At 70.5% G+C, this 56,255-nt stretch carries 54 protein-coding genes (2 of these 54 running past the window's edge); 27 read left to right on the forward strand and 27 right to left on the reverse strand.

From position 1 onward, the window contains the following. From ABD970_RS02085 to ABD970_RS02100, 4 genes are all read right to left on the reverse strand, one after another. Window positions 1-917, reverse strand: the beginning of a protein-coding gene (locus tag ABD970_RS02085; RefSeq protein ID WP_345293838.1) for an ankyrin repeat domain-containing protein. The gene continues 2,374 nt to the left of window position 1, outside the view; 917 of the gene's 3,291 nt are visible here — the first part of the coding sequence; the start codon lies at window positions 915-917; its stop codon lies beyond the left edge, outside the window. Next, a complete protein-coding gene (locus ABD970_RS02090) occupies window positions 910-1,182 on the reverse strand; it encodes a YcgL domain-containing protein (protein ID WP_345293839.1) in 273 nt (90 codons plus the stop codon). The genes ABD970_RS02085 and ABD970_RS02090 overlap by 8 nt, the downstream gene beginning before the upstream one ends. A 102-nt stretch (window positions 1,183-1,284) precedes the next feature. Beyond that, a complete protein-coding gene (gene cydB / locus ABD970_RS02095; RefSeq protein ID WP_345293840.1) occupies window positions 1,285-2,298 on the reverse strand; it encodes a cytochrome d ubiquinol oxidase subunit II in 1,014 nt (337 codons plus the stop codon). Further along, a complete protein-coding gene (locus ABD970_RS02100; protein WP_345293841.1) occupies window positions 2,295-3,734 on the reverse strand; it encodes a cytochrome ubiquinol oxidase subunit I in 1,440 nt (479 codons plus the stop codon). Before ABD970_RS02100 ends, cydB begins: the two co-directional genes overlap by 4 nt. Window positions 3,735-4,006: 272 nt before the next feature. On the opposite strand from ABD970_RS02100, the gene ABD970_RS02105 reads away from it, so the two are divergent. Further along, window positions 4,007-6,373, forward strand: coding sequence for a S9 family peptidase (locus tag ABD970_RS02105; protein ID WP_345293842.1), 2,367 nt, complete (start codon window positions 4,007-4,009; stop codon window positions 6,371-6,373). Between the two features lie 108 nt (window positions 6,374-6,481). After that, window positions 6,482-7,390, forward strand: coding sequence for an oxygen-dependent coproporphyrinogen oxidase (gene hemF / locus ABD970_RS02110; RefSeq protein WP_345293843.1), 909 nt, complete (start codon window positions 6,482-6,484; stop codon window positions 7,388-7,390). Window positions 7,391-7,454: 64 nt separating this feature from the next. On the opposite strand, the gene ABD970_RS02115 is transcribed toward hemF, so the two are convergent. Together ABD970_RS02115 and polA are read right to left on the reverse strand one after the other, a co-directional pair. Then, entirely contained in the window at window positions 7,455-7,931 is a 477-nt protein-coding gene (locus ABD970_RS02115) for a DUF421 domain-containing protein (protein ID WP_345293844.1), read from the reverse strand. 735 nt (window positions 7,932-8,666) lie between these two features. Further along, window positions 8,667-11,456: a DNA polymerase I gene (gene polA / locus ABD970_RS02120; protein WP_345293845.1), complete on the reverse strand. Its 2,790-nt coding sequence runs from the start codon at window positions 11,454-11,456 to the stop codon at window positions 8,667-8,669. A gap of 99 nt (window positions 11,457-11,555) precedes the next feature. Between polA and ABD970_RS02125 the strand changes: the two genes are divergently transcribed. The 8 genes from ABD970_RS02125 to ABD970_RS02160 all read left to right on the forward strand — a co-directional run bounded on the left by ABD970_RS02125 (window position 11,556) and on the right by ABD970_RS02160 (window position 16,300). Then, window positions 11,556-11,840, forward strand: coding sequence for a DUF2782 domain-containing protein (locus ABD970_RS02125; protein WP_345293846.1), 285 nt, complete (start codon window positions 11,556-11,558; stop codon window positions 11,838-11,840). A 13-nt stretch (window positions 11,841-11,853) separates the two neighbouring features. Further along, window positions 11,854-12,282, forward strand: a complete 429-nt coding sequence (locus ABD970_RS02130) for a GNAT family N-acetyltransferase (protein WP_345293847.1) — start codon at window positions 11,854-11,856, stop codon at window positions 12,280-12,282. Window positions 12,283-12,316: 34 nt separating this feature from the next. Continuing rightward, window positions 12,317-12,679: a cupin domain-containing protein gene (locus ABD970_RS02135; protein ID WP_345293848.1), complete on the forward strand. Its 363-nt coding sequence runs from the start codon at window positions 12,317-12,319 to the stop codon at window positions 12,677-12,679. A 76-nt stretch (window positions 12,680-12,755) separates the two neighbouring features. Next, the gene (locus ABD970_RS02140) at window positions 12,756-13,484 is read left to right on the forward strand and encodes a DUF502 domain-containing protein (protein ID WP_345293849.1); all 729 of its coding nucleotides are present in this window, start codon (window positions 12,756-12,758) and stop codon (window positions 13,482-13,484) included. Window positions 13,485-13,714: 230 nt separating this feature from the next. Then, window positions 13,715-14,281: a manganese efflux pump MntP gene (locus ABD970_RS02145; protein ID WP_345293850.1), complete on the forward strand. Its 567-nt coding sequence runs from the start codon at window positions 13,715-13,717 to the stop codon at window positions 14,279-14,281. A gap of 64 nt (window positions 14,282-14,345) precedes the next feature. After that, window positions 14,346-14,594 (forward strand): hypothetical protein, encoded by a 249-nt coding sequence (locus tag ABD970_RS02150; protein WP_345293851.1) that lies wholly within the window; start codon window positions 14,346-14,348, stop codon window positions 14,592-14,594. A 102-nt stretch (window positions 14,595-14,696) separates the two neighbouring features. Continuing rightward, window positions 14,697-15,665: a glutathione S-transferase family protein gene (locus ABD970_RS02155; RefSeq protein WP_345293852.1), complete on the forward strand. Its 969-nt coding sequence runs from the start codon at window positions 14,697-14,699 to the stop codon at window positions 15,663-15,665. 59 nt (window positions 15,666-15,724) lie between these two features. Beyond that, window positions 15,725-16,300 (forward strand): cysteine hydrolase family protein, encoded by a 576-nt coding sequence (locus ABD970_RS02160; protein WP_345293853.1) that lies wholly within the window; start codon window positions 15,725-15,727, stop codon window positions 16,298-16,300. Between the two features lie 229 nt (window positions 16,301-16,529). Here the strand turns inward: ABD970_RS02160 and ligD are convergent, their stop codons facing one another. Continuing rightward, entirely contained in the window at window positions 16,530-19,028 is a 2,499-nt protein-coding gene (ligD, locus tag ABD970_RS02165; RefSeq protein WP_345293854.1) for a DNA ligase D, read from the reverse strand. 3 nt (window positions 19,029-19,031) lie between these two features. Continuing rightward, window positions 19,032-19,973: a non-homologous end joining protein Ku gene (ku, locus tag ABD970_RS02170; RefSeq protein WP_345293855.1), complete on the reverse strand. Its 942-nt coding sequence runs from the start codon at window positions 19,971-19,973 to the stop codon at window positions 19,032-19,034. Window positions 19,974-20,233: 260 nt separating this feature from the next. Here ku and chaB point away from each other — a divergent pair, with 260 nt between their 5' ends. Next, complete coding sequence (chaB, locus tag ABD970_RS02175; protein WP_345293856.1) at window positions 20,234-20,461, forward strand: putative cation transport regulator ChaB; 228 nt, start codon at window positions 20,234-20,236, stop codon at window positions 20,459-20,461. 154 nt (window positions 20,462-20,615) lie between these two features. Here chaB and uvrD read toward each other — a convergent pair whose 3' ends face one another. Both uvrD and ABD970_RS02185 read right to left on the reverse strand, forming a co-directional pair. Next, a complete protein-coding gene (uvrD, locus tag ABD970_RS02180; RefSeq protein ID WP_345293857.1) occupies window positions 20,616-22,793 on the reverse strand; it encodes a DNA helicase II in 2,178 nt (725 codons plus the stop codon). A 9-nt stretch (window positions 22,794-22,802) separates the two neighbouring features. Beyond that, a complete protein-coding gene (locus tag ABD970_RS02185; protein ID WP_345293858.1) occupies window positions 22,803-26,480 on the reverse strand; it encodes an EAL domain-containing protein in 3,678 nt (1,225 codons plus the stop codon). Between the two features lie 184 nt (window positions 26,481-26,664). On the opposite strand from ABD970_RS02185, the gene ABD970_RS02190 reads away from it, so the two are divergent. Then, a complete protein-coding gene (locus tag ABD970_RS02190; protein ID WP_345293859.1) occupies window positions 26,665-27,591 on the forward strand; it encodes a M61 metallopeptidase family protein in 927 nt (308 codons plus the stop codon). 20 nt (window positions 27,592-27,611) lie between these two features. Here ABD970_RS02190 and ABD970_RS02195 read toward each other — a convergent pair whose 3' ends face one another. Next, a complete protein-coding gene (locus ABD970_RS02195; RefSeq protein WP_345293860.1) occupies window positions 27,612-28,244 on the reverse strand; it encodes a TIGR00645 family protein in 633 nt (210 codons plus the stop codon). A 250-nt stretch (window positions 28,245-28,494) separates the two neighbouring features. Here ABD970_RS02195 and ABD970_RS02200 point away from each other — a divergent pair, with 250 nt between their 5' ends. The 6 genes from ABD970_RS02200 to ABD970_RS02225 all read left to right on the forward strand — a co-directional run bounded on the left by ABD970_RS02200 (window position 28,495) and on the right by ABD970_RS02225 (window position 34,523). Next, a complete protein-coding gene (locus ABD970_RS02200; RefSeq protein WP_345293861.1) occupies window positions 28,495-29,730 on the forward strand; it encodes a hypothetical protein in 1,236 nt (411 codons plus the stop codon). A gap of 171 nt (window positions 29,731-29,901) precedes the next feature. Next, window positions 29,902-30,024 carry a hypothetical protein gene (locus tag ABD970_RS02205; protein WP_345293862.1) on the forward strand — a complete coding sequence of 41 codons (123 nt, stop codon included), beginning with the start codon at window positions 29,902-29,904 and terminating at the stop codon, window positions 30,022-30,024. A 42-nt stretch (window positions 30,025-30,066) separates the two neighbouring features. Next, window positions 30,067-31,275 carry a beta-ketoacyl-[acyl-carrier-protein] synthase family protein gene (locus ABD970_RS02210; protein ID WP_345294540.1) on the forward strand — a complete coding sequence of 403 codons (1,209 nt, stop codon included), beginning with the start codon at window positions 30,067-30,069 and terminating at the stop codon, window positions 31,273-31,275. After that, a complete protein-coding gene (locus ABD970_RS02215) occupies window positions 31,272-32,051 on the forward strand; it encodes a beta-ketoacyl synthase chain length factor (RefSeq protein ID WP_345293863.1) in 780 nt (259 codons plus the stop codon). The genes ABD970_RS02210 and ABD970_RS02215 overlap by 4 nt, the downstream gene beginning before the upstream one ends. Beyond that, the gene (locus tag ABD970_RS02220) at window positions 32,044-32,880 is read left to right on the forward strand and encodes a glycosyltransferase family 2 protein (protein WP_345293864.1); all 837 of its coding nucleotides are present in this window, start codon (window positions 32,044-32,046) and stop codon (window positions 32,878-32,880) included. The genes ABD970_RS02215 and ABD970_RS02220 overlap by 8 nt, the downstream gene beginning before the upstream one ends. Then, window positions 32,880-34,523 (forward strand): NAD(P)/FAD-dependent oxidoreductase, encoded by a 1,644-nt coding sequence (locus ABD970_RS02225; protein ID WP_345293865.1) that lies wholly within the window; start codon window positions 32,880-32,882, stop codon window positions 34,521-34,523. The genes ABD970_RS02220 and ABD970_RS02225 overlap by 1 nt, the downstream gene beginning before the upstream one ends. Window positions 34,524-34,556: 33 nt before the next feature. Here the strand turns inward: ABD970_RS02225 and ABD970_RS02230 are convergent, their stop codons facing one another. From ABD970_RS02230 to ABD970_RS02285, 12 genes are all read right to left on the reverse strand, one after another. Then, complete coding sequence (locus tag ABD970_RS02230; protein ID WP_345293866.1) at window positions 34,557-35,039, reverse strand: hypothetical protein; 483 nt, start codon at window positions 35,037-35,039, stop codon at window positions 34,557-34,559. Between the two features lie 85 nt (window positions 35,040-35,124). Further along, window positions 35,125-35,544 carry a DUF1801 domain-containing protein gene (locus tag ABD970_RS02235; RefSeq protein ID WP_345293867.1) on the reverse strand — a complete coding sequence of 140 codons (420 nt, stop codon included), beginning with the start codon at window positions 35,542-35,544 and terminating at the stop codon, window positions 35,125-35,127. 40 nt (window positions 35,545-35,584) lie between these two features. Continuing rightward, window positions 35,585-36,091, reverse strand: a complete 507-nt coding sequence (locus ABD970_RS02240) for a hypothetical protein (RefSeq protein ID WP_345293868.1) — start codon at window positions 36,089-36,091, stop codon at window positions 35,585-35,587. Window positions 36,092-36,173: 82 nt separating this feature from the next. Next, window positions 36,174-36,905, reverse strand: a complete 732-nt coding sequence (gene fabG / locus ABD970_RS02245) for a 3-oxoacyl-ACP reductase FabG (protein WP_345294541.1) — start codon at window positions 36,903-36,905, stop codon at window positions 36,174-36,176. Between the two features lie 22 nt (window positions 36,906-36,927). Continuing rightward, entirely contained in the window at window positions 36,928-37,371 is a 444-nt protein-coding gene (locus ABD970_RS02250) for a hotdog family protein (protein ID WP_345293869.1), read from the reverse strand. Then, window positions 37,368-39,722 carry an MMPL family transporter gene (locus ABD970_RS02255; protein WP_345293870.1) on the reverse strand — a complete coding sequence of 785 codons (2,355 nt, stop codon included), beginning with the start codon at window positions 39,720-39,722 and terminating at the stop codon, window positions 37,368-37,370. Before ABD970_RS02255 ends, ABD970_RS02250 begins: the two co-directional genes overlap by 4 nt. 380 nt (window positions 39,723-40,102) lie before the next feature. Continuing rightward, window positions 40,103-40,726 (reverse strand): LolA-related protein, encoded by a 624-nt coding sequence (locus tag ABD970_RS02260; protein WP_345293871.1) that lies wholly within the window; start codon window positions 40,724-40,726, stop codon window positions 40,103-40,105. Next, complete coding sequence (locus ABD970_RS02265; protein ID WP_345293872.1) at window positions 40,689-41,735, reverse strand: lysophospholipid acyltransferase family protein; 1,047 nt, start codon at window positions 41,733-41,735, stop codon at window positions 40,689-40,691. Before ABD970_RS02265 ends, ABD970_RS02260 begins: the two co-directional genes overlap by 38 nt. Window positions 41,736-41,817: 82 nt before the next feature. Then, complete coding sequence (locus tag ABD970_RS02270; protein WP_345293873.1) at window positions 41,818-42,099, reverse strand: ApeI family dehydratase; 282 nt, start codon at window positions 42,097-42,099, stop codon at window positions 41,818-41,820. Between the two features lie 29 nt (window positions 42,100-42,128). After that, on the reverse strand, window positions 42,129-42,875 hold the full coding sequence (locus ABD970_RS02275; protein ID WP_345294542.1) for a lysophospholipid acyltransferase family protein: 747 nt from the start codon (window positions 42,873-42,875) through the stop codon (window positions 42,129-42,131). Between the two features lie 80 nt (window positions 42,876-42,955). Then, window positions 42,956-43,654: a COG4648 family protein gene (locus tag ABD970_RS02280; protein WP_345293874.1), complete on the reverse strand. Its 699-nt coding sequence runs from the start codon at window positions 43,652-43,654 to the stop codon at window positions 42,956-42,958. Further along, complete coding sequence (locus ABD970_RS02285) at window positions 43,651-43,920, reverse strand: phosphopantetheine-binding protein (protein ID WP_345293875.1); 270 nt, start codon at window positions 43,918-43,920, stop codon at window positions 43,651-43,653. Before ABD970_RS02285 ends, ABD970_RS02280 begins: the two co-directional genes overlap by 4 nt. A 149-nt stretch (window positions 43,921-44,069) precedes the next feature. On the opposite strand from ABD970_RS02285, the gene ABD970_RS02290 reads away from it, so the two are divergent. The 5 genes from ABD970_RS02290 (at window position 44,070) to aroE (ending at window position 49,299) form a co-directional block, all read left to right on the forward strand. Further along, on the forward strand, window positions 44,070-45,464 hold the full coding sequence (locus ABD970_RS02290) for an NAD(P)/FAD-dependent oxidoreductase (RefSeq protein ID WP_345293876.1): 1,395 nt from the start codon (window positions 44,070-44,072) through the stop codon (window positions 45,462-45,464). Then, window positions 45,461-46,489, forward strand: a complete 1,029-nt coding sequence (locus ABD970_RS02295; RefSeq protein WP_345293877.1) for a chorismate transformation FkbO/Hyg5 family protein — start codon at window positions 45,461-45,463, stop codon at window positions 46,487-46,489. The genes ABD970_RS02290 and ABD970_RS02295 overlap by 4 nt, the downstream gene beginning before the upstream one ends. Window positions 46,490-47,012: 523 nt before the next feature. Continuing rightward, entirely contained in the window at window positions 47,013-47,261 is a 249-nt protein-coding gene (locus ABD970_RS02300) for a hypothetical protein (RefSeq protein WP_345293878.1), read from the forward strand. Window positions 47,262-47,350: 89 nt separating this feature from the next. Continuing rightward, complete coding sequence (gene hemB, locus ABD970_RS02305; RefSeq protein WP_345293879.1) at window positions 47,351-48,343, forward strand: porphobilinogen synthase; 993 nt, start codon at window positions 47,351-47,353, stop codon at window positions 48,341-48,343. Between the two features lie 104 nt (window positions 48,344-48,447). Then, window positions 48,448-49,299 (forward strand): shikimate dehydrogenase, encoded by an 852-nt coding sequence (gene aroE / locus ABD970_RS02310; RefSeq protein WP_345293880.1) that lies wholly within the window; start codon window positions 48,448-48,450, stop codon window positions 49,297-49,299. 74 nt (window positions 49,300-49,373) lie between these two features. On the opposite strand, the gene ABD970_RS02315 is transcribed toward aroE, so the two are convergent. Continuing rightward, a complete protein-coding gene (locus ABD970_RS02315; protein WP_345293881.1) occupies window positions 49,374-49,919 on the reverse strand; it encodes a gamma carbonic anhydrase family protein in 546 nt (181 codons plus the stop codon). 66 nt (window positions 49,920-49,985) lie between these two features. Here ABD970_RS02315 and ABD970_RS02320 point away from each other — a divergent pair, with 66 nt between their 5' ends. After that, window positions 49,986-51,395: a coniferyl aldehyde dehydrogenase gene (locus ABD970_RS02320; protein WP_345293882.1), complete on the forward strand. Its 1,410-nt coding sequence runs from the start codon at window positions 49,986-49,988 to the stop codon at window positions 51,393-51,395. Between the two features lie 13 nt (window positions 51,396-51,408). Here ABD970_RS02320 and ltaE read toward each other — a convergent pair whose 3' ends face one another. Next, the gene (ltaE, locus tag ABD970_RS02325; protein ID WP_345293883.1) at window positions 51,409-52,425 is read right to left on the reverse strand and encodes a low-specificity L-threonine aldolase; all 1,017 of its coding nucleotides are present in this window, start codon (window positions 52,423-52,425) and stop codon (window positions 51,409-51,411) included. Window positions 52,426-52,502: 77 nt separating this feature from the next. Between ltaE and xth the strand changes: the two genes are divergently transcribed. After that, the gene (xth, locus tag ABD970_RS02330; RefSeq protein ID WP_345293884.1) at window positions 52,503-53,270 is read left to right on the forward strand and encodes an exodeoxyribonuclease III; all 768 of its coding nucleotides are present in this window, start codon (window positions 52,503-52,505) and stop codon (window positions 53,268-53,270) included. 125 nt (window positions 53,271-53,395) lie between these two features. On the opposite strand, the gene ABD970_RS02335 is transcribed toward xth, so the two are convergent. Both ABD970_RS02335 and ABD970_RS02340 read right to left on the reverse strand, forming a co-directional pair. After that, on the reverse strand, window positions 53,396-53,653 hold the full coding sequence (locus tag ABD970_RS02335) for a GlsB/YeaQ/YmgE family stress response membrane protein (protein ID WP_345293885.1): 258 nt from the start codon (window positions 53,651-53,653) through the stop codon (window positions 53,396-53,398). A 126-nt stretch (window positions 53,654-53,779) separates the two neighbouring features. Continuing rightward, complete coding sequence (locus tag ABD970_RS02340) at window positions 53,780-55,189, reverse strand: AMP-binding protein (protein ID WP_425563027.1); 1,410 nt, start codon at window positions 55,187-55,189, stop codon at window positions 53,780-53,782. Window positions 55,190-55,403: 214 nt separating this feature from the next. On the opposite strand from ABD970_RS02340, the gene ABD970_RS02345 reads away from it, so the two are divergent. Both ABD970_RS02345 and rsmG read left to right on the forward strand, forming a co-directional pair. After that, entirely contained in the window at window positions 55,404-55,928 is a 525-nt protein-coding gene (locus tag ABD970_RS02345) for a 4'-phosphopantetheinyl transferase family protein (RefSeq protein ID WP_345293886.1), read from the forward strand. A 69-nt stretch (window positions 55,929-55,997) separates the two neighbouring features. Continuing rightward, window positions 55,998-56,255: the start of a 16S rRNA (guanine(527)-N(7))-methyltransferase RsmG gene (gene rsmG / locus ABD970_RS02350; protein ID WP_345293887.1), read on the forward strand. The gene runs 423 nt beyond the window's last position; 258 of the gene's 681 nt are visible here — the first part of the coding sequence; the start codon lies at window positions 55,998-56,000; the stop codon falls past the right edge of the window.

Genomic DNA, 56,255 nt, shown 5'->3' on the forward strand with positions numbered 1-56,255 from the left:
CGCGTCGCCGCCAGCAGCGGGGTCATCCCGGCGTGCACGGTGTTCACGTCGACGCCGCGCGCGATCAGGGCGCGCAGCAGCCGCAGGTCCGGCAACACCGCCGCCAGCACCGGCAGCGCACGCTGGTCCGCGTCGTCCTCCGCCGGCAGGGCGTGGGCGTCGGCGCCTGCATCCAGCAAGGCCAGCGCCTGGTCCACCCGGCCGGCGCGCGCGGCGGCATGGAGCGCGGCATCGAGGTTCTCGCCCGCGATGCCGAGGGTGAAGGCATCACCCACCGGCGGCTCGCCGTCCATTTCGACGATCTGCAGCGGCAGGGTGGGCGGTTCGGGCAAGCGTTGCAGCACGAAGTGCAACAGCGGCCATGCCACCACGGAAGCCGCGGCCAGCGCCCAGCGGACGGCGGTCGGCAACAGCTCGGTCCAGGCGAGCACGAGCCACGAGGCCATGATCAGGCCGATGGCCACGGCCGCGGCCAGGCCGGTCCATCCGGCGCTGTCCCGCTCGCCCAGCGCGCGCCATTGAGCCGGCAGGGCGCCGCCCTCGCGCTCGATGGCATGCCATAACGGCCAGGTCCGCCAGCATCCGACCAGGTAGAGCCCGACGACGACGCTCAGGCCCGCCGCCGCGGCCAGCGTGGCGCTCTCGCGCAGCGCCGACAGCGGCCATGCGACCAGGAGGCCGGCCACCAGCGCGGCCGCCCCCCACAACAGCCCCAGCGACAACAGGTCGCGGCGCAGGACCTCGCCCGACGCCGGCGCCGCGCCGCGCCAGCCGCGCACGCCGACCGCCAGCAACGGCTGGGCGGCCCAGCCCGCCACGGCCGCGACCACGCCACCCAGGCCCGACGACACCGCCAGCAGCGCACCCACCGCCACCAGCGCCGCGGCACGCCATCGTCCGTGACGCAATTCAGGCATCGGTGCCCCAATCCTGGGTCATCGGGTCGGGCGCCATGCGCGGCGGCAACTGCAGGTGGAATCCGCGGACGGCGAGGTTTTCGCGCACCACGTCCACGTCTTCGCGCGCCAGCGTGCGGCCCTCGGCCAGCACCACGTCCAGCACGAACTGCAAGGGGCCCAATTCCGCGGCCAGCGCCTCCGGCAAGCGCCCGAAATCGTCCCGGGCGGCGAGGTAGACGTAGGTATCGGCCTTGCGCGGGCTCTTGTAGACGTAGGCGTGCATCGACCAGGCGTGGGTTTCGGTACGGGAATAGTAAAGGCCAATGCCCCGGCGTGCGGCCGCTGACACCGGATGGCACCGCCGCGCGCCCCGTTTCCCGCCGCTTCAGTGGTAGCCGCTGTCCGCCTCGACCTTGCCCTTGAACACCGAATACGACCACCAGGTGTAGCCCAGGATCGCCGGCAGCAGGAACACCAGGCCGACCAGCACGAAGCCCTGCGACGAGGGCGGCGACGCGGCGTCCCAGATGGACAGCGACGGCGGCACGATGTTGGGCCAGATGCCCAGCACCAGGCCGGCGAAACCGAGCACGAAGAAACTCAGCGTCAGCAGGAACGGCGCGGCATGGCGCTCCTCGTCCATCACCACGCGCCACAGCGCGAACGCGTTCGCCAGCGCCAGCAGCGGCACCGGCGCCAGCCACCAGAAATTCCCGCCCTCGAACCAGCGCGCCATGATCCGCGAGTCCAGGAACGGCAGCCAGGTGCTGACCAGCCCCATGAACGCGACCACCACCATCACCAGCGGCCGCGTCAGGCTGCGCGCCACCAGCTGCATGCGGCCGCTGGTCTTGAGGATCAGCCAGCAGGCACCCAGGAGCGCATAGCCGAACATGACCGCCACGCCGGTGAGCATGGAGAACGGGCTGAACCAGTCGAACGCACCACCGATGTACTTGCCTTCCTGCAGCGGCATGCCCTCGACCAGCGCGCCCAGGATCACTCCCTGCGAGAACGCCGCCACCATCGATCCCAGCGCGAACGCGCCGCCCCAGAAGGGCTTGCTGCGCGTGGCCTTGAAGCGGAACTCGAAGGCCACGCCGCGGAAGACCAGCGCCACCAGCATCGCCAGCACCGGCAGGTACAGCGCCGACAACACGATCGCGTAGGCCTTGGGGAACGCCGCCATCAGGCCAGCCCCGCCGAGCACCAGCCAGGTTTCGTTGCCGTCCCAGATCGGCGCCGCGGTGTTCATCATGTGGTCGAGCTGGCCCTCGTCCTCGGCGAACGGCGCCAGCACGCCCAGGCCCAGCACGAAACCGTCGAGCAGGACGTACATCAGCACGCCGAAGCCGATGACGCCGAACCATGCGATGGGCAGCCAGTATTCCACCGTCATTCCTCCCGGGAGGCGCGCGGGCCGTCACCAGTCGACGGATCATTGCCCACCGACAGCGGCCGCATCGGCGTCTTCTCGCCGCCGTCGCTGTCGGGCGCCGGTTCGTGCGGCAAGGGGCCGCGGCGAAGGATCGCGAGCAGGTACCAGATGCCGGCGCCGAAGATCACCGCATAGGCGAGCGCATATGTGATCAGCGAGCCGAGTACGGCCGCAGCCTCGATGTTGGGACTCACCGCGTCGCGGGTGCGCAGCAGTCCGTACACCACCCAGGGCTGGCGGCCGATCTCCACCACGTACCAGCCCGCCAGCAGCGCGACGAAGCCCGCCGGGCTCATCAGCCGCCAGGACTGCAACAGCCAGCGCGATCCGCGCCGGGCGGTGTCGAACAGCCAGCCCCGCCACCAGGCCCAGACGGACGCGAAGGCCAGCACCAGCATCAGCACGCCCAGCCCGACCATCACCCGGAACGCCCAGAACACCGGCGCCACCGGCGGGCGATCCTCGCGCGGCACCGAGGTCAGCGGCGCGATGGTCCCGTCCCAGCTATGGGTGAGGATCAGGCTGCCCAGGCGCGGGACGGCCACTTCGTAGTCGTTGCGTTCGGCCTGCGCGTCCGGGATGGCGAACAGCACGAAGGGCAGTCCGGCGCCCGGCGCCGATTCGTGCCAGTGGCCCTCCATGGCGGCAAGCTTCACCGGCTGGTGCTCGGCGACGTTCAGGCCATGCAGGTCGCCCGCGACGATCTGCAGGGGCACCGCGACCGCGGCGAAGGCGATGGCCAGTTTCAGCATCCGCCTGCCGGCCTCGGGATGCACCCCGCGACGCAGGTACCAGGCGCTCACGCCGCCGATCACCAGGCAGGTGGTGATGAACGCCGCCAGCACCATGTGCGCGAGCCGGTACGGGAACGAGGGGTTGAAGACCACGGCCCACCAGTCGGCGGCCTCGAACACGCCATCGACGAGGTGGTAACCGGCCGGCGTGTGCATCCAGCTGTTGGCCGAGATGATCCAGAAGGTGGAGATCAGCGTGCCCAGCGCGACCAGGCAGGTGGCCATGAAGTGGATGCGGTCGGACACCTTGCGCCAGCCGAACAGCATCACGCCCAGGAAACTGGCCTCCAGGAAGAAGGCGGTGAGCACCTCGTAGTTGAGCAGCGGCCCGAGGATGTTGCCGGCGCGTTCGGACAGCACCGCCCAGTTGGTGCCGAACTGGAAGCTCATCACGATCCCCGACACCACGCCCATGCCGAACGACACCGCGAAGACCTTCATCCAGAAGAAGTACAGGTCGCGCCAGAGGTCGTCGCGGGTGCGCAGCCAGCGCCATTCCAGGAAGGCCAGCCAGTGCGCCAGGCCGATGGTGAAGGCCGGGAACAGGATGTGGAACGAGATCACGAAGCCGAACTGGATCCGCGACAGCAGCAGCGCGTCCAACCAGGGCACTCCAGGGGCGCGAGGAGGCGCGCACCGGCAGCGGGGATTATAGGCGGGCGTCCTGGTCCGGACCGGTGGGCCAGGGGTCGTCGGCCCCCGGCGGGTCCGGCGTCACCACGGCATTGCCCATCGAAGCGGCCCAAGCAGGGTCGCGAGGGGGGCATGGACCGCGCGGCCTCGCGCGCACGCCGGAACCTGGACCGGCGCCACCGGGCGGCGGGGCGCGCACCGGCTTGCTGGTACGCTTCGCCGGTTTCTCCATGGATCCCCGCATGCGCCAGCTTCCCAGACTCGCCCTCCTCCTCGCGGTCGCCCTGGCTCCCGGCCTGGCGCCCGCCCAGCCCGCCACGCCGCTCACCCTGCACCAGGTCATGGCCGACCCGGACTGGATCGGGCCGCCGGTGGAGCGCGCCTGGTGGTCGTGGGACGGCAACCGCGCCTATTACACGCTCAAGCGCCCCGACAGCACGGTGCGCGATACCTACGCGCTGGCCATCGACGGCAGCGGCAGCGCCGCCCGCATCGACGGCGCCGCGCGCGCCGACATCGACGCGCTCGACCCGGTCTACGATCCGCAACGCACGCGCATGGCCTTCGTCCGCACCGGCGACGTGTTCGTCCGTGACCTGCGCAACGGCGCGCTGACCCAGCTCACCCGCACCGAAGCCGTCGAAACCCAGCTGCAATGGAGCAGCGGCGGCGCGCTGGCATGGCGCAGCGGCAATGAGTGGTTCCGCTGGAGCGTCGGCACCGGCGTGGGCCAGGCCGCGGTGCTCAAGACCGAGGACGACCCGGCCAAGCCGCCCAAGGCCGACGAGCTGCGCGAGCGGCAGATGCGCTACTTCGAGACCCTGCGCCGCGAACGCGCCCGCCGCGAGGCCGCCCGCGATCAGGAAACGGATTGGCGCCGCGCCGACCCCACCCGTCCGCCGGCCCCGGTCTACCTGGGCAAGGACGTCGAGGTCGCCGCCAGCGCACTGTCGCCCGATGGCCGCTGGTTGCTGGTCGCCACCCAGGCCAAGGATGCCGACGAAGGCCAGCCCGGCAAGATGGCGAAGTTCATCACCGAGTCCGGCTACGAAAGCGTGGAGGACGTCCGCACCCTCGTCGGCCGCAACGATCCGGTCCCGCAGACGCTCTGGCTGGTGTCGATGGACGACGGCAAGCCGGTCGAGCTGTCCTACGACGCGCTGCCCGGCATCGCCTCCGATCCGCTGGCGGACCTGCGGCGCGCGGTCAAGCTCGATCCGCTCAAGGGCAACCGCCCGGTCAAGCTCGAGGACGACGCAGGGGGCATGCGCTGGGCCGCCGACGGCAGCGCCGCGGCGGTCATGCTGCACGCGATCGACAACAAGGACCGCTGGCTGGCCACGGTGGATCCGCGCCAGGCGCGGCTGGCCACGCGCCACCGGCTCAGCGATCCGGCCTGGATCAACTGGGACTTCAACGACTTCGGCTGGATGCCCGACAACCGGCGCCTGTGGCTGCTGTCGGAGCAGTCCGGTTATTCGCACCTCTACCTCGTCGACGGCAGTTCGACGCGCGCGCTGACCTCCGGTCGCTGGGAGGTCTCGCAGCCGGCGCTTTCGCCCGACGGCAGCCGCTTCGATTTCGTCTGCAATCGCGAACGCCCGGGCGACTACGAGGTCTGCAGCGTCGATGCCGGGGGCGGCGGCGTGCGCGAGGTCACCGCGCTCGACGGCGTCGAGAGCTTCGTCGCCTCGCCCGACGGTTCCAAGCTGCTGGTGCGCCATTCCAACAGCTACCTGCCGCCGCAGCTGGCCGTCGTCAAGGCCACGGGCGGCGGCGCCCACACCCTCACCGATACCCGCACCGCCGAGTTCCGGGCGATGGACTGGCTGCAACCGCAATACGTGCAGGTCCCGTCCTCGCACGGCGCCGGCAGCATCTGGGGCAAGTTCTACGGCCCGGCGCAGCTCGAAGCCGGCAAGCAGTACCCGGTGGTGCTGTTCGTCCACGGTGCCGGCTACCTGCAGAACGTCAGCGACCGCTACCCCAACTACTACCGCGAGCAGATGTTCCACAACCTGCTGGTGCAGAACGGCTACCTCGTGCTCGACCTGGACTTCCGCGCCTCGGAAGGCTACGGCCGCGACTGGCGCACGGCGATCTACCGCCGCATGGGCCATCCGGAACTGGAGGACTACCTCGACGGCATCGACTGGCTGGTCGCCAACAAGCAGGCCGACCGCGACCGCGTCGGCATCTACGGCGGCAGCTACGGCGGCTTCATGGCCTTCATGGCGCTGTTCCGCGAGCCCGGCACGTTCAAGGCCGGGGCCGCGCTGCGCCCGGTCACTGACTGGTCGCAGTACAACCACGAATACACCGCCAACATCCTCAACACCCCGCAGCTCGACCCCGAGGCCTACAAGCGGTCGTCGCCGATGGAATACGCCGAGGGCCTGCAGGACCACCTGCTGATCGCCCACGGCATGATCGATGACAATGTGTTCTACAAGGACTCGGTGATGCTCGCGCAGAAGCTGATCGAGCTGCGCAAGGACAAGTGGGAGCTGGCGTCGTACCCGCTGGAGCCGCACTCGTTCCAGCATCCCGACAGCTGGTACGACGAGTACCGGCGGATCTTCGAGTTGTTCGAGCGCGCGCTGAAGTAATCCGGACGGCGGCCCCGGCCCGCCGCCCGTGTCAGCCAAGGGCGCCCCGTCGCGGGCCTCGGGGCGTGGTGCGCCGGTGCCCGGCCGACACCCCCCTACAATGCGCGGATGGACGAGATCGACAGCGTTCGCGACTACCTGACAGGTCTGCAGGACCGGGTCTGCACGGCCGTGGAACAGGCCGACGGGGCCGCGCGGTTCGTCGAGGATGCGTGGACGCGCGACGAAGGCGGTGGCGGGCGCACGCGGATCCTGCGCGACGGGGCGGTGTTCGAGCAGGCGGGCGTGGGCTTTTCCGATGTGTCCGGCCAGGCCTTGCCGCCTTCGGCCTCGGCGGCACGGCCGGAACTGGCCGGCGCTTCGTGGCGCGCGGTGGGCGTGTCGCTGGTGCTGCATCCACGCAATCCGCACGTGCCGACCACGCACATGAACGTGCGCCACTTCCGCGCCCAGCGCGACGGCGAGACCGTGGCCTGGTGGTTCGGGGGCGGCTTCGACCTGACGCCGTTCTATCCGGTGGACGAGGACATCGTCCACTGGCACCGCACCGCGCGCGACCTGTGCGCACCCTTCGGTGCAGACCGCTACCCCGCGCACAAGCGCTGGTGCGACGAGTACTTCTTCCTCAGGCACCGTGGCGAGACCCGCGGCGTCGGCGGCTTGTTCTTCGACGACCTGCATGGCGATTTCGACACCGACTTCGCCTACCTGCGTGCGGTCGGCGACGGCTTCCTCGATGCCTACCTGCCGATCGTCGAGCGCCGCCGCGATGCGCCCCACGGCGAACGCGAGCGCCGGTTCCAGCTTTACCGCCGCGGCCGCTACGTCGAGTTCAACCTGGTCTGGGACCGCGGCACGCTGTTCGGTCTGCAATCCGGCGGCCGCACCGAGTCCATCCTGATGAGCCTGCCGCCGCTGGCGCGCTGGGAATACGGGTTCGCGCCGGAAGCGGACAGTGCGGAAGCGCGGTTGTCCGGCTACCTGCGCCCGCGCGACTGGCTCGGCGAGCTGACCTAGGCCCGGCCTCGGCGCCCGGGCGCCCGGGGCTGCCTTCACGCAGGGCGCTGGCCCACGGCGGCGATCAGGCGTCGCGCTTGATCACGCTGATGCGCCCATTGGTTTCCAGTACGGCCAGCGCCACCTGGCTGGAATCGGTACAGCCCTCCTGCCGGATGATCTCCTCCAGGTCGTCACGGCTCAGGTGCTGGCTGCGCAAGGCATCGAAATAGACGTTGCCGTTGCGGACCAGCAGGACGGGACTGCCTTCGAGCAGGCGCTCGGCGCGCCGGCTCCGCGCCGTCACCCAGCCCACGAGCCAGTTGAGCCCCACCAGGATGGCAGCGAGCAGCAGGCCTCCCGGCAGCGACGTGTCGGTGCCGATCAGGGAGTTCTGGACGGCGTTGCCCAGCAGCACGACCACGATCAGGTCGAAGGGCGTGAACTGGCCGATGGTGCGCTTGCCGGACAACCGGACCATGCCGAGCACGACGACGTAGACGACCACGGCCCGCAGCACGAATTCCCACCAGGGCATGGACAGCGTGAACAGCTCGGACATGGTCGGTTCCCGGCGAACGAATGGCGCAGTCTGCCTTGCCAGCGCCGTGCCCGCATCGCCCGGCAGGTGCCAACGGCTTTCGCCGGCCTTGTCGGGGCCGGTACGGGATCCCGGGAGTCGTGAGCGGCCTGTCCCGGCGAGCGGTCCGCCGGGCTGCGCGGCACCCCGCGCCTCCACCCGGCTGGCGGCAGGCGGCGGGCGGCTTGCCGTAGGACGGCGGCCGGCCCTGGGCGGCTGTCGACTGGTCGCTGGTCTCTGGTCTCTGGTCTCTGGTCGCTGGTCGCCGGGCGCGGGTTGCGGGTCCCGGGTCGCGGGCCGTTGGTCGCTAGAACGCTGGGTCGCGGGCCGGTGGTCGCCGGGGCGCTGGAGCGCGGGTCGGTGGTCGTAGGCCCCTGGCCGCTGGCCGCTGGCGACTGGTCGCCACGGGAGGATCCAGCGAGCGTGGGCCGGGTCCAGCGCGCGCGGCTGGCGGGCTAGCCTTGGCGCCTCCCGCACCACGGACGGCCGCGCAATAAAAAGCCCCGCCGGCAGGGGGGGCCGGCGGGGCTGGAGAACGGGGCTCGGGGAGAAGCCTTACGTTCCGGGGTGATCGTCTCCAGGGGAGGGGAGAGATCTGCGACAGACCTTGCATCTGTCACGGGCTATATGACCACTCCCCGCATGGATGGTTCGTGAAGGTTCGGGTTAAGTTTTTGTTGGGTTCAGCGCGGGTTTACCCACCGTGTCCGGGCTGCCTCAGTGCGCCTGTTCCCAGTTGTCGCCAACCCCGCTGTCCACGACCAGCGGCACCCGCAGGTCGGCGGCGGACGACATGCGTTCCACCGCTTCCGCGAGCAACGTGTCCACGAAATCCGCGTCGACTTCGAACACCAGTTCGTCGTGGACCTGCATGATCATTTGCGCGCGCCCCGCCTGGCCGTCCAGCCAGCCCTGGATGTCGACCATGGCCCGCTTGATGATGTCGGCGGCCGTGCCCTGCATCGGCGCGTTGATTGCCGCCCGCTCCGCGCCGGCGCGCTGGGCCTGGTTGCCCTTCTGGATGTATTCCAGGTACAGCCGGCGGCCGAACACCGTCTCGACGTAGCCCTGCGCGCGTGCCTGCTGGCGGGTGCGGTCCATGAAGTCGCGCACGCCCGGGTAACGCGAGAAGTACAGGCCGATGTAATCCTGCGCCTCGCCGCGGCCGATGCCCAGGTTGCGGGCCAATCCGAACGCGCTCATCCCGTACATCAGGCCGAAGTTGATCGCCTTGGCGGCGCGGCGCTCGTCGGCGTCGACCGCGTCGATGGGCTTGTCGAATACTTCCGCCGCGGTGGCACGGTGCACGTCGGCGCCGGATTCGAACGCACGCAGCAACGCCGCGTCCTGAGACAGGTGCGCCATGATCCGCAGTTCGATCTGCGAATAGTCGCAGGCGACCAGCTTGCGCCCCTCCGCCGCAACGAACGCCTCGCGGATGCGCCGCCCGTCGGCGGTGCGGATCGGGATGTTCTGCAGGTTGGGATCGCTGGACGCCAGCCTCCCGGTCGCGGCGCCGGCCTGGTGGTAGCTGGTGTGGACGCGGCCGGTGTCCGGGTTGACCATGTCGGCCAGCTTGTCGGTGTAGGTGCTGCGCAGCTTGGCCAGCCCGCGGTAGTCGAGGATGACGCGCGGCAGTTCGTGCAGGTCGGCGATCGCCTCCAGCGCCTCCTCGTTGGTGGACGGCTGGCCCTTCGGCGTCTTGAGCTTGGCCGGCAGCGCCAGCTCGTCGAACAGGAGGGCCTGCAGCTGCTTGGGCGAGTCCAGGTTGAAGGTCCGCCCGGCGAGTTCCGTCGCCTGCTGCTGCAGCGCCAGCATGCGCTTGGACAGGTCGGCACTCTGGCGCCGCAGCTCGCCGGTGTCGATCAGCACGCCGTTGGCCTCCACGCGCGCCAGCACCGGCACCAGCGGGATCTCGATGTCGCGATACACGCCTTCCAGTCCCGGGTCGGCGGCGAGCCGCGGTGCGAGCACGCGATGCAGGCGCATCGTCACGTCGGCATCCTCGGCGGCGTAGCGCGTGGCGTCGGCGATGGCGACGTGCGAGAACGGGATCTGCTTGCTGCCCTTGCCGGCGACTTCGCTGTAGGGGATGGTCGCGTAGCCGAGGTAGCGCTTGGCGAGCGAATCCATGTCGTGGCGGGTGCGACCGGACTCGAGCACGAAGCTTTCCAGCATGGTGTCGTCTGCGTAGCCCGCGACCTCGATGCCGTGTCGGCGCAGCACGTGGATGTCGTACTTGCCGTGCTGCCCCACCTTGCCCTTGCCCGCATCGGCCAGCAGCGGCCGCAGCGCCGCCAGGACCGCGTCCCGGTCGAGTTGCGCCTGCGCGCCCGGGCCGTCGTGCGCCAGCGGGATGTAGCAGGCGGTGCCGGGTTCCACGCACAAGCTGATGCCGACCAGGTTGGCCCGCAACGGATCGAGGGAATCGGTCTCGGTGTCGAAGGCGAAGCCCTCGGCCTCGCCCAAGGCCTGGATCCAATGCTCGAGCCGCGCCTGGGTCAGCACCGTCTCGTACTCGCCCGGGGCCGACAGCGCCGGGTCCGGCGATTCGCCCCCGCCATCAGGCACGGTGACGAAGCCCGCGCCTCGCGCGCTGCCGTTGCCGTTGCCGTTGCCGACGTCCTTCGCGGAGGTCCCTGCGGCCGCGTCCCCGTCGAGCTCCCTCAGCGCCTGGCTCATGCCGTATCGGGTGAAGAGCTGGCGCAACGCCTCGATGTCGCGATCGCGTTGCGCCAGCGTTCGCGGACCACCCTCGAGCCCGACATCGGTCTTGATCGTCACCAGGTCGCGGCTCAGTGGCAGCCGTTCCAGCACGGCACGCAGGTTGTCGCCGATCTTGCCCTTGATCTCGCCGGCGTGTGCGATCACACCGTCCAGCGAGTCGTACTGCGCCAACCACTTGGCCGCGGTCTTGGGCCCGCACTTGTCCACGCCCGGGACGTTGTCGACCTTGTCGCCCATCAGCGCCAGCAGGTCGACGATCTGGTCCGGGCGCACGCCGAACTTGCCGACCACCGCATCGACCGAATCCATCCGCGTTCCGCTCATGGTGTTGACCAGGGCGATGCGTCCGTCGCCGTCGTCGCGCACCAGCTGGGCGAAGTCCTTGTCGCCGGTGGAAATGGTCACCTCGATGCCGTCGGCGGCCGCCTGCAGCGCCAGCGTGCCGATGACGTCGTCGGCCTCCACGCCGGGAACGCGCAGCAGGGGCAGGCCGAGCGCCTCGACGATCGCCATCAGCGGTTCGATCTGCGCGCGCAGGTCGTCGGGCATCGGCGGCCGGTTGGCCTTGTATTCGGGGTACATCGCGTCGCGGAATGTCGGCCCGCTGGCATCGACCACGAAGGCGATGTAGTCCGGCTGCTCCTTCAGGTGCGCGCGCAGCATGTTGACCACGCCGAACAGCACGCCGGTGGGCTCGCCATCGGCATTGCTCAGCGGTGGCAGCGCGTGGAACGCGCGGAACAGGTAGGAGGAACCGTCGATCAGGACCAGGCGTGGCATCCGGCCAGTGTACCCGTCGCTTCGCGGACGGTTGCGGCCGCCCGCGGGACCGCGACCGCGCGCCCGGCGCATAATGGAACCCTGCCGCCGGAGATCGCCATGAACGCCTTGCTGCCCCTGTTCGCCGCCGTCCTGCTGCTCCAGGCCTGCGCGAGCTTCGACGACACCGCGGGTGTCCGGATCCCGCCCGAGGCGGTCGCCACCACGCGCACCGAGGCCAACGGCGACGTGATCACCGAGTACCGCGTCGGCACCCAGTTGCGCGTGGTCAAGGTGGTGCCCGCGCGCGGGCCGGCCTACTACCTGCAGGATCGCGACGGCGACGGGATCGTCGACGAGCGCGACGGCATCTCGCCGGTCTACTTCAAGCTGTTCGAGTGGTAGGTCGCACGCGGCGATGAGCGTCGAGATCCGCGCGCTGGCCTGCGAAGCCGACCTGCACGCCGCGTGGCCGGTGGTCCGGCAGTTGCGCCCGCACCTGGATGCCGGGGCCTTCGTCGCCCAGGCGCTGCGCCAGGCCGGCGAGGGCTACCGGGCGACGGGCCTGTTCGACGACGGCGCGGTGCGTGCCTTCGCGGGGTGGCGGGTCGTGGAATACCTCGCCCACGGCCGCTTCCTCTACGTCGACGACCTGGTCACCGACGCGGACACCCGCAGCCGCGGGCACGGCAAGGCGCTGCTGGACTGGCTCAAGGCCGAGGCGCGGCGCCTGGGCTGCACGTCCCTGCAGCTGGACTCGGGCACCCAGCGCAAGGAGGCCCATGCCTTCTACCTGCGCGAGGGCCTGCGCATCGATTCCTTCCATTTCGGCATCGCGCTCGACTGACCCGCCGCGCCGACGCCCGCCACCGGAGCCCCGCATGCCTGCAGGCGACCTCGACGACAAGTTCTCCCAGTTCCGCGAGCACTGGCAGCCCAAGGTGGTGGCCAGCCTCAACGGGCAGGAGGTGAAGCTGGCGAAGATCCTCGGCGAATTCCCCTGGCACCGCCACGCCGAAGCCGACGAGCTGTTCCTCTGCTGGCGCGGCCGGTTTCGCCTCGAGTTCCGCGACCATGCCGTCGAGATGGGACCCGGCGACTACCACCTGGTGCCGCGCGGCGTCGAACACCGTCCGGTCGCGGAGGCGGAAGCGGAGATCGTGCTGTTCGAACCCGCCGACGTGCGCAATACAGGCGATGTCGACGACGCTTGTTTCACGGCGCCGCAGGGCGTCGTCCTGTAGGCACTACGTCCGTCGGTCCTGCCGTGCGGGCGCGCGGTTACGATGGGCGTCCGCCTTTCCCCGGCCACCGGCTCGAATGACCACGCGCACGCTGCTCAAACCGCTGTTCACGACCTGGTTGACCGGCCTGTTGGCGGTGCTGCCGCTGGTGCTCACCATCGCGCTGCTTGGCTGGCTGGCGGCCCTGGTCAACAGCCTGGTCGGCCCCGGCAGCCTGTTCGGCCGCTCGTTCACCGTGTTCGGCGAGACCTTCTCGTTGCACCCGCTGGCTGCGTACGCCCTGGGCACGCTGCTGGTGCTGGTGCTGGTCTACCTGCTGGGCGTGGTGGTGCAGTCGCGGCTGAAGCAGCCGGTCAAGGCACTGGTCGACGGCACGCTGCGGCGCATCCCGTTGATCGGCAGCGTGTACAACCTGGCCGACCGCTTCGTGTCGGTGATCGGTGACCGCCAGGAAGCCGACATCGCGGCGATGAGCCCGGTGTGGTGCTTCTTCGGTGGCGACGGCGCGGCAGTCCTTGGCCTGCTGCCCAACCCCGAGCCGCAGCGCATCGACGGCCGCCTGTATTTCACCGTGCTGGTGCCCACCGCGCCGATCCCGGTCGGCGGCGGCCTGATCTTCGCGCCGGTCGAATGGGTCAAGCCGGCGGACTTCGGCATCGACACCCTGACCAGCGTCTACCTGTCGATGGGCATCACGCCGCCCAGGCGCCCGGCCGCCGGGGCCAAGGGGCGGCGCGCGGCGGCCGACCCCGGTGCGATTGCCAAGGCCGGCGAGGGTGGGCCACAGGACCAGGGCGACGCGTAACAGGGGTGAACCGGGCCCCGCAAGGCCGGTGTTACCATCGCCCTCCCCGTTGGGGAGTAGCCGGCTTCGGCTCGTGACCACGAGCAGGAAGCGTCCGCGTCAACATGCTCGGCAGCGTGAGCCTGCCGGGGCGCGCACACCATCCAGGTTGGCGAGACCAGCGGCACCGCGGCGCATCGAGGAGTCGGGCGCGCCGCCGTGCCGCGTCCGCCAAGCCCGCCGGTCCCGCCATGCATCCGCTGTCCATCCTCCTGCTTGGCATCGCGATGTCGACCGATGCGTTCGCCGCCGCCGTCGGCAAGGGCGCCGCGATGCGCGACCCTCGGCTGACGGAAGCGCTGCGCGCCGGCTTGATCTTCGGCGCCATCGAAGGCCTCACGCCCCTGGTGGGCTGGGCGCTGGGCAACGCCGCGGCGCCTTACGTCACCGCATGGGACCACTGGATCGCCTTCACGCTGCTGGGCCTGCTCGGCCTGCGCATGATCCACGCGGGCCTGCGCGCGCCGGACGCATCCGCCACCCCCGCGGCCCGTCCCGGGTTCTGGACGCTGGCGACCACCGGCCTGGCCACGAGCATCGACGCCCTGGCCGTGGGCGTCGGGCTGGCCTTCGTCGACGTCGACATCGTGGTCGTCGCGGCCGTGGTGGCCTGCACCACCCTGGTCATGGTCTCCTGCGGCATCCTGCTCGGTCGCGTCCTCGGCGCGCTGGCGGGACGGCGCGCGGAAATCGTGGGCGGCGCGCTCCTGGTCGCCATTGGCGTCGCCATCCTGTTCCAGCACCTCGGCGCGGCGTGACGCTGGCCGAAGATGCGGGCAAACGACGTTGCCAAGGAAGACCACCGCAACCCACCATCGCATGATGACCAGACGTGAACGCCGCAAATCCGACGCACCACCCGACGACGCCGCGTTGCGCGATGCGCTGACCGAAGCGCAGCTCAAGACGCTGCAGACGCTGGAGCCGATGGGCTGGACGCTTGAATTCCTGCGCCAGCAATTGTTCCAGGAGGCGATCGCCGTGGTTTCGGACGCCGAGGGCACGCGCCGCGCGGTGCTGGAACCCAATGGCATGCTCAACGAGAACCAGGAGATCCCGGTGCGCGAGTGAGCCTCCGCGCGGTGCGGTGGCGCGTGGTGGCACGGGCCCTTCACGGCAAGGCCCGCACCATGGCCCGCCGAAGCGACGGCATGGCAAGGGGACACCGGGTCAATGGGCGTACTGGTCGAAGGCAGCTGGCAGGAACGGGACGCATCCTGGACCGACCGCGAAGGCCGCATGCGCGGGCCACCGCCGAGGTTCCGCAACTGGATCACGCCTGACGGCGAACCCGGCCCGACCGGCGAAGGCGGCTTCCCCGCCGAACCGGGCCGTTACCGCCTGATGGTGTCCCTCGCCTGCCCCTGGTCGCACCGCGCCACGCTCATGCGGCGGCTCAAGGGGCTGGAGGAACTCGTCGGGCTGTCGGTCACCCACTGGCTGATGGGCGAGAACGGGTGGACCTTCGACGAAGGCCCGGGCGTGGTCCCGGATCCCGACAGCGGCGCGCGCTACGTGTGGCAGGTCTATGCCTGCAGCGACCCCACCTACAGCGGCCCGGCCACGGTGCCCGTGCTCTGGGACAGCCGCAACCACCGCATCGTCAACAACGCATCGGCCGACATCATGCGCATGCTCAACGACGCCTTCGATGGGGTCGGGGCCAACGATCGCGACTATTACCCGGCACCGCTGCGCGACGACATCAACGCGTTCAACACCCGCATCCACGACAAGCTCAACGAAGGCGTCTACCAGGCCGGCTTCGCAAGCTCGCAGGCCGCGTACGACGAAGCGGTGGCCGAGGTGTTCGACAGCCTCGACTGGCTGGAAAAACTGCTCGGCAAGCGCCGTTACCTCTGCCACGACACCCTGACCGAGGCCGATTGGCGGCTGTTTCCCACGCTGGTGCGCTTCGACGCCGTGTACCACGGCCACTTCAAGTGCAACGTCCGCCGCCTGGTCGACCATCCGCGGCTGTGGGATTACGCCCGCCGGCTGTACCAGCATCCCGGCGTGCGCGAGACCGTCGATTTCGAGCACATCAAGCGCCATTACTACCAGAGCCACCCCCGCATCGATCCCACCGGGATCGTGCCGGCGGGACCGGCGGTGGACTGGGAAGCCCCCGCCCACGGCTAGGCCCTGGTGTTGCCCGGCGCGGCGGCGTCTTCACGGCGCGGCCGCTAGGTTTCCCGCCCATGGCCGACCAGACCGCGACGCGCACCGTGCTGCTCATCCTGGACATGGTGAGCACCTTCGACTTCGAGCATGGCGCCGCCCTGCACGCGCAGGCCTTGCGCATCGCACCCCGCATCGCCCGGCTGAAGGCACGCATCGCGCGCCGGGGCGGTCAATGCATCTACGTCAACGACCACTTCGGCCACTGGCAATCGGAATTCAGCCGGATCGTGTCGCTCGCCAGCGAGGGGACGGGGGCGGACATCGTCGAGATCCTGCGGCCGGGCGCGGACGACCTGTTCATCCTCAAGCCGCGGCATTCGGCGTTCTACCAGACGCCGCTGCCGCTGCTGCTCGCCAAGCTGGACGCACGCGTACTCGTGGTGACCGGGATTGCCGCGGAAGCCTGCGTGCTGGTCACGGCGCTGGAGGCGCACATGCGGGACTATCGCGTCGTGGTCCCCGTCGACTGCGTTGCCTCCGCCTACGACGCGCGCCGGCAGGCGGCACGGCGGGTCTTGCAGGCCTCGGGCCTCGAGACCCGCGGCATGCGCAGCATCGATCGTTGGCTGGCGGGCGATCGCGAGGGCGACTGACCGCCGCAACGGGACATGGCCCGTGGCACGCGTGCCGGCAGGATTCGACGCCTGTGCGATGCGCGGGGATGTCGCGATACGCCGCGCGCCGCCGTGCGGTGCTGCCTCGTTTCGCCAGGCTTCGCCGTTGGTCGGTCGCCTGCCGCGGGTGATCCCTCGAGGCCACGCGTCCGCACGGGTACTGGCAGCGATGCACGGCGCAGCATCGCCGGGAGGGCGCACGGGACACTCAGTCGTGCAAGGCCGGCAACGACTGTCGGAGGGTATCGATCCCTGCCCAGGGGTCGTCTCGCAGGCGGGCGGCGCGGCGCCTGGCCTTCGGCAGGTCGTAGGCGTCGGCGCGCTTGATGCGGCCCAGTTCCTCCCAGCGCAATGGCACCGCGACCGGCGCGCCCTTGCGCGCGCGGAGCGACCAGGACGCGACGCTGGTGGCCCCGCGCGTGTTGCGCAACCAGTCGATGAAGACCTTGCCGCCGCGCCTGGCCTTGGACATCGTCGCCACGTACCGGTCGGGGGCATGCAGGGCCATCGCCTGCGCGAAGGCCTCGCAGAAGCCGCGCACCGCGTCCCAGGACGGACCGCCTTCGATCGGCGCGACAACGTGCAGCCCCTTGCCACCGGACAGGCGCACGAAACTCTCCAAGCCGGCCTGGCGCAACTTGTCGCGTGTATCGCGCGCCGCGGCCACCACCTGCTTCCACGCCACCCCTTCCCCCGGATCGAGGTCGAACACCAGCCGGTCCGGCCGTTCCGGATCCCGCGCGCAGGCCCCCCAGGGATGGAACTCGATGGTGTTCATCTGCACCAGTTCGAGCACGCCCTCGATCGAGTCCACGTACAGGTAGTCCGCCTTGCCGTCCTTCTGCCGGAGCGGCAAGGCATGCACCTGCGAACCGAGGCTGCCTGCGTGGTGCTTCTGGAAGAAGCACTCGCCCTGCGCGCCCTCCGGGCAGCGCAACAGCGACAGCGGCCGGTCTCGCAGGCCGGGCAGCATCCACCCGGCGACGCTGCGGTAGTAGTCGGCGACGTCGGCCTTGGTGCAGCCGGCGTCCTTGAACACGATGCGATCGGGGTGGGTCAGGTTCACGTCTTCCTCCCGGGTGGGCGCCGCCGGCGGTCGTTGCACCTCGCGCGCCGGTTTGTCGTCGCGCACGCGCAGGAAGCTGGCCTGGCGCAGCAGGCCTTCCTTGGCCAGGCCCCGGTACGCGACCTCGACCACCAGTTCGGGACGGACCCAGCGCACCGCGCGCGCGGAAAAAGGGACGTGCGCGGGCAGCTCGATGACGCCTTCCCGCTGTCGCAGCGGTTGCAGCCGCTCGTGGAGCACGCGCAGCGCCGTGTCGTCGAACCCGGTTCCGACCCGCCCGGCATACCGCAGCCGGCCGCGCTCGCGCGTGGCCAGCAGCAGCGATCCGAAGCCGCTGCGCGAGCCCTTGGGTGGCGTGTAGCCGATGACGAGGAACTCGTCGGCCAGCGCATGCTTGCTCTTGATCCAGTCCCCGCCGCGGCCCGCGCGATAAGGGCTCCCGCAGCGCTTGCTGATCATGCCTTCCAGCCCCTGCTTGCCGGTCTGCGCGAACACTTCCGCGCCATGGCCGACGACATGGTCGCTGTAGGCGAGCAGGCCTGGCGTGCCCAGCAGGTCCTTCAGCAAGGCCTTGCGCGCCTGGAGCGGCGCGCGCCGCAGGTCGACGCCCGCCAGGCCGGGCAGGTCGAAGACCATGTAGCGCAAGTCCGCCTTCGACGTGCCCTCGACCACGCGCTGCAACTCCGAAAAATCGCTGCGCCCCGCTGCGTCGATCACCACCAGTTCGCCGTCCAGGCAGGCGCTGGACACCGGCAGGGCTTCCACCGCCCGCGCGATCTCCCGAAACGTCGCGTTCCAGTCGAGCCCGCCACGCGAGCGCAGGCGCGCCTTGCCCGCGTCCAGGTCCACCAGCAGGCGATAGCCGTCCCACTTGAGTTCGTGCAGCCAGTCGTCGCCGGTGGGCGGTGCGGCGCGCAAGGTGGCCAGCGCCGGTTCGAACCCCAGCGGCAGGCCGGTCTCCCGCGCACCGTCGAGGTCCGAGGCGCGCTTGCGCCAGGCCGCGTCGCGCTTGCGGCCGCTCCCGTCGCGACGCGCCGGCGCCTGTTTCGATTTCACAGCCGAGTCCGATTTGCCGGTCTTTTTCGGCCGCGCCTTCGCCTTGGCCCTGGCGCCCGCCCCGGCGCCGGCATCGTCGATCAGGTCGTCGGCCTCCAGCTCGGCGGCATGCCGGTCCTGGCGCTTCATCAGCAGCCATTGCACCTGCCGTCCCTGCTTGCGGGTGCGCACCAGCTTCCAGCCGCCGCGCAGCTTCCCGCCTTGCAGGACGAAATCCAGTTTCCCTTGCGCCAGCGCCGCCTGGGGGTCGCCGTCGCTGGCCCAGTGGCCGCGATCGAAGATGTCGACATGACCGGCGCCGTAGTTGCCTTCCGGGATGTCGCCGGCGAAGCCTGCATATTCCAGCGGATGATCCTCGACCTGGACCGCAAGCCGCTTGTCGCCCGGACGCAGCGACGGCCCTTTCGGCACGGCCCAGCTCTTCAGGACGCCGTCGACCTCCAGCCGGAAGTCGTAGTGCCGCGCGCGCGCATGGTGCAGCTGCACGACGAAGACCGGCCGCCGCCCTCCTGTTTCGACAACCCTGCCTTCGGGCTCCGGCGTGGCGTCGAAGCGGCGCTTGCGCGCGTAGTCCCGCAGGCCCATCGACTATCCGGCCTTGCGCTTGGCCGCCTTCTTCGTGGCCTTCTTCGCCGGCTTGCCCTTGGCCGCCTTGCTCTTCGATGCGCCTGCGGACTTCTTCGCGGCCGACTTCTTCTTTGCCTCCTCTTCTTTCTTCGCCGGGGTGCGCTTGTTGCTGGCGATGCTCTGCTTGAGCAGGCTCATGAAGTCGACGACGTTGGTGGTGGCGTCCTCCGGCGGCTCGCCTTCGGCCTCGGCGACGTCGACCTTCGCGCCCTTGGCCTTGAGCTTCTTCTCGATGACCGCCTGCAGGCGTTCGCGGAACTCGTCGTGGAACGCGTCGGGAGCCCAATCGCCGGACATCGACTCAATCAGCTGCGCTGCCATCTCCAGTTCCTTGGCCGTGATGCGGTAGTCCTTGGTGCCGCCTTCGGGCAAGCGATAGTCCGCCGGGTCGACCAGCTCCTGCGGGTAGCGCAGCAGCAACAGCAACAGCGCGTCGCCTTGCGGCACGACCGCAGCCAGGTATTCCCGCGTCCGGATCACCACGCGCGCGATTCCCACCTTTCCGGTCCTGGCCAGGGTCTCGCGCAGCAGCACGTAGCCCTTCTCGGCCTTCTTCGCCGGCACCAGCACGTAAGGCTTGTCGTAGTAGGCCGGGGCGATGGCATCGGCCTCGATGAAGGTCTCGACCTCGACCGTCTCGTGGCTTTCCGGGGCGGCGGACTCGATGTCCTCCTTGTCGATCACGACGTAGCTGCCCTTGTCGTACTCGAAGGCCTTGACGATGTCCTTCCACGGCACTTCCTCGCCCGTCTCGGCATTCACGCGCTCGTAGCGGATCGGCTTGCGGTCGCGCGCATCGAGCATCCGGAACTGCAGGTCGACCTTTCGCTCGCCCGACATCAGCGACACCGGGATGTTGAGCAGGCCGAAGGAGAGCGTCCCGGTCCAGATCGGGCGGGCCATCAGCCGATCCCCGGCGGCGAGCTGGTTGCGCGCGGGAACGCGGCGCGCGCGGGTGGATGGTGGGATCGCATGCGACCTCCGGGCAGCCCTCGGGCGTCCGACGGTAGGCACCCCACGGTGAGACGGTGGTGAAAGCACGCTGGCCGCCCCGGGGCCGGGGATGCGGGCGCACAGGTCGACGCGCGGCCGGTCGCCCTCGTTTGCCCGGGTTTCACCGCGACCGGGGCACCCTTGGCCCCACCAACCCGCAGGAGCACGACATGCCCTACGACCGCGTCAGCGAACTACCCGATTCCGTGCGCGACCATCTCCCGGAACACGCCAAGGAGATCTACAAGGAAGCATTCAACAGCGCGTGGAAGCAGTACAAGGACCCCGACGACCGCCGCGGCGACGCCACCCGCGAGGAGACCGCGCACAAGGTGGCCTGGGCGGCGGTCAAGGACAAATACCAGAAAGGCGACGACGGCGACTGGCACGCGAAATAGTCGCCCCCCCCCCCGGCGGGCTCAACCCGCCGGCAGGTTGGCGTAGCCAAGCTCCGCGCCGGCGCCCGGCTCGCCAGCCGGCAATGCGGGACGCGATGCACGGCGTGGGGTCGCTTCCGATCCTGCGCGTCGCGGACCGCGCGCCCCGAGGCCCTCACCCCGTCTGCAGGTTGGCATAGGCCAGCACGAGCCACTTGCTGCCCACGTCCTGGAAATTCACCTGCACCCGCGCGTGCGCGCCGGCGCCCTCGATGTCGGTGACCGTGCCGCTGCCGAACTTGGCATGGCTGACCTGCTGGCCTAGCTTGACGCCGGCATCCTCCTCCACCGCGGCGTGGCCGTGGCGGCGCGGGTTGGCCGGCTGCGCCATGCGCATCGCCTTCGCCTTCGGCCGGATCTCGTGCAGCAGGGCCGACGGAATCTCGCGCAGGAAGCGCGAGGGGATGCCGTACATGTCCTGGCCGTGCAGGCGGCGGGTCTCGGCATGGCTGAGCACCAGCTTTTGCCGCGCGCGTGTGATCCCGACGTAGGCCAGCCGGCGCTCTTCCTCGAGGCGGCCTTCCTCCTCCACCGAGCGCGCGTTGGGGAACAGGCCTTCCTCCATGCCGGCCAGGAACACCAGCGGGAACTCGAGCCCCTTGGCGCTGTGCAGGGTCATCAGCTGCACGCCGTCCTCGCCCGCCTGCGCCTGGCCCTCGCCGGCCTCCAGCGCCGCGTAGGCCAGGAAGGCGACCAGTTCGCCCAGCTCCGCGGTTTCCTCCTCGTCGCCCCGCGCGAAACGCGAAGCGACCGAGACCAGCTCGTCGAGGTTGTCGACGCGGGAATCGACGGCGCCCCGGGACTCCGCCTCGTAGTGTTCGCGCAGGCCGGAGCGCAGCAGCACGTGGTCGATCTTGTCCTTGAGCGGCAAGTCGTCGACCTCTCTGGCCAGAGCATCGACCAGCCCGTGGAAGCCGGCCAGCGCGTTGCGCGCGCGCGCCGCGAGCGCATCGCCGCGCGCCTCCCGGAGCGAGGCCTCCCAGAGCGACACCGCGTCGGCGCGCGCGCGCCGTCGCACCTCGTCCAGGGTGCGGCCGCCGATGCCGCGCGTGGGCGTGTTGACCGCGCGCTCGAAGGCCGCGTCGTCGTCGCGGTTGCTCACCAGCCTCAGGTAGGCCAGCGTGTCCTTGATCTCGGCCCGCTCGAAGAAGCGCACGCCGCCGTAGACGCGGTACGGCACCTGTTCGGCGAGCAGCGTTTCCTCGAACATCCGGGACTGCGCGTTGCTGCGGTACAGGATCGCGCAGTCGCCGTAGCTACCGCCGTCGCGCACCCACTGCGCGATGCGCTCGTGCACGTAGCGGGCCTCGTCGATCTCGTTGTAGGCGGCGAACAGGTCGACGGCATCGCCGGCGCCGGCATCGGTCCACAGCTTCTTGCCGAGCCGCGCCGGGTTGTGCGCGATCACGGCGTTGGCGGCGTCGAGGATGTTGGCGGTGGAGCGGTAGTTCTGCTCCAGGCGGATGGTGCGCGCGCCCGGGTAGTCGTGCAGGAACTTCTGCACGTTCTCGACCTTGGCGCCGCGCCAGCCGTAGATCGCCTGGTCGTCGTCGCCGACCACGAAGACCTGTCCGGTGTCGCCGGCCAGCACGCGCACGAACGCATACTGGATCGCATTGGTGTCCTGGAATTCATCCACCAGCAACTGGCCGAAGCGCTGGCGGTAGTGCGCCAGCAGCGCCGGGGTGTCGCGCAGCAACTCGTGGGCGCGCAGCAGGATCTCGGCGAAATCCACCAGCCCGGCGCGGTCGCAACGCTCCTGGTACAGCGCGTAGCTGCGCAGCATCACGTCCGACCATTCGTCGCGGTCCTGCTGGATGTGCCGCGGGCGCCGGCCCTCGTCCTTCTGGGCGTTGATCCACCATGCGACCTGCCTGGGCGGGAAGCGCGCGGGGTCGATCTCCAGCTGCTGCATCACCCGCTTGACCAGGCGCAGCTGGTCGTCGCTGTCGAGGATCTGGAAGCCCTCGGGCAGCTTCGCGTCCTGCCAGTGCAGGCGCAGCAGCCGGTGCGCGAGGCCGTGGAAGGTGCCGACCCACAGGCCGCGCGAACCGTTTCGGAGCAGCGCGTCGGCGCGATGCCGCATCTCGCCGGCGGCCTTGTTGGTGAAGGTCACCGCGAAGATGCCGTGCGCCGGGACCCCGAAGACCTCGTGCAGCCAGGCAATGCGGTGCGTCAGCACCCGGGTCTTGCCGCTGCCCGCGCCGGCCAGCACCAGGTAGTGGCCCGGCGGCGCCGACACCGCCTCGCGCTGGGCGTCGTTCAGGCCGTCGAGCAGGTGGGAGACATCCATCGCGCCAGTTTACGTCCTGGCGGGCGCCGATCCCCGGTCGAGGTACTCCACCAGGTCGTCGAACAGCAGCGGCCTGGACATCAGGAAGCCCTGCATCTCCTCGCAGCCCTGTGCGCGCAACCAGGCCAGCTGGCCTTCCTCCTCCACGCCCTCGCCGACCGTGTGCAGGCCCATCGAGTGGGCGAGCCCGATGATGGTGCTGCACAGGGACGCCGATTCGGGGTCGCCGGGGAGGTCCTGCACGAAGGAACGATCGATCTTCAACCGGTCCAGCGGCAAGCGCTTGAGGTAGGACAGGCTCGAATACCCGGTGCCGAAATCGTCGATGGCCAGGCATACGCCCATCGCCGAAAGTGAATGCATCGTCTCGATCGCACGCAGGGGGTTGTCCATGACCGTGCCCTCGGTCAATTCCAGTTCGAGGGCGCCCGCGGGGAGGCTGTGCTCGGCGAGGACGGCGGCGACGTCCTCGACCAGCTGGGGCCCGAACTGCAGCGGCGAGACATTGACCGCCAGCCGCAGCCCGGCGAAGCCGCGTCCCACCAGCAAGGCCTGGTGCCGCGCGGCCTCGCGCAGGATGCGCCGGCCCAGTTCCAGGATCAGGCCGCTTTCCTCGCAGACCGGGATGAATTCCGCGGGCGAAAGCAGGCCGCGCTCCGGGTGCTGCCAACGCACCAGGCATTCCAGCGCGCTGACCGCGCCGTCGCTGCCATGGATGGGCTGGAACGCGAGCACGAATTCCCTGCGCTCCAGCGCGTCGCGCAACTGGCCAACGAGCTGCAGCCTTTGCATCGCGCCGACGTCGAGGCCGGCATGGTAGCGCTCGGCGCGGTTCCTGCCCGCCCGCTTGGCCTGGTACATCGCCATGTCGGCGTGCTTGAGGAGGGTCTCGGGATCGGAGCCGTCCTCGGGATACCGGGACCAGCCGATGCTGGGGGTCAAGACGTGCTGGATGTCGCCGATCTCCATCGGCTGCGACAAGGTCGCGCTGATCCGCGCGATGACCTGCCCAACCCCGTCCTCGTCGCTCTGCTCGGTCAACACCACGACGAACTCGTCGCCGCCGAAGCGCCCGACGGTGTCGGTTTCGCGCACCTGCTGGCGCAGGCGGTCGGCGACGATGCGCAGGGCCTGGTCCCCCGCGGCATGGTCGAGCGTGTCGTTGACCAGCTTGAAATCGTCCAGGTCGAGGAACACCACCGCAGCCTTTCGCCCGTAGCGATCCGCGTTGTGGATCGCCTGCTGCAGCCGGTCCTGCAGCAACTGGCGATTCGGCAGCCCAGTCAGTTCGTCGTGGGTCGCACGGTGCGCCAGCTCCTGTTCCTGCCGTTGCCGCTCCGACACGTCGTTGAGGACGCCGACGAAATGGTTCACCGCGCCGTGCTCGTCCTGTACCGGCGCAACGTGCAGTTCGTTCCAGAACAGGGTGCCGTCCTTGCGGTAGTTCCGCAGCAGCGCGCGCGCCTCGCGCCGCTCGGCGATGGCGGCGCCGATCGCCTTCACGCCCGCCTGGTCGCGGTCGATGCCCTGCAGGAATCGGCAGTTGCGGCCCGTGGCCTCCGCGGCGTCGTATCCGGTGAGCTGTTCGAAGCTGCGATTGACGTAGACGATGGGGAAATCCGGGCCGAGCGCGTCGACGATCACCACGCCGCTGTCGACGGACTCCACGGCGCGGCTGAGCAGGCGCAGGTCCGCCTCGTGGCGGCGCCGTTCGCTCACGTCGAGCATGCCGCCGAGCATCCGCGTCGCCGCGCCGTCGGCGTTGCGCACGAAGAAGCCGCGGTCCACCACCACCGCATACCCCGCGTCTTGCCGCCGGAACCGGTACTCCTCGGTCCATTCCTCGCGCACAGGGTCTGCGATCGCCGCTTCCAGGCTGTCGCTGACCCGGGCGAGGTCGTCGGGATGCACCATCGCCTCCCACGCGGCCAGGGTCGGGGGCATCTCCTCGGGCCGGTACCCGAAGGTCGAGTAGAAACTGTCGCTCCACCACAACCGGTCGTTCTCGATGTCGAAGTCATAGACCGCGTCGCTGGTCGCACGCGCGATCAGCCGGAAGCGTTCTTCGGCCGCCTCGCTTTCGGTCACGTCCTGGGCCAGCACCATCCGCGCGCAACGGCCATCGAAGCGGATGTCGCTCGAAAAGATCGCAACCCTGCGCAGGCGGCCGTCGGCCAGGCGATGCGTCCAGACGCGGCCCTGCGCCACCGGTTCGGTGCGCGCCAGCGCGCGCTCCAGCTCGCCGATCTCGCTCCCCGGCCGGATGTCCTGCAGGCGCAGCTGCAGGAAGCGTTCGCGACTGAAACCGTAGTGCGCCACTGCGGCGTCGTTGACTTCCAGGAATCGCAACGTGTCCGGGTCGAACACCCACATGGGCAGCGGGTTGCGCGCGAACAGGAAGCGGTAGCTCTCCTCAGTCGCACGCAGCTGCTCTCGCGCGGCCACGCGCTCGGTGATGTCCTGTTGCACGCCGTGGATCACGCGCCGGTCCTGGCGGTGGTGGAGCACGCCGCGGGCATAGATCCAGCGCACGCCGCCATCGGCGCGGACGATCCTGAACTCGGCGTCCGCCTCGACCTGCTCGTCGCCGGCCATCAGTCGCTCGGCCATGCCGCGAAGCCGGTCGATGTCCTCGGGGTGGATAGAGGCAAAGGCCTGGTCGAGGTCCAGGGTCGTGGACGCCGGTGGCAACCCGTAGAGGCGGCTGGCTTCGGGTGACCAGTGCACCCGCCCGTTATTGATGTCCCACTCGTAGTCGCCGATCGCCGCCAGTTCGCAGGCCTCGCCCAGTCGCTGCCGGGTGACTTCCAGCTCCGCCAGCAATTCCCCCTGGCGGGCGTGCTTGCGGTCGTACTGCTTCAGCAACCAGACCCACAGCACGGCCAGGAGCACGGTGGCCATGAGCACGACGATCGCGAACCCGAGCCAGGCCGCGACGATGCCCCCGCTCGCCATGCTGACGACGACAAGCAGTGGCGACCCTTCCAGGCGCTGGAACGTGAACAGCCGGTCGACGCCGTCCAGCGCGCCTGCCTCGCTAAAGTGCCCCCGTGGCTGGTCCCGGAAAGGCGCTTCGGTCAACTGGGTATGGGGGAGGTTCCTGCCCACGTGCCCGGCGTTGTCGTGGGATCGCGCAATCATCGAGCCCTGTTCGTGCAGGATGTTGATCCGGTCCGTCGCCGCCAGCGGATAGCCCTGGAGCAGCTCGGCGAACCATTCCGCCTGCAGCTGCGCCCGCACCCCGATGCCGGAGGGATCCGTGTAGACGATGGGGATCCGCCATCCCGCGCCGGTGCGCACGGCAGGCTCGATCCCCAGGCGTTGGCCGGGTGGACGCACCACGGCACCGGCAGGACCGCCGGCCAGGACCTCCACCTGCCGCAGCGGAAGGTCAGGCTGTTGCGGCATCTCGGCCTGCGACGGATGCCGGTCGTGCTGTGCCCGCATCGCCAGGGCGTGTTCCACCCGCAGCAGGCGCTCGTGCAGTTGCCGGGCCACGGCATCGGCCAGCATCCTGCTCCGGGTTTCGGTTTCCAGGCGCGTCTGGCGCAATTCGTACAGGGCAAGCCCGACGCCCAGCAGGGGCAGCGACGCGGAGAGCAATACGCCCATCCACAGCAACCGCCGCAACCGCCCCGTCAACGTGTCCCCCGCGCGGCCGTCAATCGTGCCGGCATCCTTTGCCACGGTCCCCCGCCTCGTTTCCCAGCCCCGACGCCATCCTACAGACCCCCGCACGCCGCCTGCCGCGGACAGGCGTTGAGGCGGCCTGGGGCGCATCGAAGTGCCCACGACCCCGTGAAAGGCCACTCGACACGGACTGGCGCGCGCACGCGGGAACCTTGCCGGCGCCCGGCCATCCAAACCGGGCATGTCTCGTCGAGCCTTGCTGCTGTGCATGACCGTGGTCGCGGCCCAGGGCGGCGTCCACGCGCGCGACGCGGTCGATGCGCGGGTGCTGCGCGAGAACGGGACCGAATTGCGGATCGAGGTGCGCGGCGTCCAGGACGGTACCCGCGTCGGGATGCTGCATCGCTGGGCGGCCGAGGCCGCGCGCGCGGCGAGGACCGCAACGGGCCGTTTCCCGCTGGATGCCGCGCGCGTCGTCATATCGCAACGGCCGGGGAGCGGCGCCAGCCCCGTGCCCTGGGGACAGACGTCGCGGCGCGGGGACGTGTCGGTCCTGCTGTACGTGCGCGACGACGCGACGTTCGACGAGCTGCGCGCCGACTGGACCGCGGTGCACGAGTTCTCGCACCTGTTCCACCCCTACCTGGGTGACCGCGGCCGCTGGTTGGCCGAAGGCCTCGCCAGCTATTACCAGAACGTGCTGAGGGCGCGCGCCGGCCTGCTCGAACCCAGGGAAGCCTGGCGCCGGCTGGACGGCGGCTTCGCCCGGGGCCGGGACGCAACCAACGGCGTGCCGCTCTCGGCACTCGGGCGCGGGCGCGGCGGCACGATGCGCGTGTACTGGGCCGGGGCCGCGTACTGGCTGGAGGCCGACCTCGCCCTGCGCCGCCGCGGCAGCTCGCTCGACGCCGTGCTCGCCGGGTACGCAGGCTGCTGCCTGCGCGGGACCGCTTGGGTCTCGCCGGAGGATTTCGTCGCCGCGCTGGATGGGATCGCGGGCACGGATGTCTTCGCCTCGCGCTACCACCGCTACGCCGGCGCGACGCGGTTTCCCGCGGTGGACGCCAGCTATGCGTCGCTGGGCATCACCAGGTCGGGCTCAACGCTGCGCTTTTCCCGCGACGACGCCGGCGCGCGGCTACGTGCCCAGGTCATGGGGGCGGACTGAGCCGCGCGACGCACCCTCGGTCAATGCGCGGCCAGTTCCCGCTTCGCCGACACGCTGGTCATCAGCTTGTCCGTCCAGGCGATGCCCAGTGCCGACAGGATGAAGATGGTGTGGATGATGGTCTGCCACATCACGCCTTCGGAGGTAACCATGGTGCAGGACTTGGCGTAGGACCCGATGGCCGACAGCGCCTCGGCCGCCGCCAGCGCATCGGCGGTGTTGCACAGCGGCAGGCCGCCGAGCATGCCGGCCTCGATGAAGGTCTTGAGCAGGTGAATCGAGGAGATGCCGATGATCGCCATCGCCAGCTTGACCTTGAGCACGCTGGCGTTGACGTGGCTCAGCCATTCCGGCTGGTCGGGATGCCCCTGCAGGCCCAGCCGCGACACGAAGGTCTCGTAGCCGCCGACGATCACCATCACCAGCAGGTTGGAGATCATCACCACGTCGATCAGCCCCAGGACCAGCAGCATGATGCCCTGCTCGGTGAGCGTGTTGGCGTCCGTGATCAGGTGCAGCAGCTCCTTGAGGAACAGGAACACGTACACGCCTTGCGCCACGATCAGGCCCAGGTACAGCGGCAGCTGAAGCCAGCGCGAACTGAAGATCAACGCCGGCAGCGGGCCGAGGCGGGGAGCGGATGGACGGGACATGGATGGCACCGATGGCGAGGCAGCGCGCAAGGGTAGCGGCGCCGTCCAGCCCTGCCAAGCCGCGGCCACGGCCCGGCCCGGCCCGCCCACCCCGGGCGATTGGACTCGACCGCGTCACTGGTCGACACTCGCCGCCTGACCCGCCGGACCAAGGAGTCCTGCCGTGGCCGTGGCCGCAAGATCATTTTTTTCGTTGACGCTCGGCCTGCTGCTGGTGGCGTGTACGTCGCTGCCGGAAGGGAGACATGCCATGACCGCTAATTCCCTGGACCCCATCGCGGAGGACTTCGTGCGCCTCACGCTGGAGATCGGCGAGCGCGAGCCCGGCTACGTCGACGCCTATTACGGACCGGAACAGTGGGCGGCGGAGGCCAAGGCCGATCCGCGCACGGTGCCGGAGCTCCGCGAGGCGACGCAGGCCCTGACGTCGCAAGCGCGCGCCGTGGATCCGGCCGGCCTGGCACCCATGGAGCAGCGGCGCCGCGACTTCCTGCTCGCCCAGCTCAAGGCGGCGGAGACCCGGCTGCGCATGCTGTCGGGCGAGGAGCTGGCGTTCGACGACGAGGCCGAGGGCCTGTTCGACGTGCGGCCGGTGCTCAAGCGCTTGTCCGACTACGACGCCGCGCTGGCCGAGCTCGAACGCCTGGTGCCCGGCGACGGCCCCCTGTGGCGACGCGTCAACGCACAGTCCGAGCGCACCGTCATTCCCGAAGATCGCCTGGAGGCGGTGATGCGCGCGGCCATCGCCGAGTGCCGGCGCCGCACCGCGGAACACATCGCCCTGCCGCCCGGCGAGCGCTTCACCCTCGAGTTCGTCACCGGCCAGCCCTGGTCGGGGTACAACTGGTACAAGGGCGACGCCAACAGCCTGATCCAGATCAACACCGACCTGCCGGTGCTGATGAGCCGCGCCGTCGACCTGGGTTGCCACGAGGGTTATCCGGGCCACCACGTCCTGAACATGCTGCTGGAGCAAGGCCTGTCGAAGGCGCGCGGCTGGCAGGAATTCACGGTCTACCCCCTCTACAGCCCGCAATCGTTCATCGCCGAAGGCACCGCCAACTACGGCATCGAGCTGGCCTTCGACGACGCCGAACGCCTGGCCTTCGAGCGCGACGTGCTGTATCCCCTCGCCGGGCTCGACCCGGCACTGGCGGCCGAGGACCACCGCCTGCGCCTCGCCCGGTCCAGGCTGTCCGGCGCGCGCTTCACCATCGCCCGCGACTACCTCGACGGCCGCATCGATCGTGCAGCCGCGTTGCGACTCGCGCAGAAGTACCAGCTGCTGTCGCCCGAGCGCGCCGAGCAGTCCATCGCCTTCACCGAGAAATACCGCAGCTACGTCATCAACTACGGCCTGGGCCTGGACGCCGCGCGCGCCTACGTCGAAGGTGCCGGCGAGAGCGAGGCGGCTCGTTGGGCGGCGATGGAACGGGTGCTGTCCGAACCGACGCTGCCTTCGGACCTGGAGCGGACTGGCCGCTGAATTCCGGCTCGCACGCGCGCCACGCCGCACGCGATCGGCGAGACGTGGACGAAATTGCCCCCGTGGACCAGCCCCGCGCTGGGCACGCAGGCCGCGCCGGCGACGGCCACCGCATGCAGCGCGTCGCGGTCGCCGGACAGGCGCTTGCGGTGGTCGATCCAGGACGTCCCGATGCGAGCGATCCGCTTGCTGGCGTCCGGTGCCAGCCTGACCGCGGGCGTCGAATCGCGGCTGATCGGGGTACCCGGGCAGGTCGCGTCGATCACGGCCTCGCTATACTCGCGCCAATCCTGATCGAGGGCGTTTCGCTTGCCGTCATTGCAGTCGCTGTCCCCCATTGCGGCCCTGTCGATCCGCGCCTACACCGCCACCACCGCGCTCGGTCGCGGCCGCGCTGCCCAGGCCGAAGCGCTGCGCGCGCGCCGGGGTGGCCTGCGGGAAAACGATTTCCCGCACACCGGCGAGGGCGCGCGGCTGCGGACCTGGATCGGCCGGGTCGACGGCCTGGAGGACGCGCCGCTGCCCGACCCCTGGGCGCGGTGGGATTGCCGCAACAACCGGCTGGCCTGGCTGGCCTTCCAGCAGGACGGCTTCCCCGAGGCGGTCAGTGAGGTGCGCGATCGCCTCGGCCCCACGCGCGTTGCCCTGGTCCTTGGCACGTCCACCGCCAGCATCGGCGCGACCGAGGAAGCCTATGCGCGGCTCGAGGAGGGTGCCGATGGCGAGCCCGCCTTCCCCGCCGACCTCGATCGCCCGATCGTGCACACGCCGCACTCGCTCGGCGACTTCATGCAGGCCGCCACCGGGCTCCGGGGACCCTGCGTCACCGTGGCCACGGCCTGTTCGTCCAGCGCGAAGGTGTTCGCCCAGGCCGCGCGGCTGATCTCGTCCGGGATCGTCGATGCCGCCGTCGTCGGGGGCGTCGACACCTTGTGCGGCAGCGTGCTCTACGGCTTCAATTCGCTGGGCCTGGTGTCGGTCCGACCCTGCCGACCCTTCGACAGCGAGCGCGATGGCCTGTCGCTGGGCGAGGCCGGTGGTTTCGCCTTGCTCGAGCGCCCCGGTCCAGGCGAAGGCGGCCTGCAATTGCGCGGCTACGGCGAGTCCAGCGACGCCCACCACATGTCGGCGCCGCATCCGGAAGGCCTGGGCGCCCGCCTGGCGATGTCCGACGCACTGGCACGGGCCGGCGTCGAAGCGCGCGACGTCGGCTACCTCAACCTGCATGGCACCGCCACGCCCGCCAACGACGGCGTCGAGGCCGGCGCCGTGGCGGCCCTCTTCCCGGACAGCCTGCATGCCAGTTCGACCAAGGGCTGGACCGGGCACACGTTGGGTGCCGCCGGCATCGTCGAGTCGGTGTTCGCGTTGATCGCGCTGGAGGATGGGCTGTTGCCGGGCGTGCTCAACAGCACGGCGCCGGACGCCGCCTGCGGCCCGCAGATCCGGTTCGACAACGCCCGGTCCGAAGGCCTGCGGTACGCGATGAACAATTCCTTCGGCTTCGGCGGCAACAACAGCTCGCTGCTGTTCGGGCGCGCATGAACACCTTGCACGCATGCATCGCCGGGGTCGGATTCTGGAACGACGGCCTGCCATCCTGGGACGCCGCACGCGACCTGGTCGCAAGCGGCACCCTGCCGGCCGATCCGCCGGCGCGTCCGGTGCCACGGCTGCTGGCCCCAAACGAGCGCCGGCGCGCACCGGCGTCGGTCGCCGTCGCGCTGGACGTGGCGATGGCCGCATGCGAATCGGCCGGCGCCGACCCAACCGAGCTGCCATCGGTCTTCGCGTCCACCCACGGCGACCTGGCCATCACCGACTACATTTGCGCGACGCTGGCCGAGCATCCGCTCGAGTTGTCGCCGACCCGCTTCCACAATTCGGTGCACAACGCAGCCGCCGGCTACTGGACCATCGGCAGCGGCTGCCTCCAGCCCACCACCGCGATCAGCAGTTACGACGCCAGCTTTGCGCAGGGCCTGCTGGAGGCCATGTCGCAACTGGCCGCAGGCGCCGACCGCGTGCTGCTGGTGGCCTACGACACCGAAGCCACCGGCCCGCTGTCGGCGATGTCGGGCAGTCGCGGGCTGCTCGGAGGCGCGCTCGTACTCGCGGCGGACTGCGAAGGCACGCGCCTGCGCGCAACCCTCGTGGACGGCGAGGTGCCGGCACGTACCGGCCCGCTGGCGCGTCGCGCCGCCGGCAATTCGATGGCGCCGATGCTGCCGTTCTTCGACGCCCTGGCGACGCGCGACGACCTGGTCCTGCTCAAGGCCGGGCCGGGGCGCCTGCTGCGCGTGGAGTTCGCGCATGACTGACGCCGGCTCCGGGACGCTGCTGGACAGGCACAACGTCGCCGTGGTCATCCCGGCGCTGAACGAAGCCTTGCGCATCCGCGAGGTCGTGGAGGGCGCGCTCGCACAGTGCCCGACGGTGATCGTGGTCGACGACGGCTCCGACGACGGAACCGCCGACCGCATCGCCGACCTGCCCGTCGTCCTGCTGCGGCATCCGCGGCGCATGGGCAAGGGAGCCTCGCTTCGCGACGGCTTCCGGGAAGCCGAGCGGCTGGGTGCACGGGCCGTCGTCACCATGGACGGCGATGGCCAGCACAGCGCGGACGACATCCCGCGACTGATCGATGCCGCCAACCGCCACCCTGGCGACCTCGTCATCGGCGCCCGCCTGCGCAAGCGCGCGGCGCAGCCGAGGTACCGCCGCCTCGGCAACGATTTCGGGGACTGGGGCATCGGCTGGGCCTGCGGCTTCAGGATCGTCGACAGCCAGAGCGGACAACGCCTGTACCCGGCATCGGTCTTCACCTTGCGCGACGTGCCCGGCGAGGGCTTCGTCTACGAGGCGCAGATGCTGATTTCCGCCGCGCGCGATGCCGGCGCGGGCGTCGTCGCCGTGCCCATCGAATCGCGTTACGCCCCGGCCAACGCGCCGGCGCACTTCCGCAAGAGCCACTTCCGCCTGGTGCGCGACCTGCGCGAGATCGTGGGCCACGTGGCGGCGCAGATCTGGGCGCGCGGCGACATGCTCCGCGAGTACCTGCGCACCCGTGCCACGCCGCCGGTGATCGACGATGCCGGCGGCGATGTCGATCCAGAACGCGCCGGTTCGCGAGCGCCCGGCCACGCCTGATGTCCGATCCTGTGCAGGCCACCGGATCCCCGCACGACGTCGCCATCCTCGGCGGTGGACTGGCCGGGCTGACACTGGCCATCCAGCTGCGGCAGCGCGACCCGGACATCGACGTGGTGGTGGTCGAACGGCGCCAGCACCCGGTGCGCGAAGCGGCGTTCAAGGTCGGCGAATCCACCGTCGAGATCGGGGCGCATTACTTCTCCAGCGTGCTCGGCCTGCAGCGCCACCTGGACGATGCGCAGCTGCGCAAGTTCGGGTTCCGGTTCTTCTTCAGCGACGGCCGGCGCGACGTCGACCGGTGCACCGAACTCGGGGTGAGCCGCCTGCTCCCGACGCCGTCGTGGCAACTCGACCGCGGTCGGTTCGAGAACTTCCTGGGCGAGGAGGCGCGAAGGCTTGGGGTGGCGTTCCGCGACGGCACCTCGGTGCGCGGGCTCGAGATCGCCAGCGGCGACGGGCTGCACGCGGTGGCCATCGAGCGCGATGGCGTGGCGACGGCGCTGCAGGCGCGCTGGCTGGTCGACGCCTCCGGTCGCGCCGGCCTGCTCAAGCGCAAGCTGGGGCTGGCCGAGGCCAACGACCACGACGCCAATGCCGTGTGGTGGCGCGTCGACGGGCACCTGGATCCCAACCGCTGGAGCGAGGATGCGCAGTGGCTGGGACGCTGCACGCCGCCGGACCGCTGGCGTTCGACCAACCACATGTGCGGGCCCGGCTACTGGGTCTGGCTCATCCCGCTGGCCTCCGGGGCCCACTCGGTGGGCATCGTCTGCGACCCGGCGCTGCATCCGCTGGAGTCGATGAACACCCACGCCAAGGCGATGGAATGGCTGCGCAGGCACCAGCCCCGGGTGGCACAGGACCTCGACGCCCCCGGGCACGCCGTGCAGGATTTCGCCTTCCTGCGCCACTTCTCGCACGGCTGCAAGCAGGTGTTCTCGCGCGACCGCTGGGCACTGACCGGCGAGGCGGGGGTGTTCCTGGATCCCTTCTACTCGCCCGGCAGCGACTTCATCGGCATCAGCAACACCTACGTCTGCGACCTCGTCACCCGCGATCGCGCGGGACAGGCGATCGCGCCGTACGCGCACCTGTACGAGCAGCTCTACCAGAGCTTCTACCGCCACATGCTGACCCTCTACCAGGGCCAGTACCCGATCTTCGGCGACGCCCAGGTCATGCCGGTCAAGATCATCTGGGACTACACGTGGTACTGGGGCCTGCTGGCGCCGCTGTTCTTCGAGGACCGGATGACGGATCTCGCGCTGCTCGGCCGCCTGCGTCCCCAGTTCGAGTTGACGGGCAAGTTGAACCTCGCGATGCAGGGCTTGCTGCGCGACTGGTCCGCGCGCAACACCGGACCGCTGCGGCCGGACCAGCGCCTGCTCGACCAGTACCTCGTCGACTGGTTCCACGAAATGAACCGTGCGCTCAACGACCGCCTCGACGACCCGGCCCTGCTCGCCCGGCTGCGCGGCAACGTTGAACGGATGGAATGGCTGGCGGCCGAGATCCTCCAGCACGCGCGGGAAGCGCATCCCGGCATCGACGACCACGGACTCGCGGCTCTGCTCGAGGGATGCGCAACGGCACCGGCGCCCGCGTCGCTGGACGCGCACTGGTACGGCGCCGCCGCCTGACGCGCGAATCGCCGGCGCACTGCGCCGGGACGCTCAGCGCGGCGGTTCGGGCGCCGGCAGCGGTGGCGGGTTCGGCACCCAGATGGCCACGCCCTTGGCGTGCTTCTGGCGCGGGCTGATGTTGACGCCGACGCCCAGGCCGCTCGTACTGAAGCCACGTCCACCGCCGCTGACGCGGCCGACGCCGCCCCCGACGCTGACCCCGCCACCGCCGTAGCCGTCGGCCGTGCCCTGGAACAGGATGCCGTTGGCGCCGAGCTTGGCCGCCTCGGCGCGCAGCTTCGCCAGCACCGCGTTGGTCTTGTTCTGCTCGCCGTAGGTGAACGCGCCGCTGCTGGTTTCCAGCAACGCGATCTCCTCGTAGGGCGTGGGTGGCGGGCCGTAGTACAGGCGGACCTGCGCCGGGTCGATCGGCGCGCGCGGCGTGCCGGTCAGGACGTGCGAACTGGCGCATGCCGCCAGGGCAGTGGCGATGACTGCCAGCGCGACCAGGCGCAGGGGCAAGGGAATCGACATGGCGTTGTCTCCGGTGGACTGGACCCGATGATCCACCAACGGCCATGAACCTGCGGTCATGCCACGCGGCGCTTGCTGAACCGGTTCACCCGGGATGGCGCGTCCGCATCACGACGACCGATGCCTCGATGAGCGCTTCGAGCACGTCCATGTCCACGTCCGCCAGCCGCTTGATGTACAGGCACGACCTGCCGGTCGAGTGCTTGCCGAGCTTGGCGCGCAATTCCGAGAACGCCTCGAAGCCCGGCATGATGTAGACGGAAAGCGTCTGTTTTCGCGGCGCGAACCCGACGATGAACCACTCGCCTTCGCGCCCGCTGTCGTAGCGGTAGCGGTAGCGGTCGAACCCGACCATGGCGCCGCCCCACAGTACCGGCTTGCAACCGGTCGCCTTGCGCATCATCGCCACCAGCGCCTTGCAGTCCTTGCGCTTGCCCTCGTCCTCCACCGCGTCGATGAACGCGGCGACGGACTCCGTGCCTGGTTTGGTCTTCAGTTCAGCCATCTCGGACCCTGCGCGTCCCAGGTGGTGTCCGTTTTACCACTCAATCGCCGAGGTTGGCGCCGTCGACCGGAGCCTTCAGCCAGCTCGCGATGTCCTCGCCGATGGCCTCGACCGTCCGGCCCAGCACCGAACACGAGCCCTTGTAGCCGGCGAACATGCCGCCCATCGAGTGCCTGCGCGCCTTGAACGAGGCGATCTTCTCGCCGTTCTCGTACAGGCTGCCCGCCACCGTGGTGCCCTTCTGGTGTCCGATCCAGGCGTTCCCCATGCTGATCGCGTTGGTGATGCGCACGTCGAGCGCACGCGGCGCGGCGCGGTCGACGGGTCCGTCGGTGAACGCGACGTCGATGCCGTTGTCCTTGCCGTACTCGGCGATGAAGTCGGCCAACTGCGCGTCGAGCTTGCACTCCTGCTTGATGTTGTCGGCGATGTCGCCGTCTTCGGAGTACGGCACCGGCTTCTGGACCTGCACCGCCTGCGCGGATGCGCTTCCCGCCACCATCATCAGTGCCGCGAGCAACGCGATGTTCTTCGCCTTGCGTTCCATGACTCCCCCTTGCGTGGTTGTTTGTTGTGGTTCCGACGGCCCCTCGGTCCCCGTCCGATGGCCGGCCGCCGCGCCTGCGTTTTCAGCCCATCCCGCCATTCACCCCGATCACCTGGCCGTTAATGTAGCCCGCCTCCTCTCCGCACAGGAAGCCGACCAGGGCGGCCACTTCCTCCGGCGTGCCGGCGCGCGCGGCGGGCACGACTTGCTTGATGGTCTCGGGCGGGAAGGCGTCGGCCGCCATGTCCCCGGCGATCACGCCGGGCGCGACGACGTTGGCGGTGATGCCACGGCTGGCCATCTCCCGCGCCAGCGACTTGGTGGCGCCGTGCAACCCGGCCTTGGCCGCGGCGTAGTTGGCCTGGCCGCGGTTGCCCAGGAGCGCCGCCACGCTGGACACGCTGACGATGCGGCCCCAGCGACCGCGCGCCATGGGCAGCAGCAAGGGCTGGGTGACATGGAAGAAGCCATGCAGCGACACGTCGATGACACGCGTCCACTGGTCGCGGGACATGCCCGCCATCGGCGCGTCGTCGTGGATGCCGGCGTTGTTGACCACCTGGTGGATGGCCCCCGCCTGCAGCAGCTCGGCAAGGGCCGTCGCGGTCGCGTCGCCATCGGTGACATCGAAGGCAACCGCCTCGGCGCTGCCGCCCGTCTCGCGGATCGCTGTCGCCACCTGCTCGGCGCGTTCGCGATTGGCATTGGCATGGACGATGACGTGGCTGCCGGCGGCTGCCAATCGGCGGCAGATCGCGCCGCCGATGTCGCCACTGCCCCCGGTGACCAGGGCGCGCCTGGGTGCATCCTTGATCGATCCGTTCTTCATCCGCTCATTATCCCGCAGCCTGCGGCGAGCCCAGCATCACCGCCGCGCGACCCTCGGCCAGCAGCGCGCCGGCATGCAGGATCCGGAATCCGTACTGCTGGCTGGCCTCGGCCTCCACCAGCACCTCGGCTTCGCACTCGAGCGCACCGGCCAGGTCGTCGATCCGGGTCACGCTCAATTCGACGCCGCGCAGCGCCACCAGCATGCCGGGCCGCGCCTGCCCGCCGGCGGCCTGGGCGCGCAGGCCGCCGTGCACCGCCATCGCCTGCGCGCCGTATTCGCACAGGTGGACGGCGCGCAGCTGGCCGCCGGAACGCAGGGGATGGTCCGGGGCGCGATGGGTACCGGCGCGCAAGCGGATGCGCGCGCCATCCCAGTCCAGCACTTCGTCCCACAGGCACATCGCGCCGGCGTGCGGGACCAGGGCCTCGATGGCGGCGCGGCCGATCATGCCCGCGCACCCGGGGGCGGGGCGGTCGTGCCCGACTCGGCATGCGGGTGCCGCGCAACCAGCAACGCAAGCACGAAGTTCGACAGCACGCCGATGGCCACCGTGCTGCCGAGCGCGCGCAGCACCGGGATCGACGACAGGGCGAGCAGGCTGAACACCAGCAGCGTCATCAGGCTGCACACGATCACCGCGTGCAAGGTGCGCAGCTGGTCGTCGCGGTCGTCGCCGGCGTGCTCGAAGAACAGCGCGTAGTCCAGTCCCAGCCCCGCCGCGAGGATCAACGCGACCAGGTGGAACAGCGTCAACTCGACCCCCAGCCCGCGCAGCACCGCCAGGACCACCAGCGTGGTCAGGGCCATCGGCACGAGCACGCGCACCACCCGCGAAGGCGTGCGCAACGCCAGCCACACCGTGGCCGCCAGCAGCACCGCCGCCAGCGCCAGCGCCGCCAGCACGCGGCCGCGATAGGCCGCGACCAGCGATTCCGACGCCTGCTTCATGTCCAGCAGTTCCGCGCCATGCGCGCTGGCCACCTGCGCCACGGCGGCGACGTCGCGCAGCCCGCCCAGCGAGACCAGGGCGGTGGACTGCTCGGCGCCCGCCAGCAGCAGGCCCTCGACGCTGGCCTGCAGCGGCGTGCCCGCCAGGTCGGACGGGCGCAGCGGGGGCGCGCGCCGGGCGCGCTCGACATCGACCAGGAAGTCCTCGAATGCGTCGGCGCGGAACGGCGTGCCGGCGAGCGCCTCGTCCAGCGTGGCGCGCATCGTCGCCGCATCGGGCAGGCGCACCTGCCGGGCACGCTGGGTGGCGCTGCTGGGCAGGTAACGCGCCGCCAGGTCGTATCCGTCGAGGGCGCCAGCGGCGACCAGGGCATCGAGCGCCGGGCGCAGCGCCTCCGAAGCGCGCAAGGCCGCGTCGGGGTTCGCGCCACGCACCACGACGACGTGGCGCACGTCCGGCGCGCCCAGCTCCGCGCGCAGGGTCGCGTCGCGTGCCAGTGCATCGGCCGGCACCGGGGTGAGCTTGGACAGATCGTTCTGCCAGAACGGTCCGCGCGACAGCACCACCACCGCGACGCACGCCACCGCGAGCGCCAGCAGCGGCCAGCGCGGCTGCGGCAGGCGCGTGATCGCGCGCCACAGGCGCGCCAGGCCGGGAGACCGCGCCGGATCGCGCGGCGACGGATCGATCAGCGCGGGCAGCGCGAAGCGCGTGGCCAGCGCGGCGGTGCCCAGGCCGGCGATCGTGAACACCGCCAGCTGCTGCAGGCCATCGACACCGGAAAACAGGAAGGTCAGGTAGGCGATGCAGGTGGCGACCACGCCGGTCGCCAGCGTCGGCCACAACGCGCGCACGTTGTCCCAGGGCGACAGGCCCGCGCGCTGGTGGCTGAAGAAATGGATCGGGTAATCCTGCACCACCCCGATCAGGGTGAAACCGAAGGCCACGGTGATGCCGTGCACGCTCTGGAACAGCAACGCGACCGCGCCGAGCCCCGCCAGCCCCGCGCTCGCAAGGGGCAACACGCCCAGCAAGGGCATGCGCCAGCTGCGGTAGGCCACGAGCAGCAGCAGGATGAGCCCGATGCTGTCCACCGTGCCGATCCACTGCGCCTCGCGCGCCGTGCGGCCGCCGATCTCGACCGAAAACGCGCCGGGCCCGGTCATCGTCAACTGCGTGCCGGTCGCGCCGCGCGCCTGCGCGAACGCCCCATGCACGGCATCGTAGGCGGCCTGCTGGCCGGTGGGATCGAAGCCGGCGGCACTGGTCTGCGCCACCAGCAACGCCTGGCGCCCGGCGCCATCGAACCAGGTGCCGTGCAGGCGTTGCGGCGCGTTGGCCGGTTGCCAGCTTTCGGCGAGCTTCAGGGTCTCGAGCGTGGGATCGGCGGGCAGCAAGGGCTCGACCAGGGCGGCGGCGGGAGACCCCAGGTCCTGCACCCGTTGCTCGAACTGGTCGCGCAGGTAGGCCGCATCCAGCGCCTGCCGATCGAGCGTCGGCGACAGCAGGTAACGATAGGGTCGCAGCTGTTCGGGGATGGCTTCCAGCCCTGCGTCGCCGCCGTTGGCAACGAACTCGAACTTGCCGTCGGCGGACAGCGCGGCTGCCAGCGCCTGCGATTGCTCCGCCAGCGTTTCGGGATCACTGCCGGACAAGGCCAGCAGCAGCAGGCGGGAGCCGGGGCCCTCGCCGAGCTCGTCGATGAGGAGTTTCTGGGCGGGGGTGCGGGGTTCGGGCATGAACTTCCGCAAGTCACCGCTCATTTCCAGGCGCTGGGACACCAGCCAGCCGGCGAGGACCAGCAGGGCCAGCCAGGCAACCGCCAGCACCGTGCGCCAGGTGGCGGTCATGCCATGAGCGCCGATTGCGAGGGCATCGCATTCACCAGACACCCGTTACGGGAAGCGACGCGCGCGGCAGGCCACCTGAGCGGGATGCCACGGTACGCTTGGCGGCTCGCAAGCTCCGCCTGGCAGGTGCGCTGCGACAACGGCTTCATGGTTTCCCCGTGCTGCGCGCCGGACGCGGGCGCCGGGGGATGGTCGCACGACTGCCCTTCGATGGCGCGGGGGCCGCGCGCCCGAGGGGAACCGACCCGGGCTGACAACGGGGCCCGGTGCCGGACGCAAGCGGCGGGCCTCACCGGGTCTGTGGGCACCGGCATGCGCGCAGCCGATCAGGCGCATGGACCCGAACCGTTACGCCTGCCCCGTCCGGCAGGCGAGCGCACTCAGGCTTTGTCGTCCTGCCTGCAGATCGCCGCGAGCGCCGCACCATCGGTCACTTCCCGCGCAGAACGGGCAGCACCGGCGAGCAGGGTGCGCTGCGTATCGCCCTTGGCCGGCCGCGTCTCGATGCAGCGCAATTCGGCGCCGCGTCCGTGCAGCACGATGTCGCGCACGCGGTTGGCCAGCTTCGCGTCCTTCGGCACCAGGGTCAGGGTCCAGCGCTGGCGGGTCCCGCTGGACTCGATGCGATAGCTGCGCGACAGCGACTCGCCATCCCCGGTCAGCAGCGCGCCGAAGCTGGCCTGCAGGCTCGCCAGTTCGGGGACCCGCGACAGCGAGAATCGACGCGGCGTGCGCCCGTCGCGGGCAATGGTCGCTTCGCCGGCCCGGATGGTGGTGGTTTCGGCGTACGGGGAGCGCACCTCGCGCACCAGCGTGTCGGCATCGGGACGCACGTACAGGCCCTGGATGCGCAACGGCGCCTTGAGCATCGGCGAGTCGCGGACCTCCACGAAGGGCGTGCTCATCGGTGCCGGGCGCGCAAGCCGGGCGAGGATCCAGCTGCTTTCCACGCCGGGGGTGGCCGCCTCAACGTTGCCCTGGAGGAGCGCCAGGCACGGCAGCATCGCCCCCAGCAGCACGCCCTGTGCCAGGCGCCGCCGCGGCGCCGGCGCTCGGCGGCAGGCCTGGCTGCGTGGGTTCGCGCGGGTTGCATGCATCGCCGTGTCCCCAGAAATCATAGAAGTTGAACCAGTTGTAAGGTGCATAACGCACGTAATGTTCAAGCCTGGCGGCGTAACCGCGGATGAGCGAGGGGATCGCGGCCGCGCGCTCGCGCCGCGGGATGTCGAGTCCTTCGCTGAACGTTTCGAACACCAATTCGTAGCGGTTGCCGCCGTGGTACAGGCCGAAGGCCAGTGACACCGGGACCTTGAGCACCGCCGCGATCAGCCAAGGCGCGGTGGGGAATTCGGCCGGCGCGCCGAGGAACGGCACGTCGACGGTCGGATGGCCCGGTTGCGCGCGATCGACGAGCAAGGCCACCAGGTGGCCCTGCTCGGCGGCCTGCTGGATCGCCAGCATGATCGCCGGGCCGTCCTGGCTGCCGTCGATCACGTTGGCGGCGATCTCGGGGTTCATGGCGTCGAAGAGCTGGGTCATGGCCGGGCTGTGCGCCTTGTCCAGCACGACGCGGATCGTGTAGTCCGGACGCTGGCGCGCCAAAACGCGCAGCACCTCGAAACTCCCCAGGTGGGATCCGAACAGGAGCACGCCGCGTCCCTGGTCGAGCTGCGCATGGATGCCATCGAGGCCGCGGATGCTGACGTCGAAGCGCTCCCTGATGTCACGCCCGGGTGCCTGCTCCCCGAGCAGGAACACGCGGTCGAGGATGGTGGAAGCGAAGGTATGGATGTGGCGCGCCACGTCGAGCAGGCTCGGGCGCAGGCCGAGGGCGCGGGCGAGGTAGGCGCGCGACGCCCGCCGCTCGGCGCCCCGCTTGAGCAGGAAGTACACGGTGATGGGGTAGAGGCACAGGCGGCCGAGCGCGCGACCGCCATGGCGGCTGATCGCCCCGATCAAGCCGATCGCGAACCGGCCGCCGCCTTCCTGGCGTTGCTTCCATTCCGAACTCATGGCCGCCCACGCGTAAACCGAGGGCGCGCCGAGGCCGGATGCAGCGCGCGCGGCTTGCGCCGAGAGGGACGGGGCGTCGGACTCATGCGCAGACCTCGCCACTGGCAAGCAGCCGGTCGCCGCGGCAGACCCGGAAACGCCAGCGTGCTCCGTCCAGCGCGTCGATGTGCACGCTGGCCGTTTCACCAGGCAGCAGCGGCTGCATGAACTTCACTTGCGGCAGGCGCAAGCCGGCCTCGAAGGGCCCATGTTGGCGCTCGATCGCTTCGATGACGTGGTCGAGGATGACCACGCCCGGCACCAGCGGCCGCCCGGGGAAATGTCCTGGCAGGCAGGGATGGTCGCCCTGCACTTGGAACGTCATGCCCTGCGCTTGTCCGCGCTCCATGCCGGTCACGCCGGCCGGCGCAGCAGGGCCACGACGGCGGCATGCGCCTGCGCCGCGAGCACCTGCCGATCCGGCTGACCCTGGGCGCCCTGCGTCGGCAGCGGCGTCCCCACGCGCACCCGGATCCGACCCGGGCGCACGCGGAACAGGCCGTCCACCGGCAACACCGCGCCGGCACCCTCGATCGCCACCGGCAACACGGCGACACCGGCGTCGATCGCCGATTGCAGGGCACCTGCCTTGAAGGGCGCCACCGCCCCCGTGAGGCTGCGGGTGCCCTCGGGAAACAGGCACAGGCTCTCGCCGCGGCGCAGCATGCCGGCGGCGTCGCGGCGCAGCAGGGGCCCGGCGCGGCGATCCTCGCGGTCGATGAACAGCATCCCGGTCACCCGTGCATACCAGCCCACGAACGGCACGCGCGTCATCTCGCGCTTGAGCAGGAAGCGCAGCGGTACGGGCACGGCGCGGAACAGCGCGCACACGTCGATCACCGACTGGTGGTTGGCGACGAGCAGGTACGGCCGCGACCAGTCGATGCGCTCGACGCCTTCGACCCGCAGGCGCGCGCCGGCGCCCCCGAGCAGGCCAGGCGCCCAGCACGACGACGCCATGCGCAGCGCCCAGTCGCGCCTGCCGGTCAACGCCACCACGCCCAGCGCCAGGCTGATCCAGACCGCCGTCCACGCCGCGGTAAACGCGAGTTGCAGCGCATTGGCGCATTGCCATGCCCAGCCCTTCATCGCCGAAGCCATCAAGCTGGGGGTGTCGACGCGGGTCTGCATGGGCGGGAAGGATACCGAAGCAGTGCGCGGCACGGCGGGCCGGCACCGCCTCAGCGCAGGAAATCCCGCCAGAAGGCCGGGCCGAGCGACGACAGCTTGCGCACGAAATCGGCAACGTTGCGATAGCGCCCCGGGAAACGCCACTTGCGCACCCAGTACTCGATCACGAACGCGCCGCCGACGATGCCGTAGTTCGCCAGGTTGGCGAACCAGGACCATTGCTCGCGGGTGATCGTGACCGGCGCAGAGATGCCGACCGTGGCCAGCAGGCCGCCGGGAGAGGCGACCAGAGCCAGGGCGAGGTTGGTGACGGCCAGTACCAGCAACAGCACTGCCCACAGCGCCGTGAGGCCACGGGTGTACGCGCGCAGGTCTGCGGCCACGCGCTCGGCGGGCAGGGCTTCGAGCGCAGCCACGATGCGGGTGATCCGCGGCACGCTGCCCGCGCGCAAGCTGCGCGCGAACCAGTAGGCGACCAGGCCCAGGAAGGCCACCGGCACCAGCAGCAGCGGCAGCGACGCGAGCCCGCTGGCATGCAGCAGCCACACCGTCATCAGCAGCAGGGGCAGGGCGAGCCAGGCCCAGCGCCTCCGGTCGCGCAGCGGCACGACCATCAGCAGCAGGACCAGGACCACCAGCGCGGCGGCGGCGAAGGCGTCGTCCTGGCGCGCGCTGGCGGTGTGCGCCAGCAAGGCGTAGGCCGCGGCCAGCAGGACCTGCAGCGCGATCGCCACCGGCGGGGTCGTCAAGCAGCCCGGTTCTGCTCGATATGCTCCGACAGCGCCCGCAGGGACGCGAAGATGCGCAGGTTGTCGTCGTTGTCCGAACGCAGCTGGAACCCGTAGCGCTTGCTGATGGCCAGCGAAAGCTCCAGCGCATCGATCGAATCCAGCCCCAGCCCGCTGTTGAACAGCGGCGCTTCCGGGTCGATGTCCGCCGCGGCCACGTCCTCGAGGTTGAGGCTTTCGACCAGGAGGTCGGCGAGTTCGCGTTCGGCTGGGGTCTGGCTGGACATGCTCGGCGGTCTTCCGTGTTGCGGGGCGGGTGTCGGGCGCGGTTGCGCCCCTGGAATGGCTCGCGGCGCAGGTTGGCGGCCGCGCTATCATGCGCCCCCGGAATGATCGCACGGGCCGGCACTCGCCGCGAACCCCACCCGGAAGGCGCATGAGCCGTACCGAACACAGCACCGACATCGATGCAGCGGCAGCGGAGCAGCAGGTCGACGTGCTGGTCATCGGCGGCGGCCCCGCGGGCAGCACCGCGGCCGCCCTGCTGGCCCGCAAGGGCTGGCGCGTCGCCTTGCTGGAGAAGGACCGCCATCCCCGGTTCCACATCGGCGAATCCCTGTTGCCGATGAACCTGCCGATCCTGGAGCGCTTGGGCGTGCTCGACCAGGTGCGCGCGATCGGGGTGCACAAGCCGGGCGCCGACTTCCCCTTGCGCGACGCGGCCGGCTCCACCCATGTGTTCCGTTTCGACCGCGCCCTGTCGCCGACTTTCGACCACGCGTTCCACGTCCGTCGCGACGAATTCGACCAGTTGCTGTTCGAACACGCGCGCTCGCAGGGGGTGGAGGTCCGCGAACAGGCCACGGTCACCCGGGTCGCGTTCGAGGGCGACCGCCCCGCGGTCGTGCATGTCCGCCCCGCCGACGGCGGGGCGTTGCGCTACCGGGTGCGCTACCTGGTCGACGCCAGCGGCCGCGACACCTTCCTCGGCAACGCGCTCGGACTCAAGCGCAAGAGCACGCAGCACCAGTCCGCCGCGATCTTCAGCCACTTCAAGGGGGTGCAGCGGCGCGAGGGCGAGGACGCCGGCAACATCACCATCGACCGCTTCGAACATGGCTGGTACTGGCTGATCCCCCTGCCGGACGACGTCATGAGCGTGGGTGCGGTGTGTTTCCCCGAGTACCTCCGGCAACGCAACCGCGACCCGGGCAACGCCGGTCGCGACCAGGCCAGCCGCAACGAGGCCTTCCTGATGCGGACCCTGGAGGCGGCGCCGACGGTGTGGAACCGCATGCGGCAGGCAACGCGCGTCGCCCCGGTGCACGTGACCGGCAACTATTCCTATGCCTGCGCGCGCATGGCCGGACCCGGGTGGGTCATGGCCGGCGACGCCTACGCCTTCATCGACCCGGTGTTCTCCTCGGGCGTCTACCTGGGCATGGACAGCGCCGAGCGCGCCGCGGCGGTGGTCGACGGCACCCTGCGCGAGCCGGATCGCGAACAGGCGCTGCAACGCGCCATGGCCAGGCGCGCCACGCGTGGCCTGAAGCATTTCTCCTGGTTCATCCACCGCTTCACCACGCCAGTGATGCAGCGCCTGTTCCGGACGCCGCGCAACGCCCTGCGGATCGAGCAGGCGGTGATTTCGATGCTGGCCGGGGACGTGTTCGACAACCGCGCGGTCCTGCGCCGGCTGCTGCTGTTCCGGCTGCTCTACGCCGCCAATGCCGTGGCGATCGCGCCTAGCGCGTTTCGCGGCTGGCTGGCGCGCCGGCGGCAAGTGGGCGTGTCGTTCACCGGCGAGACCCTGCAGGCGGACAAGCCATGAGCCGCCCGGTGTCGATGCTGCCATTGCCGCACGGCAGGCAACCGCGGCTGCAGGTCGAATACGCGCATGCCGCCTCCCCGCGCGCGTTGCTGGCCGAGGACGCGCTGGCGGTGTTCGGGTTCGGGTGCGACGAGGCGGGGCTCGACGATCCGCGTTACCTGCGCGTGCCGCTGCAACCATTCCGGACCGCCGCCAACGCCACCGCGCCGTACGAGGTCTGGCATGCCAATGCACCGGTCGAACACGGCCGCGACGACGGGATCCGCTGGGCCACCGACGGCCAACTCCTGTTCGGCGCCATCGAGGTCGACGAGAACCCGGAAGCCGGCGGCGTCGAAGCGGCGGCCGCCATTGCCTACGCGCGCCTGGTCGCGTTCACGCGCCGCAGCGGCACCCCCCACCTGCTCCGCATCTGGAACTACCTGGATGCCATCACCCTGGGCGAGGGCGACGCCGAGCGCTATCGCGCCTTCTGCGTGGGCAGGGCCAAAGGCCTGGGCGATTTCGACGCCCAGCGCCTGCCGGCGGCAACGGCCATCGGGCGCTGCGACGATGCACGCGTGGTCCAGGTCTATTGGCTTGCCGCGAGAACGCCCGGGCTGCCAGTGGAGAACCCGCGCCAGTTGAGCGCCTACCGCTATCCGCGACAGTACGGGCCGCAGTCGCCGAGCTTCGCCCGTGCCATGTTGCCGCCGCCTGGCAGCACGATGCCCTTGCTGCTCTCGGGCACCGCCAGCGTGGTCGGCCACGCGTCCCAGCACGAAGGCGAGTTGCTGGCGCAGATCGACGAAACGTTCGCCAATTTCGACAGCCTGCTCGCCGCCGCTCGCGAGCGCGCGCCGTCGTTGCCCGCGCGCTTCGGCAGCGGCACGCGGCTCAAGGTCTACGTCCGCGACCGCGACGACCTGCCCACGGTGGCGGAGGCGCTGGACCGGCGCTTCGGCAACACGGTGCCCCGCGTGCTGCTGCATGCCGCGATCTGCCGTCGCGAACTGGCCGTCGAGATCGACGGGGTGCATGGGTGAGTAGCCGCGCTGACGGACTGCCCTATCGGCAGTCCGTGCGGATGCGAACGACCGGCCGCGCCAAGCTTAGTGCGGGCCAGTCCGATGACGAACGCGTCGCCACGCGTTGCGAAGGAGAACCGCGACGACGGCATGCTTCCCTCGCTTGCGGCCAACCGGGCCGGGCGATCCGCGCCCCATCGTTGCGCCATGGATGGCAGCCACGTCATCGATCCTTGGGGTTTTGCCCTATCGGCAACGACTGCGGCTGCGAACGACCGGCCGCGCCGAGCGTAGTTCGTGCCGGTCCGATGACGAACGCGTCGCCACGCGTTGCGAAGCAAAGCCTCGACGGCCTGCTTCCCGCGCTTGCGGCCAACCGGGGTGGGCGCTCCGAAGCCAACGCTCGTACGCCAGGGACGGCAGTCTCTCCACCAATTTCCGGGGCGTTGCTCGCTCTGCAGCTGCTGCAGCCACAAAGCCTCTGGCCACCCCCGCCGTCATCAAGCAAGATGGCAGGCCCTCGACCAACAAGGACATCGCCATGGGATTGATCAGCCTGCTCTGGGGCATCTTCGCGATGCTGTGGATGATCCTGGCGCTGATCCCGCTTCTGGGCTGGGGCAACTGGTTCCTGATCCCCTTCGCCGCCGTCGGCGCCATCATCGGCGCGGTGGGCATCGCCCTGACCTCGCGCGAGAAGCGGGGCCGCGCCAAGGCTGGCCTGGTGCTCAACGGGCTGGTGATCGTGGTGGCCATCGTGCGCCTGGGGATCGGCGGCGGGGTCATCTGACGCCGAACACGTCATGGCCGCAGGGCCGCGCGGGGGACGACGCCCGCGTCCCCGGCCGGCGACGCGGGCCGCCGGCGTAGAATCCCGCCATGGCCTATCCCGACACCCGCCTGCGACGCATGCGCCGCGACGCGTTCTCGCGCCGGCTGATGCGCGAGACCACGCTGTCCACCGACGACCTGGTCCTGCCGGTGTTCATCCATGGACGCCCGGGACGCGAACCGGTGGCGTCGATGCCGGGCGTCGATCGCCTCGGCATCGATGACCTGCTGCGCGTCGCCGAGACCGCCTGCGAACTCCGCCTGCCCGCGCTCGCGCTGTTCCCCGTCACCGCGCAGGAGGCGAAGTCCGCCGACGCCGCGGCGGCCTGGGACGACGACGGCCTCTGCCAACGCGCGGTGCGCGCGCTCAAGCAAGGCTTTCCCGATCTCGGCGTGATCACCGACGTCGCGCTGGATCCCTACACCTCGCATGGCCAGGATGGCCTGGTCGACGACGGCGGCTACGTGGTCAACGACGCCACCGTCGAGGCGCTGGTGCAGCAGGCGCTGTCGCATGCGCGCGCCGGGGCCGACGTGGTCGCGCCCAGCGACATGATGGACGGCCGCATCGGCGCGATCCGGCTGGCGCTGGAGGAGGCGGGGTTCGTGCATACCCGCATCCTTGCCTACGCCGCGAAGTACGCCAGCAGCTTCTACGGGCCGTTCCGCGACGCGGTCGGCAGTGCGCAGGCGCTGGGCAAGGGCGACAAGGCCAGCTACCAGATGGACCCGGCCAATCGCGACGAGGCGCTACGCGAAGTCGAACTCGACCTCGCCGAGGGCGCCGACATGGTGATGGTCAAGCCGGGCCTGCCATACCTCGACATCGTGCGCCAGGTGAAGGATGCGTTCGGCGCGCCGACCTTCATCTACCAGGTCAGCGGCGAGTACGCGATGCTCAAGGCCGCGGCCGCCAACGGCTGGCTGGACGAACGCGCCTGCGCGCTCGAATCGTTGCTGTCCTTCAAACGCGCCGGCGCCGACGCGGTGCTGACCTACTTCGCCCTCGATGCCGCGCGATGGCTGCGCGAAACGGGTTGACGCGACGAGCCCGCTCGCGGACTGTCCGCGCGCCCCGTCGATGCCGGCTTGAACCGCCGATCGCGTAGCATCGGAACATCCCCGGACCCCTCGCAGGCTCGCCGATGACCCAAGCCCCCGCCCGCCATGCGCTGTTTGGCCATCCGGTCGCGCACTCGCTGTCGCCGCAGATCCACGCGATGTTCGGGCGCGAAACCGGCATCGCGCTGACCTACGAAGCCATCGATTGCCGTCCCGAGGATTTCGCCGCCGCACTCGAGCGCTTCATGGCCGAAGACGGGACCGGTGCGAACGTCACCCTGCCGTTGAAGGAAGTCGCGTTCCCCCTGTGCGCGCAGGTCAGCGAGCGCGCCCGCGCCTCCGGGGTGATCAACACCCTGGTCCGCGAGGGCGAGGCCTGGCATGGCGACAACACCGACGGCCAGGGCCTGCTGCGCGACCTGCGCAACCGCCAGGCGCTGGACCTGCGCCAGCGCCGCACGCTGCTGCTGGGGGCGGGCGGCGGTGCCCGCGGCGTGGCGCCGGCCCTGCTCGACGCCGGCATCGGCGACCTGTTCGTGGTCAATCGAGATGGCACGCGCGCCGATGCGCTCGTCGACCGCCTCGGCCTGCCAGGCAAGGTGCATGCCCGCTACTACGACGACCTCGGCGAACTCGGCGACTTCAGCCTGATCGTCAACGCCACCTCGGCGGCGCGCAACACGGGCCTGCCCAAGCTACCGATGTCCCTGGTCGGGTCGCGCACCGCGTGCGTGGACCTGAGCTATGGCGAAGCCTCGATCCCGTTCCTGTCCTGGGCCCGCGCCGCCCGCGCGCACGACGTGGTCGACGGCCTCGGCATGCTGGTCGAACAGGCCGCCGAAAGCTTCAAGCTCTGGCACGGCGTGCGCCCGGACGCGGACCCCGTCTACGCCGAACTGCGCCAACGCCACGACGCGTTGGTCACCGCCGACTGATCATCTGCGGCACGGTCGCCGCGTCGGTAGCGTCTCGCTGACGCACGATCCCCTGCCCGTGGCAGGCGACCGATTCATTCGATGCCCCCGCGCAGGTAATCGTCCTTGAGCCGCACGTAGTGCTGGGCCGAGTAGTACAGCGCCTCGATCTCGGCCTCCGTCAGCATCCGCACTTTCTTCGCGGGATTGCCCAGCCACAGCTCGCCTTCGCCGACTTCCTTGCCGGGCGCGACCAGTGCGCCGGCGCCGACGAAGCCGTGCCGCCGCACCACCGCGCCGTCGAGCACGATCGCCCCCATGCCGATCAGCACCGCGTCCTCGATCCGGCAGGCGTGGACGATGGCCTTGTGTCCGATGGTGACGTCGTCGCCGATCACGGTGGCGAAGCCACCCAGCTTGGCGTGCGGGCCGTCGTGGCTGACGTGGACCACGGTGCCGTCCTGGACGTTGGTGCGCGCACCGATGCGCACGAAGTTCACGTCGCCGCGGATCACCGTGTACGGCCAGACGGAGGTGTCGTCGCCCAGCACCACGTCGCCGATCACGCTGGCGGCCGGATCGATGTAGGCGCGCGCGCCGAGTTCGGGGACTTTGTCGCGATAGGGACGGGTTTCGTTCATGGCCGCATTGTAGGACCGTTGCCGCATGGAGCCGACGCTCGGCAGGCGCTGGCCTACACTCGGCCCATGGACACACCCGCCGACGACCTGCGCCCCACCCTCGACCGCCTGCGTGCCGCCTGGCAGCGGCAACGGCCGGACGCCCGGCAGCGGCTCGACGACCTGTCGCGCCTGCGCGACGCCTTCCGGCAGCGCATCGACGCGATGACCGCCGCGATCAGCGCCGACTTCGGGCACCGCTCGGTGCATGAATCGCTCGCGTCCGACGGCATGACGGTGCTGTCGGAGATCGACCACCTGCGCTCGCACCTGCGCGGGTGGATGCGCCCGCGCCGCGTCGACGCCGGCTGGAAGCTGTGGCCCGCCCGCGCGCAGGTCCGGCCCGAGGCGCTGGGCGTGGTCGGCGTGATGTCGCCGTGGAACTACCCGGTCAACCTGGCGCTGATTCCGCTGGCCACCGCCATCGCCGCCGGCAACCACGCCTACCTCAAGCCCTCGGAGCACACGCCGCGCACCAGCGACTGGCTCCGCGAGCTGCTCGCCGACGTGTTCCCCGACGACCGCGTCGCGGTCGCCACCGGCGGCCCGGAACTTGGCGCCGCGTTTTCGGCCTTGCCCTTCGACCACCTCGTGTTCACCGGCTCCACGGCCATCGGCCGCAAGGTCATGGCCGCCGCGGCGCCCAACCTGACGCCGCTGACGCTGGAGCTCGGCGGCAAGTCGCCGGCGATCGTCGCCGAGGATTTCCCGGTCGAGCTGGCCGCCGCGCGCCTGTCCACCGGCAAGTGGTTCAACGGCGGCCAGACCTGCATCGCGCCCGATTACGTGCTGGTCGAGCGGTCCCGCCGCGATGCGCTGGTCGCCGCCCTGCGCGCCGAGGCCCGGGCGCGCTACGGCGCGCTTCAGGATGCCGACGACTACACCCGCATCATCAACGGGGACCAGTACCGCCGCCTGCGCGGCTACCTCGACGACGCCCGCGATCGCGGCCTGGAGTGCATCGCATTGGTCGACATCGATCCGGGGCGCGCCGATGCCGAACGCCTGTTCGCGCCGACCCTGGTGCTGGAGCCCGGCGATGACGCCACGGTCATGCAGGAGGAAATCTTCGGGCCCATCCTGCCGATCAAGTCGTATGGCTCGCTGGACGAGGCCATCGACTACGTGCTCGCGCACGACCGCCCCCTGGCGCTGTATCCCTTCAGCCGCAACCGCGCCACCGTCGAGGCCATCCTCGGCCGCGTGCTGGCCGGCGGCGTCACCGTCAACGACACCTTGCTCCACTTCGCCGCGAATGCGCTGCCCTTCGGCGGCGTCGGCGCCAGCGGCATGGGCGCCTACCACGGGCGCGCGGGTTTCGATGCGATGACCAAGGCGATGCCGGTGCTGTGGCAGTCGCGCCGCGCGGCGAGCGACTGGCTCAAGCCGCCCTACCGGGGTTGGGTGGACCGCTTGGTGCGCCTGCTCGCGCGCTGAACGTCCGCGCGGGCTAGCTCGCCGAAAACGCCCCGAACGCATCGATCGTGCGCTGCACCCCGTCGTCGTCGACGTCCAGGTGCAGCACCAGGCGAATCGCATCGCTGTCGCCGATCGACACGCGCACGCGTGCAGCGTCAAGAGCGGACTTCAACGCCGCGTGCCGCGCCGTCGGGATCGCCAGGAAGACCATGTTGCTGTGTTGCGCGGGGACCTCGATCCCGGACAGGCCACGCAGTGCATCGGCCAGCCGCGCGGCGCGGGCATGGTCGTCGGCCAGGCGCGCGACGTGGTGGTCGAGCGCATGCAGCGCGCCCGCAGCCAGGATGCCGGCCTGGCGCATGCCGCCGCCGGTGACCTTGCGCCAGCGTCGCGCCTCGCGGATGAGCGCTTCCGTGCCCAGCAATACGGAACCGACCGGTGCGCCCAGTCCCTTGGACAGGCACACCGAGACGCTGTCGAAGTGCGCCGCGATGCTGCGCACCGGCACGTCCAGCGCGGCCGCCGCGTTGTACAGGCGCGCGCCGTCCAGGTGCAGCCCGAGCCCACGCCGGTCGCAGAGCGCGCGCGCCGCGGCCAGGTAGTCCAGCGGCAGCGGCCGGCCGTGCCAGGTGTTCTCCAGGCACAGCAGCCGGCTGCGGGCGAAATGCGGATCGTCGGGCTTGATCGCGCGCTCCACGGCCTCCAGCGGCAGCGTGCCGTCGTCGGCCTGCGGGATGGGTTGCGGCTGGATCGAGCCCAGCACCGCCGCGCCGCCACCCTCGTACTTGTAGGTGTGCGCGTCCATGCCGACGATGTACTCGTCGCCTCGCTGGCAATGCGCCATCAGCGCCAGCAGGTTGGATTGCGTGCCGCTGGGGACGAACAGCCCGGCTTCGAACCCCAGGTCGCCCGCCAGCCGCGCCTGCAGCGCATTGACCGTCGGATCGTCGCCGTAGACGTCGTCGCCAACCTCGGCGGCGGCCATCGCCGCGCGCATCGCGGCTGTGGGGCGGGTGACGGTGTCGCTGCGCAGGTCGATCCAGTCCATGCGGCGATGGTAGCGTGCACGCGGTCCGCCGCGTGACGCGCTTGCACCGACGCCGATGCCGGCACAGGATGCCACCCATGAAAATCGCCAGCTGGAACGTCAATTCGCTCAACGTCCGCCTGCCCCACCTGGAACAGTGGCTGCGGCAGGAAGCGCCCGACGTGGTCGGGCTGCAGGAAACCAAGCTGTCCGACGACAAGTTCCCCGACACCGCGCTGGCGGCGCTGGGGTATCGCAGCGTGTTCTCGGGGCAGAAGACCTACAACGGCGTCGCGCTGCTGGCGCGCGGCAAGGCGCTGGACGACGTCCAGATGGGCATCCCGGGGTTCGATGACGAGCAGAAGCGCGTCATCGCCGCGACCGTCGACGGCGTGCGCGTGGTCAACCTCTACGTGGTCAACGGCCAGGACGTCGGCACCGAGAAGTACGCCTACAAGCTGCGCTGGCTGGACGCGGTGCATGGTTGGCTGGCCAATGAACTGACACGGCATCCTAAGCTCGTCGTACTGGGCGACTTCAACATCGCACCGGACGACCGAGACGTCCACGACCCGGCGATCTGGAACGACGACCACATCCTGACGTCGACCGCCGAGCGCGAGGCGCTGCAACGGCTGCAGGCGCTCGGCCTGCACGATGCCTTCCGCAGCCATCACGACGAAGGCGGCACGTTCAGCTGGTGGGATTACCGGCAGGCCGCGTTCCGCCGCGACATGGGGCTGCGTATCGACCTCACCCTGGTCTCGGATGCCTTGCGGGAGACCGCCGCCGCCGGCATCGACCGCGAACCGCGGACGTGGGAACGACCGAGCGACCATGCGCCGGCCTGGGTGCGGCTGGGCTAGCCCGCCACCGGCCGTCGGCCCCCTGCGCGAGGACGCCTGCGTTCGACGGCGGAAAAAACCCGCCGGAAACAAGAAGGCCCGGTGGAAACCGGGCCTTCTCGACTACCGTGGAGCGATGCAGCGGATCAGCGGACGCTTCCGCGACGGAACAGGTTGACGATGGCGAGCAGCACGATCGCGCCGATCAGCGCGGTGATCAGGAACCCCACCCAGCCCCCGCCGAGGCCCAGGCCCAGGGTCGGCAGCAACCAGCCACCGAGGAAGCCGCCGATGATGCCGACGACGACGTTGAGGATGATGCCCTGCTGGCCATCGGTCTTCATGACCATGCTGGCGAGCCAGCCCGCGATACCGCCGACAATCAGATAAATAAGGAAATTCATGCGTTCTCTCCTGTCCTGTGCTGGTTTGCTTACTCCCCGGAAGGGGGCGGCCGCCAGTCTCGCGGGCGCTCCGTGACGGCAGCGTCGTTAAGCGTGGCGTCAGGCGGACAATAACGCAGCGGCGCGTCAGTCGATGTTGCCATGCAGCATGCGCAGCAAGGCCGCGCGCGGCAGCTTTCCCGTTTCGTTGCGCGGCAGCGCCGGCACGCATCGCAACGGTCGCGGGAGGAACACCGGATCGACGGCGCACCGCATCGCCTCGCGGATGGCGGGGGCGGCGAGTCCCGGCGCGACGACCAGCGCGGCGATGCGCCGCACGCCGTCGTCGTCGCGCGCATCGAGCTGGAACACCACGCCATCCTCGACGCCGGGGATGGCCAGCAGGCGGCGCGTCAGGTCGCCCAGCGACGCGCGCTTGCCGGCGATTTCCAGGAGATCGGATTGGCGTCCCCGCAGCTCGAAGCGGCCGTCGCCGGCGACATCGACCAGGTCGGCGAGGGCCACCGGTCCGGCAAGGTGGTCGGCGTGCACGACGGCGCCATCGGGCCTGGGCTGAAGGGACACGCCCCGCAGCGGTGTCCAGGCTCGTTCGCTCGCCGTGCGCCGGCGGGCGATGACGCAGGTCTCGGTCGACCCGAACAGTTCCCGCACCTCGCAACCGAAGTGCGACTCGGCGGCCGCGGCCAGCGCCTGCGGCAAGGGCGCGGTCGCGCTGACGATGCCGGCCAGTGGCGGCAGTCGCAGCCCCCCTCCGCCGGCGGCCGCGTCGACCAGGGCGCGCAGGTGCACCGGGGTGGTGACCAGCAAGCGCGAACCCGGCGCGTCGTGCAGGGCGTTCGCGATGTCCTGCGGGAAGAAGGGGCGTCCACGGTGCACCGCAGCCTCGCCCAGCAAGGGCAGCAGCACCGACATCTCCATGCCGTACATGTGCTGCGACGGCACGGTCGCCACGATCGAACGCTGCTCCCCCTCGCGCCACAGGCCGGCCAGGGCCTCGAGGTTCTGCGCGGTGCTGGTCCGGAAACTGGCCCAGGTCTTGCGGTTGGGCGTGGGATGCCCGGTGCTCCCGGACGTGAAGCCGATGGCGACCAGCGCGTCCGGGGCGACGTGCGGCGTGCCGCCCGGTCGCGTCGGCAAGTCGCGGGCCACGTGCACGTAATGCGGCGGCATGCCTTGCGCATCGCAACCACAGGGATCGGCGTCGCCAAGGCAGTAGCTGTCGGGGTGCTGGGCGCGCACGTCGTCGATCGCGGCCCGTGTCCGCGCCGGCGGCAGCAAGGTGGCCTGGCCGCGCACGGCCACCGCGCAGAACGCAACCAGGAAGCGATAGCGGTTGTCGCACAGGTTCAGCGCGAAGGGCCGGTCGGGCAAGGTCGCCGCGAGCCCGCGCACGTGGGCGAAGAAGGTCGACAGCGGGGTCTGGCCATGGCGGTCGAAGGCGATGGCGCGATCGGGGCTCCCGATGGCCAGCGCGCAGGTGGCCCGCGCCGATGGCGCCGCATGCCCCGCATCGAACGACTGGAGATTGGCCGACATGACGTACGTCTTTCCCTGGCGCCCCCGTGCGCCGCCCCCGCCCGCTGCCGTTCCGGCACCGCGGGACGGACCTAGCTTACGCTGTCAGGCCCGCCCCGCGCCAAGTGCCCGGCGCCGCCTGCCTGCGATGACGCTTTCCGCGCGAGATCTCACCTTCGGCCCCGTGCATTGCGCATGGCGCCCGCATCCACGTGGCCTACGGGCCGAGGCCGCCGTGCGCCAGTGGCTGGCGGAGGCGCTGCGCACGCCCGCCGATGCCCTGCCGCTGGAGCGCGGAACACGGGGCCGTCCACGCCTGGGCGCGCCGCTGCATCGGACCGACGTCAACTGGAGCCACAGCGGCGATGGACTGCTGATGGCGCGCGGCGACGAGCTGCGCCTGGGCGTGGACCTCGAATTGCTGCGGCCGCGGCCGCGCGCACTGGAAGTGGCGAATCGATACTTCGCCGCCAGGGAATGCGCGCGGCTGGCGGCGCTGCCCGAGTCGGACCGGGACCGCGCGTTCACCCGCCTCTGGTGCGCGAAGGAAGCGGTGCTCAAGGCCCACGGTCGCGGCCTGGCGTTCGGGCTGGACAAGCTGGTCTTCGATGCCGACGGCGACACCTGGGTCCTGGTCGACTGCGATCCCGCGCTCGGCACGCCGCTCGACTGGGCGCTGCACCACTTCCAACCCGCGCCCGGCTACCTGGCCGCGCTGGCCTGGCGTGCGGCCACGCCCATGGCCCGCCCCAGCCCTTAGGGCACCGTTCCGCGACGCCGGGGGCGCGCACGACACCGCGCCCCCGCAGGCCGCTCCTACAATACGTCGATGCCCGACACCTTCCCGTCCGCACTCCCGGAAGAACTCGACGCCGGCCTGCACGCGCTCGGGCTCGATGCCGCGCTGGCGACGCCCCTGCTCGCCTACCTGTCGCTGCTGCTGCGCTGGAACCGTACCTACAACCTCACCGCCATCCGCGACCCGCGCGAGATGGTCGGCAAGCACCTGCTCGACGCGCTGTCGATGCATCCGCACCTGACCGGGATCGCCAGCCTCGCGGACCTGGGCAGCGGCGCCGGCATCCCG

This window comes from Luteimonas vadosa (assembly GCF_039543545.1).
GTDB classification, from domain to species: Bacteria; Pseudomonadota; Gammaproteobacteria; order Xanthomonadales; family Xanthomonadaceae; genus Luteimonas; species Luteimonas vadosa.

Coding starts and splice junctions, on each gene's coding strand:
- ABD970_RS02090 (WP_345293839.1), bottom strand. CDS start 1,182: ATGCACGCCTACGTCTACAAGAGCCCGCGCAAGGCCGATACCTACGTC.
- cydB (WP_345293840.1), bottom strand. CDS start 2,298: ATGACGGTGGAATACTGGCTGCCCATCGCATGGTTCGGCGTCATCGGC.
- ABD970_RS02105 (WP_345293842.1), top strand. CDS start 4,007: ATGCGCCAGCTTCCCAGACTCGCCCTCCTCCTCGCGGTCGCCCTGGCT.
- hemF (WP_345293843.1), top strand. CDS start 6,482: ATGGACGAGATCGACAGCGTTCGCGACTACCTGACAGGTCTGCAGGAC.
- ABD970_RS02115 (WP_345293844.1), bottom strand. CDS start 7,931: ATGTCCGAGCTGTTCACGCTGTCCATGCCCTGGTGGGAATTCGTGCTG.
- polA (WP_345293845.1), bottom strand. CDS start 11,456: ATGCCACGCCTGGTCCTGATCGACGGTTCCTCCTACCTGTTCCGCGCG.
- ABD970_RS02125 (WP_345293846.1), top strand. CDS start 11,556: ATGAACGCCTTGCTGCCCCTGTTCGCCGCCGTCCTGCTGCTCCAGGCC.
- ABD970_RS02130 (WP_345293847.1), top strand. CDS start 11,854: ATGAGCGTCGAGATCCGCGCGCTGGCCTGCGAAGCCGACCTGCACGCC.
- ABD970_RS02135 (WP_345293848.1), top strand. CDS start 12,317: ATGCCTGCAGGCGACCTCGACGACAAGTTCTCCCAGTTCCGCGAGCAC.
- ABD970_RS02140 (WP_345293849.1), top strand. CDS start 12,756: ATGACCACGCGCACGCTGCTCAAACCGCTGTTCACGACCTGGTTGACC.
- ABD970_RS02145 (WP_345293850.1), top strand. CDS start 13,715: ATGCATCCGCTGTCCATCCTCCTGCTTGGCATCGCGATGTCGACCGAT.
- ABD970_RS02150 (WP_345293851.1), top strand. CDS start 14,346: ATGACCAGACGTGAACGCCGCAAATCCGACGCACCACCCGACGACGCC.
- ABD970_RS02155 (WP_345293852.1), top strand. CDS start 14,697: ATGGGCGTACTGGTCGAAGGCAGCTGGCAGGAACGGGACGCATCCTGG.
- ABD970_RS02160 (WP_345293853.1), top strand. CDS start 15,725: ATGGCCGACCAGACCGCGACGCGCACCGTGCTGCTCATCCTGGACATG.
- ligD (WP_345293854.1), bottom strand. CDS start 19,028: ATGGGCCTGCGGGACTACGCGCGCAAGCGCCGCTTCGACGCCACGCCG.
- ku (WP_345293855.1), bottom strand. CDS start 19,973: ATGGCCCGCCCGATCTGGACCGGGACGCTCTCCTTCGGCCTGCTCAAC.
- chaB (WP_345293856.1), top strand. CDS start 20,234: ATGCCCTACGACCGCGTCAGCGAACTACCCGATTCCGTGCGCGACCAT.
- uvrD (WP_345293857.1), bottom strand. CDS start 22,793: ATGGATGTCTCCCACCTGCTCGACGGCCTGAACGACGCCCAGCGCGAG.
- ABD970_RS02190 (WP_345293859.1), top strand. CDS start 26,665: ATGTCTCGTCGAGCCTTGCTGCTGTGCATGACCGTGGTCGCGGCCCAG.
- ABD970_RS02195 (WP_345293860.1), bottom strand. CDS start 28,244: ATGTCCCGTCCATCCGCTCCCCGCCTCGGCCCGCTGCCGGCGTTGATC.
- ABD970_RS02200 (WP_345293861.1), top strand. CDS start 28,495: ATGACCGCTAATTCCCTGGACCCCATCGCGGAGGACTTCGTGCGCCTC.
- ABD970_RS02205 (WP_345293862.1), top strand. CDS start 29,902: ATGCGAGCGATCCGCTTGCTGGCGTCCGGTGCCAGCCTGACCGCGGGC.
- ABD970_RS02215 (WP_345293863.1), top strand. CDS start 31,272: ATGAACACCTTGCACGCATGCATCGCCGGGGTCGGATTCTGGAACGAC.
- ABD970_RS02220 (WP_345293864.1), top strand. CDS start 32,044: ATGACTGACGCCGGCTCCGGGACGCTGCTGGACAGGCACAACGTCGCC.
- ABD970_RS02225 (WP_345293865.1), top strand. CDS start 32,880: ATGTCCGATCCTGTGCAGGCCACCGGATCCCCGCACGACGTCGCCATC.
- ABD970_RS02230 (WP_345293866.1), bottom strand. CDS start 35,039: ATGTCGATTCCCTTGCCCCTGCGCCTGGTCGCGCTGGCAGTCATCGCC.
- ABD970_RS02235 (WP_345293867.1), bottom strand. CDS start 35,544: ATGGCTGAACTGAAGACCAAACCAGGCACGGAGTCCGTCGCCGCGTTC.
- ABD970_RS02240 (WP_345293868.1), bottom strand. CDS start 36,091: ATGGAACGCAAGGCGAAGAACATCGCGTTGCTCGCGGCACTGATGATG.
- ABD970_RS02250 (WP_345293869.1), bottom strand. CDS start 37,371: ATGATCGGCCGCGCCGCCATCGAGGCCCTGGTCCCGCACGCCGGCGCG.
- ABD970_RS02255 (WP_345293870.1), bottom strand. CDS start 39,722: ATGACCGCCACCTGGCGCACGGTGCTGGCGGTTGCCTGGCTGGCCCTG.
- ABD970_RS02260 (WP_345293871.1), bottom strand. CDS start 40,726: ATGCTGCCGTGCCTGGCGCTCCTCCAGGGCAACGTTGAGGCGGCCACC.
- ABD970_RS02265 (WP_345293872.1), bottom strand. CDS start 41,735: ATGAGTTCGGAATGGAAGCAACGCCAGGAAGGCGGCGGCCGGTTCGCG.
- ABD970_RS02270 (WP_345293873.1), bottom strand. CDS start 42,099: ATGACGTTCCAAGTGCAGGGCGACCATCCCTGCCTGCCAGGACATTTC.
- ABD970_RS02275 (WP_345294542.1), bottom strand. CDS start 42,875: ATGGCTTCGGCGATGAAGGGCTGGGCATGGCAATGCGCCAATGCGCTG.
- ABD970_RS02285 (WP_345293875.1), bottom strand. CDS start 43,920: ATGTCCAGCCAGACCCCAGCCGAACGCGAACTCGCCGACCTCCTGGTC.
- ABD970_RS02290 (WP_345293876.1), top strand. CDS start 44,070: ATGAGCCGTACCGAACACAGCACCGACATCGATGCAGCGGCAGCGGAG.
- ABD970_RS02295 (WP_345293877.1), top strand. CDS start 45,461: ATGAGCCGCCCGGTGTCGATGCTGCCATTGCCGCACGGCAGGCAACCG.
- ABD970_RS02300 (WP_345293878.1), top strand. CDS start 47,013: ATGGGATTGATCAGCCTGCTCTGGGGCATCTTCGCGATGCTGTGGATG.
- hemB (WP_345293879.1), top strand. CDS start 47,351: ATGGCCTATCCCGACACCCGCCTGCGACGCATGCGCCGCGACGCGTTC.
- aroE (WP_345293880.1), top strand. CDS start 48,448: ATGACCCAAGCCCCCGCCCGCCATGCGCTGTTTGGCCATCCGGTCGCG.
- ABD970_RS02315 (WP_345293881.1), bottom strand. CDS start 49,919: ATGAACGAAACCCGTCCCTATCGCGACAAAGTCCCCGAACTCGGCGCG.
- ABD970_RS02320 (WP_345293882.1), top strand. CDS start 49,986: ATGGACACACCCGCCGACGACCTGCGCCCCACCCTCGACCGCCTGCGT.
- ltaE (WP_345293883.1), bottom strand. CDS start 52,425: ATGGACTGGATCGACCTGCGCAGCGACACCGTCACCCGCCCCACAGCC.
- xth (WP_345293884.1), top strand. CDS start 52,503: ATGAAAATCGCCAGCTGGAACGTCAATTCGCTCAACGTCCGCCTGCCC.
- ABD970_RS02335 (WP_345293885.1), bottom strand. CDS start 53,653: ATGAATTTCCTTATTTATCTGATTGTCGGCGGTATCGCGGGCTGGCTC.
- ABD970_RS02340 (WP_425563027.1), bottom strand. CDS start 55,189: ATGTCGGCCAATCTCCAGTCGTTCGATGCGGGGCATGCGGCGCCATCG.